Here is a 55,128-nt window from a genome sequence, read left to right as displayed (position 1 = left end):
CAGATCACCTTGAGGTAGTCCTGAGCCACCGACGAGAGCACCGGCGCCATCGTCACGGTGCTGCCGTGCGGTTCGCCGTGCGTCGGGCCGCCTGCCTGCTGCGCGGCATCTCTGAGCTGCGCCGAGGTGTCGGCCAGCTCGCGTCGGGTGGCGATATCTCGTTTACCGGGCACATAACCGAGCTTAGGCATATGCCTGCCGAATCACACATCGCGCCGCACGGGCGAACGCCGTATTCACCCTCCGTATACGACACCGGAAGCGTTGTGTGACATCGGGGCCTCGCACTGCCCCGGCTATGCAGGATGGGCGGCTGCCTACGGATTTGCTGCGGCTCGGTGCCTGCTTCGGCTGGGCTGCGCCAGATGCGGCTACCTCCGGCTTGTTCCGGCTCGGCGTGGACTCGGTCGGACTCCGTCGGGTTGTGTGCGAACAGCGGCTACCTTCAGCTCCGCTCCCGCGCTGGTCGCGCCGGGCCGGACTTCGTCGGGCTGGTTGAGATCGGCGGCTGCCCCCGGCTTTGCTCCGGCTCGGGCTGGATTTCCATGGGATCGCATTGGGTTGTGTGAGATCGGTGGCTGTCTCGGGCTTTGTTCCGGCTCGGCGTGGACTTCGGTCGGACTGTGTTCGGCTGTGCAAGATAGGCTGCGGACTGTGCAGAGATGGCGAAGTCTCGACGAGGTGCCCGCGGACTGGGGGCGGTGTGTACTCACGATCGGTGTGTTCGACGGTGTGCACCGCGGTCACGCGCAGCTGATCAGCCGGGCCGTGAAGGCCGCTGCCGCGCGCGGTGTTCCCGCGGTGCTGATGACCTTCGACCCGCACCCCATGGAGGTGGTGCGCCCCGGCTCCCATCCCGCGCAGCTGACCACGTTGACCCGGCGGGCGGAGTTGGCCGAGGAACTCGGTGTCGATGTGTTCTGTGTCATACCGTTCACCCAGGAATTCATGAAGCTGACACCGGCCCGCTATGTGCACGATCTGCTGGTCGAGCGGCTGCACGTGGTCGAGGTGGTGGTGGGGGACAACTTCACCTTCGGCAAGAAGGCCGCAGGCACCATCGACACCATGCGCGAGCTCGGTGATCGGTTCGGTTTCGAGGTCGACGGTGTGAAGCTGATCGGCGAGCACGCGGTCACCTTCTCCTCCACCTACATTCGTGCCTGCGTCGACGCGGGCGATATGGGCGCGGCCGCCGAGGCGCTCGGCAGGCCGCACCGTGTCGAGGGCGTTGTGGTGCACGGCGACGGACGCGGCAAGCAACTCGGTTTTCCCACCGCGAATGTCGCGCCGCCGATGCACGCGGCTATCCCCGCCGACGGCGTGTACGCGGGCTGGTTCACCGTGCTGGGCCCCGGTCCGACCATCGGCACGGTGACACCGGGCGAGCGTGCGATGGCCGCGATCTCGGTCGGCACCAACCCCACTTTCTCCGGCCGCGCCAGGACGGTCGAGGCGTACGTGCTCGACGGCGAGGCCGATCTCTATGGTCAGCATGTCGCGGTGGACTTCGTGGAGCACCTGCGTGGGATGCGCAAGTTCGATTCGATCGAAGAGCTGCTCGAAGCGATGGGTCGCGACGTGGACAACGCCCGAAAGGTGCTCGGCGCCACCGACACGGCGACAGCGCCCGAGGCCTGAGCGACCGCGTTTCGGTTCGTCGGAATTCATCCGGTAAGGTGGATCCTCGGGTTTGCTGCGGTCCGCGGTGGCGCCCAGCCGGGCAACTGGATTCCGAGCGCGGGACTGAGAAATAGGAGTGGATGCCCCATGGCACTGACCACCGAACAGAAGTCGGCAATTCTCGCCGAGTACGGCCTGCACGAGAAGGACACCGGTTCGCCGGAGGCCCAGATCGCGCTGCTGTCCAAGCGGATCTCCGACCTCACCGAGCACCTGAAGGTGCACAAGCACGATCACCACACGCGCCACGGCCTGCTCGCGCTGATCGGCCGTCGTCGTCGCCTCTCGAAGTACCTGCAGAAGAGCGACATCGCGCGTTACCGTTCCCTCATCGAGCGTCTCGGCCTGCGTCGCTGATCGCTCGACACACCGGCTACCGGAGGTAGCCGGCGAACCGGCCAACGGGGAGGCATACAATCTCCCCGTTGGCTATTTGTGTATGAGGGGTAAAAGTTGTCGCGACTGCTTGTAGGTCGCTAGAGACAGCATCACCCATCTACACGACAACATTGCACAGCCGTATGCACCCGCCGCGTGGCGTCGGTCTTCGGTAGTGGCCTCCCGGCAGGTGAAACTCCGCCGGCGGGCTTCGATCGATGACCGCCTCCGCGTCGCCGAATCCAAGGGGATCTGGCCGGGTGCGCGCGTTGCAGCCAGGAGGGTTGCCGCGCGCCCGTATCCGGTACGGCTGACGAATAGCCGAGTCGCGCCCATGACGCGCTCGACTCGGCGAAGACGAGAGGTTGAGAGAAGAAAATGACCGAAACAACTGAACGCACGTCCTCGGCCGTAGAGGTCGAACCCGGTGTGTTCGAGTCTGTCGCGCTGATCGACAACGGCAGCTACGGCACCCGTACCATCCGCTTCGAGACCGGCCGTCTGGCCCGTCAGGCCGCAGGCTCGGTCGTCGCGTACCTGGACGACGAGACCATGCTGCTGTCGGCGACCACCGCGGGCAAGCACCCCAAAGACCAGTTCGACTTCTTCCCGTTGACGGTGGACGTCGAGGAGCGGATGTACGCCGCTGGTCGCATCCCCGGCTCGTTCTTCCGTCGCGAGGGCCGGCCGTCCACCGATGCGATCCTGACCTGCCGCCTGATCGACCGGCCGCTGCGCCCGTCGTTCGTCGACGGTCTGCGCAACGAGATCCAGGTCGTCGTCACCGTGATGAGCCTGGATCCCAATGATCTCTACGACGTGGTGGCCATCAACGCCGCGTCCGCGTCCACCCAGATCGCGGGTCTGCCGTTCTCCGGTCCGGTCGGCGGCGTGCGTGTCGCGCTGATCGAGGGCCAGTGGGTTGCGTTCCCGACTGTCGAGCAGCTCGAGGGCGCCGTGTTCGACATGGTTGTCGCGGGCCGCGTCGTCGAGTCCGGCGATGTCGCGATCATGATGGTCGAGGCCGAGGCCACCGACAAGGTCATCGCGCTGATCGAGGGTGGCGCGACCGCGCCGACCGAGGCCGTTGTGGCCGAGGGCCTGGAGGCTGCGAAGCCGTTCATCGCTCGCCTGTGCAAGGCGCAGCAGGACCTCGCGTCGCTGGCGGCCAAGCCGACCGGCGAGTTCCCGCTGTTCCCGCCGTACGAGGCCGATGTCTACGAGGCCGTCGAGGGCACCGCCAAGCGTGAGCTGGGCGAGGCGCTGTCGATCGCCGACAAGCAGCAGCGCGAGGACAAGATCGACGAGATCAAGGTCGACGTGCTCGCTCGCCTCGGCGACGACTTCGTCGGTCGTGAGAAGGAGCTGGGCGCCGCATTCCGTTCGGTTACCAAGAAGCTTGTCCGTCAAAGGATTCTGTCGGACGGCTTCCGCATCGACGGTCGCGGTCTCGCCGACATCCGTGCACTCTCCGCCGAGGTCGCCGTGGTACCGCGGGCGCACGGTTCGGCCCTGTTCGAGCGTGGCGAGACCCAGATCCTGGGTGTCACCACCCTGGACATGGTGAAGATGGCGCAGCAGGTCGACTCGCTCGGCCCGGAGACCAGCAAGCGCTACATGCACCACTACAACTTCCCGCCGTTCTCGACCGGTGAGACCGGCCGCGTCGGTTCGCCGAAGCGCCGCGAAATCGGCCACGGCGCGCTCGCGGAGCGGGCCCTGATGCCGGTGCTGCCGAGCCAGGAAGAGTTCCCCTACGCCATCCGTCAGGTGTCGGAGGCGTTGTCCTCCAACGGTTCCACCTCGATGGGCTCGGTCTGTGCCTCGACCCTGTCGCTGCTCAACGCCGGTGTGCCGCTGAAGGCACCGGTCGCCGGTATCGCCATGGGCCTGGTGTCCGACACCGTCAAGAATGACAAGGGCGAGGACGAGGTCCGCTACGTCGCGCTGACCGACATCCTCGGCGCCGAGGATGCCTTCGGCGACATGGACTTCAAGGTCGCGGGCACCAGTGAGTTCGTCACCGCGCTGCAGCTGGACACCAAGCTCGACGGCATCCCCTCGCAGGTGCTCGCCGGTGCGCTGGCCCAGGCGCACGACGCACGCACCACCATCCTGGAGGTCATGGCCGAGGCCATCGCCACCCCGGACGAGATGAGCCAGTACGCGCCGCGCGTCACCGCGATCAAGATCCCGGTCGACAAGATCGGCGAGGTCATCGGACCCAAGGGCAAGGTGATCAACCAGATCACCGAGGAGACCGGCGCCAACATCTCGATCGAAGATGACGGCACCGTCTACGTCGGTGCGACCAACGGCCCTGCGGCGCAGGCGGCGATCGACATGATCAACGCCATCGCGAACCCGCAGCTGCCGAAGGTCGGCGAGCGCTTCCTCGGCACGGTCGTCAAGACCACTGCCTTCGGCGCGTTCGTCTCGCTGCTGCCGGGCCGTGACGGCCTGGTCCACATTTCCAAGCTGGGCAACGGCAAGCGCGTCGCCAAGGTCGAGGACGTGGTCAACGTCGGCGACAAGCTGCGTGTGGAGATCGCCGACATCGACAACCGCGGCAAGATCTCGCTGGTGCCGGTCGACGAGAATGCTGACGAGCCTGCCGCTGACGACGCCGTTGATGCGGGCGCGGCGGAGACCGAGTAGTACTTGTCTTTGTGACGAAGAAGAAGACGGCAACCCCTCTGCTCCGCGGCGAGCAGGGGGGTTCGTCACTAGAGCTGCGGGCGGACAATGCGCGGATGACCGACTCGGGTGTGCGGCGCACTGTATTGCCCGGCGGACTGCGCGTGGTCACCGAGCATGTGCCCGGTGTGCGTTCGGCCTCGATCGGTGTGTGGGTCGGCGTCGGTTCGCGCGATGAGGGACCCACTGTCGCCGGTGCCGCGCACTTCCTGGAACACCTGCTGTTCAAGGCGACTCCGACGCGATCGGCGCTGGACATCGCCCAGGCGATGGATGCCGTCGGTGGGGAGCTCAACGCGTTCACCGCGAAGGAGCAGACCTGCTACTACGCGCATGTGATCGACGAGGACCTGCCACTGGCCGTCGACATGGTCTCCGACGTGGTGCTCAACGGCCTGTGCCGAGCATCCGATGTGGACGTGGAACGACAGGTGGTGCTCGAGGAAATCGCTATGCGCGACGATGATCCGGAGGATCTGGTCGGCGACGCGTTCCTCACCGCGCTGTTCGGCGATCATCCGCTCGGACGGCCGGTGATCGGTTCCATCGAGTCCATCGAATCGATGCAGGCCGCGCAGTTGCGCGGGTTCCACCTGCGCCGCTACCGGCCGGATCGGATGGTCGTCGCGGTGGCGGGCAATGTCGAGCACGAGCACACGGTGGAGCTGGTGCACCGTGCGTTCGCCGATCGGCTCGATCCGGCTGCCATACCCGCGCCGCGGCGGGAGGGACGGTTCCGGCCGCAGAGCGCGCCGGGACTGCAACGGAGTCACCGCGACAGCGAACAGGCGCACCTGACGTTCGGCGTGCGCGCCTTCGGGCGGCACGAGGGTGAGCAGCGTTGGCCACTGTCGGTCCTCAACACCGTGGTCGGTGGCGGGTTGAGTTCTCGTCTGTTCCAACGGATTCGGGAGGAACGCGGGCTGGCGTACTCGGTGTACTCGAGTGTCGACACCTATGCCGATACCGGAGCGTTCTCGGTGTACATCGGTTGTCAGCCCGAGAATCTCGGCAAGGTGGCGTCGCTGGCCCGCGGTGTGCTGGAAGCTGTTGCCGCCGACGGGATCACCGATGCCGAGTGTGCGCGGGCAAAGGGATCGCTGCGCGGCGGTCTGGTGCTCGGTCTGGAGGATTCCGCATCCAGGATGAACCGGATCGGCCGCAGCGAACTCAGTTACGGCAACCATCGGAGTGTGTCGGAAACGTTGGCGCGGATCGACGCGGTGACCACCGAGGAGGTGTCGGCGATCGCGGCCACGCTGTTGGCCAGGCCCTTCGGCGCTTCGGTCGCCGGGCCTTACCGTCGTACCCGCGAATTGCCCGCTTCCGTACGCCGTTTGGTCGACGGCTGACGGATTGGTAGCCGGGCGGGCCGAGCGCCGGCGGGCCGTCGTCAGGCTCCGCGGGCGCGATTGGCGGCATCGACGATCGAGGGGAGTACGCCGGGAAGCGCGGTTTCCAGGTCTTCGGTGCGCAGCCGCTGGCAGGTTTGGCCGTCGATAATCAGTCGTTCGATGACGCCCGCTTCGCGCAGAATCTTGAAGTGGTGCGTTGCAGTCGACTTGTTTATCACCTCGTAGAGCGCGGCGCAGCGCATGGCGTCGCCTGCGTTGCTCAGGCGGCGCACCATCTCGAGCCGCACCGGGTCCTGCAGCGCACCGAGCACCGTGGCCAGGGCCGCCACCGGCGGTGTTCCGGTCTCCGAGGCCGGTTCCTTAGCTCCGGTCATGATCTGCCTCACTGGTGGGTTTGACGATCATCATACCGGATGTAGGCTGATCAAGTTCGATGAGGATCAAACTTACCTGATGGGAGCTGCGATGGCAGCGACAATGGTGGCCGCCGACGAACAGACTTCACAACGCTGGGCCTATGCGCTGGTCCTAGCAGCCAGCGGCGTAGCGCTCGGCGTCTCGGGGGTCCCCGCACCCCTCTATGGCATCTACGAGAAGGAGTGGCACCTCTCGCCGCTCACCACGACCATTGTTTTCGCCGTGTACGCGGTCGCCGCGCTCGGCGCGGTGCTGGTGTCGGGCCGGATCTCCGATGTCGTCGGGCGCAAGCCGGTGCTGCTCGGCGCTTTCGCCACCATGATCGTCGGACTCGTGGTGTTCATGCTGGCCGATTCGGTGTCGATGCTGCTGTTGGCTCGCGCACTGCACGGCATGGCGGTCGGCTCGACGGTTGTTGCGGGTGCGGCGGCGCTGCTGGATATGCGACCCACCCGGGGTGCGCGGTCCGGGCAGCTCAGTGGTGTTGCGTTCAATATCGGTATGGCCGTGGCGATTCTGGGTTCGGCACTGCTGGCTCAGTACGCGCCGAATCCGCTGCGCACGCCCTATGTCGTTATCACCGTGGTCTGCTTGATCATCGGTGTCGGCGTGCTCGCGCTGAACGAGCCGCACAACGCCCGTGTCGCCGGCCGGATCAGGATCGCCAAACCGGCTGTCCCGCAAGAGATTCGTGGCGACTTCTGGTTTTCGGCGATCGGTGTGATGGCGGCATGGTCAGTGCTCGGTGTGCTGCTGTCGCTGTACCCATCGCTGGCCGCACAGAAGACCGGCATCCACAACTTGGTGTTCGGTGGCGCGGTGGTCGCCTCGACCTCGCTGTCCGGCGCCGCCTCGCAGCTGTTCGCGACCGGAGTTCCCGCGCGCAGGGCGGCGATCATCGGTGATGCAGGCATGGCGATCGCGTTGCTGCTCACCGTGCCCGCTCTCGACACCCACAGCTGGATGATGGTTCTCGGTGCCGGCGTGTTGCTCGGCACGACCTTCGGTCTCGGTTTCGGTGGTTCGATACGCCACCTGTCCGAGGTTGTGCCGCAGCACAAGCGCGGCGAAACGATGTCGGCGTACTACCTGCTCGCCTATTCCGCCATGGCACTGCCGACCATTCTGGCCGGATGGGCGGCGACCACCTGGGGCCTGACCACTGTCTTCCCATGGTTCGTCGGCGTGGTCGCCCTCGCCTGCCTCGTGGCCGCGGGCTTGGGCCTACGACGAAACCGGGAAGCACGGCAAACAGCGGCGTGAGCGAAGCGGGTCGCCGTGGCAGCCGGGCTGCGGGGACCCACTTCGACTGTGAATGCTCGCCGAACACGTGGTCTATGTCGTCGATGACGAATCTCTCGGGCTCGAGCAGATTTGCGGCGTGGAGAGGAGCTGGCAAGGTTTGCGCGGTCGGGTTCATTTGGGCAGTAGCCGCTTGGTAACCGGCGCGTAGAATAGCCCAGAGATCCGTCGTCTATCCCACTTGCGCCGGCACTGGATCGGTGCACTTCGCGAAAGAGGCGCTCGTGATGTCGCCTGTTGCTCTTCTTGCTCCAATTCTGTCCGCTGCCGCGATCCTGGCGGGTGCTGCCACGATGGCCGCCCAAGGTGCTGAACCTGAGTCCGGGGTAGCCGCCGCACCCCACGTCCGCGGCGCCGAGGCCACCGAGCTTCTTCCTGCGGCCGACCACCCGAAGGGGCCCGACTTCCCGACGCCGCCCATCCCGACGCCGCCCTCCCCCCCGACGCCCGAATACCCGACCCCGCCTGCCTTCCCGACCCCGCCGCACCCGCACCACTAACCCGACACCCGAGGTCGCCGGGGGCTGGGACTCGGTGGTGTCAGCGGGATCTCGAGCACGGGTCCTTGCGCCGGGCCACCTTGGATCGGGGCCACGGTGCGCACGACGAGAACCCACCCACTCAGTGCCAGGCCGATGGTGCTCACGCGAAAGCCGAGCCGTCGCACCGGGCGTAGCGGTGAGCAGTCAGCGCCACGCAACCCGGTGCAGACGACTTTCGAACATCCGCAGACGACTTCGGACATCGACCTGGACCGATGTATTCCACGCAGTACCGCGATTCCCGACTCCTCGGTTGTGTCCGGTATCGTTCTTTTTCGCGCCACGACGGCAAGAGCAAGCCATCAGGGCGTGCATGCGGATGTAGCGCAGTGGTAGCGCATCACCTTGCCAAGGTGAGGGTCGCGGGTTCAAATCCCGTCATCCGCTCTCATAAGGTTCTAGCAGTCACATGCAGGCCGCATCTATCATCAGGCCGGACGCGGGATAGGCGGCCACCGCGCATTGAGTCCCGATATCAGCAGCTACCAAGAGCAGCCGTCACGATTGTCACCAGTTCTCTTGCCTGCGAAGTTCGTTCGCGTTGGCGGCATTGCTGTCATCGAACCTGTGTTGCTCGCGCCGCGATTCGACTGCTGGCCGTCAATGTCAGCAAAATGCCAGCAGGGCCATATAGTCTCGGTCGTCGTATGCCATCGCAGGTGAAGGAGATGACGAGCGAGATGAGAAAGCAAGCAGGAACGATCCGCTGCGGGTTACTGGTGGCGATGCTGGGCACGGGGGAAGCATGAGGCTCCTTGCGCGGGCGGGGACCGCTATCGCCGGGACCGTTCTGGCCGCTGTAGCGGTTTCGATATCCAGTGCCGCGGTCGCGAATGCCGACACCGTAGTCGAGGACCCGTCGAGCTACCTGGTCGGTGACACGGTGTATTTCAGCTACGGCAATATGGCGAATTGCGCCATCCGCCCGAACGGCGATGTCGGCTGTGACATCACCTCCGGCACGATCAACTGGAACGGCTTCCAGGTCGGCAATATTTCGATCGATCTGCCGTTTTTGCCCGCCCACCCGGCCTTCGGCCCGCTGGGCCAGCACGGTCGGCCGGGCAGCCCGCAGCTCAGTGGCGGCCGGCCCGCTCCGGGTACGGCCTATGGGCCGGATGCCAGCATCACCTACGCCGGCGTGACATGCGTCGGCAGCGGCTTCCGTGCCGAGGTGTCGTGTAGTTCGAAAGGTCACAGCTTCAGCTTCGGGTTCACTTCCGGCTACAACTGACGGTATCGAGCAGCGCGGATGTTGGCCCGGCTCCACGTATAGAGCCGGGCCAACACCAGTCTTGGCCACAACCTGAGTTCGACATGGCGGGATGTTCGCTTCACGTATGACCCGTCAGCGGACCTCCGCCCACTTCGGTGACAACAGCAACCTGGTACGGGGACAACTGCCGCCTGCAACACGCACCGAACGCCGTGATCGACCGCCGACGATGGTGATGGTCAAGCCCTGTCGTCACCTGGATGGTCGGGGCTATCAAGCCTCTGACCTGTATGTTCAGGGCTTGCCGCCGATAAGGGCATTACTCCGCCTGCAGGGTTGATGTCCCTGACAAACATCCACTTGCCGTCAACGGTGTCGCAGAGGGTCGTCTTTGGGGCTCATGTTCAGTGCCGGCGCGGCGCGTCTTCGGCGTTACTTCCGGCAGCCGCGCAACATCACGGCGATGTCGGCCGGCACTCCGTTTGCGGTGCAGTCGATCGCGCTGCCCTGCGTGATGTAGTGCCAGAAGCCCTGCGCCGACGCTGCGAACAGGTATCCAGTGGGCTGCGGCGCGGCATCGGTGTGTTCCGACCACGCCATAGCCCAGTGTTCCTTGCATTGTGGTTGCCCAAGCACGATCGGAACCGATGAGACACGGCTCGCCTCCAGCACCTGCTGCAGCTGCTGCGGGGTTGCGCGCTCGCACGCCGTGCCGGCCGCCGGGTTTGTCGCCGGCGCGGATCGCGTCGTCGTTTCCTCTGACGTGGCCGGAGCGCTGGTCGTCGTTTCCTCTGAGGTGGGCGGAGCACCGGTCCTCGTCGCCGGGCTCGAAGCAGGCGTCGTGGTGGACGCGGCTATCGAACTGCTCGTGGTCACGGTCGCGTCGTCCTGGCAGGCACTGGCACCCAGGACTGCCGCGGCCAGAACGACTGCTGAAATGGCAACTCTCACTGACGATCCCTCGCATCTCGATAGCCGACAAGTGCACACAGCAGGATCGTCGAACCCGGCTCAGATCATTACAGTCGTGACGGGCACAACGATGAATGGCGTGCTGCGCAGGTTTGTCGTAGCCACCACTCAGGCGGATCGTGCCGGACCTGCTGGAGTCGGCCGCGAGCTTCGCCTGCCTACCGGGACAGTCGGAGCCCAGCGCGTCCGGACTTACCTGGCGAACCGTAGCTCGCCGGCGCGGGCGCTCGCCACGTTCGTGCGGAACGGACGTTGTTGTCCTGGGCAGGTTAGATGGCGCAGTCCATCGGTAGTCGGTGTGTGCGGCATTCTCCCGCTGAGATGCCTGTCGGACTAGACCTTGGAATCGACTCGGGTCGTTGACCAGGCTTTTGTGCAGCGAACCAGGCGGGTTCGAATCCCGTCATCCGCTCTTTTCGAACAGTCCCGCTCGGGCACCGGTAAGTGCCAGTCGGGCAGCGGCGTCGGCGGTCGCGTCGGTCACCGGCTCCCGAGTGATGAGCGCGCGGAAGTAGATCGGGGCGACCAGCGCCTTGACGAGTTCGGCCGCGTCGGTGCCTGTGGGAAGTTCGCCGCGTTCGATGGCACGGCCGACCACGGGGAGCGACGTGCGGATGCGATCGCGGAACACGTGCCTGACGGCATCGGGCGGCCGGGCGGCACCCGTCGTCTCCGAGAGCAGTACCGACAAAACCGCCTGTCCACCTGAGCTTTTCACCCAGGCGACCAAGCCTCGTGCCAGTCCGCGCAGGTCCTCGTCGATGGAACCCGTATCGGGGATGGGGATGTCGGTGGTGACGCTGTCACCGAGTGCATCGGCGATCAGTGCATCGCGATCGGGCCAACGTCGGTAGACGGTGGTCTTGTGCACGCCGGCGCGGCGGGCCACGTTCTCCACTGTGAGGGCCGCGTAGCCATGTTCGCCGAGTTCGTCGACTGTCGCGGCCAGCACGGCGGCGCGCACCTTCGGGCCACGTCCGAGCGGTGCGGTGGAACTCATTGCAACTCCTTGTTGCGATATCGGGTGAATCAAGGCAAGCTCTATGCTATCGCAACTTGGAGTTGCAATATTTGAGACGGGAGTTCCCCATGCTGTCGAAACTTGTTCGGTCAGCGGCGCTGTTGTTTCCCGGCCTGTTGGCCGGGGCCTTCGGATACGGCGCGGTCAATGTGCTGTACGCGTTCCGTGCGGTGCCGCTGGACGTTCGATTCACCTTCCACACCACACTTATGCGGGTCAACGGCCCGGTCATGCAGATCCTGATGGGGTTGACCGTACTGAGCACGCTCGCCCTCGCCGCGCGGTCGACATCCCGATCGCGATGGGCGGCTGCCTGCGCCGCGGTGCTCGCGGGCACCTCGTTCCTGGTCACGCGCCTGGGCAATGTGCCGATCAACCAGCAGATCAAGGTGTGGATGGTCAGCGGCCCACCCAGCGACTATGCCGCGATCCTGCGGCGCTGGGAGCTGTTCCACTTCACCAGGACCGGATGCGCGCTGGCCGCCTTCGTCTTGGTGATCGCCGTGGTAGTCGGATCATCGACCGCTGGCGGGCGAGCGGTCCTCAGGTAGAGACTTCGGTCTCGTGCACGGTGCGCCAGCGGAATTCCGGGCCCTCGGCGACCAGCACGGCAGTTACCCGTCGGCAACTTCCCGTGCCGGCGAGGCGATGCATCTCCAGAAAGCGGACCACCACGGTGTTGCCGTCCCGTGCCAGCTGTTGCACGTCGGAGATATCGATCTTCAACCCCGGCTGGATATTTCGGGCGCCACGCAACCCCGTGAGCAGCTCGGCCCGGCCGAGCACCTCACCTGCGGTGGTCACCATCGAGAACTCCTCGTGCTGGGCCGCGGCGAATCGATCGAAGACCTCCACGGCCGCGTCGGAACCGAGCCACGTGGCGAGGTCGGCGTGCAGCGTCTCTACCGCTGCCACCGGATCACAAGAGACGTCAGCAAACATCCGCGAATCATAGGGCCGCCGCGCGCCTGGCTCGCTTATCGGCGAGCTGTGCGCGTGTCGGTGTTAGGGATGGACGGACGTTCGAAAAGGTTTGGGGCGCAGCGGTCACCGATCCGGTCCGGTAGTCGGGGAGCGACAATCCCGCTACCATGCGGAGATGCGATGGGGGAGGTTGGGCGACCGACTCCACCGCGCGGCATTGTTGCTGGCGGTGGTGACGGTTGTGGTGTGCGGCTTGGCGATCGCTGGTCTGACCTGGTGGTTGTTGTGGTGGGCACTGGGTGCGAAGGCAGAGACGCCGAATCAGTTGGACCTCACCAAGATCGCGCTGTCGGTGGCGGCGGGAGTGGGTGGCGCGGTCGCCCTGGTGGTGGCCTACCGGCGGCAACGGGATCTCGAGCGCGGGCGATTCGCGGAGTTGTTCGGGGCGGCGGCCCGACAGCTGGGCGATGCCGATGTCGCGGTCCGGATCGCGGGGGTCTATGCGATGGCGGGGGTCGCCGACGAGTTCTCGGCTCCGAGCCGAAGACAGCAGTGCATCGACGTGCTGTGTGGTTATCTGCGGCTGCCGTTCGATCTCGATGAGGCAGCCGATCACCTTGTGTCGCGGGCAGAGTCGACCGAGGCAGCCGGCGTCAAGGTCGAACGGGTCTATCAATTCCGGCAGAACGACAGCGAGGTGCGGCGAACCATCGTCAAGGTGATCGCCGACCACCTGCGGCGCTCGACAGACATCTCCTGGTCGGATCGCGATTTCACCTTCAACCGCGCGGTACTCGAGCAGGCGGATTTCCGCTACGCGGTATTCGCGGGTCGACACACCTCGTTCGCGCGCGCGACTTTTACCGGCACCACGACATTCGAGCACACGACCTTCGCAGGTTCGCATGTCACCTTCCGCGAAGCAACGTTCCGGAATGGTTCCGCGCTGTTCGACCACGCCGAGTTCGGGTCGACTCGTGTCGAGAAGAACGAGGTCGTCGGCTTCGGAACCACCTTCGACGGCACCACCTTCGACTGCCCGGCGTCCTTCGAAAGCGTCACCTTCCGCGGCCCGCGCACCACGTTCCTCGGTGCCCGTTTCCTCGGCGCCCGAACATCCTTCCAGGAGGCGAAGTTCCGTGCCGAGCGCACTTCGTTCGAGCGTGCGGCACTGGACGGCGAGCGGATCACCTTCGCGGGCGCCGAGTTCGCGAGCGCGCGAATCGCTTTCACCGGCACCCAGTTCTACGCCGCAACCATCGACTTCGACGACGCCCAACTGGGCGTGTCATCGCGGTTGCGCGCCAGGGGAACTCGCGAAACAGACTTCACGCAGGCCGAATTCCACGGTGGCGTCACCTTCGCCCGCGCCACTCTCGGCGGCCGCACCGTCGACTTCTCCGACGGCGACTTCTTCGGCGATATCTCCTTCCGCACCACCCGATTCGCCGCGAACGAAGTCCGATTCGAACACCCCAGAGCCTGGGTCGGCGCACACTTCGACTGGGACGACAACCCCATCCGCAAGCCGGCCTGCGTCAAGCCCAACCCCTGGCCACCAGCACCGGTTCAGCCCGCTGCGCCGACCCGGTGACGAGGTTTGGGTGATGGCGGGGCGGCGTCCTGGTGACCGCCGCCCCGCCGTCGTGGTTACGTCGGCCAGCCGCCGTAGGGGACGGTGATCAGTTCCATGAAATGGCCGTTGGGGTCTTTGAAGTAGACGCCGCGGCCGCCGTCGTTGTGGTTGATCTCGTTGACGCCCTGTTGGCGGGGGTCGGCCCAGTGGTCCAGTTTGTAGCGCTGGATTTTGGCATAGGCCGCGTCGAACTCGGCCTCGGAGATCAGGAATGCGTAGTGCTGAGGCTGGATTTCGGTGTGGGGAGGGGGCACGTTCGCGAAGTCGAAGGTGACTCCGTTACCCGTGGGAAGCGGGATGAACGGGCCCCATTCCGCTCCGAGTTCCAAGCCGAGGATGTCTGCCCAGAATTCGGCGGACACCCGATTGTCGTGACAACCGACAATTGTGTGATTGAACTGTACTGACAGGGGGTTTCTCCTCGAGTAGTGACGGTCCCGACCCTGGGCTCGGTACAAGGCGGCCTACAGGAGCACCATCACGGCCGAAAACGTTAGCACCGAATGTGCCGACCGTGCCAGGCTTTCGTGATCTTGATCATTGCGGGCGCGCACTCGAACGAGACGCTGTGCTCGGCACCCGAGAGACATGGGCATCCCGCCTCGGCTCGAGCGGGTGGCGATGGCCGACGCTGGAGCGCTTTCGGTGCGTTCGCTGGGCGCCGCGAATCGCGAGCGGTAGCGTCGGCGGCATGAAGATTCGTGGTGCGGTCCTGGAGCAGATCGCAGCGCCCGTGCCGTTCGCCGAATCGGCGCCGATCACCGTGTGCGAGCTGGAGCTGGATGAACCAGGTCCCGGTGAGCTGCTGGTGCGGATCGAGGCGGCCGGGTTGTGCCACTCGGACCTGTCGGTGGTCGATGGAAACCGCGTGCGACCGGTGCCGATGCTGCTCGGGCACGAAGCGGCCGGTCGGGTCGAGGCGGTCGGCGCAGGTGGCACCGATATCGAGGTCGGGCAGCGCGTGGTGATGACCTTCCTGCCGCGCTGCGGTGCCTGCGCGGGCTGTGCGAGCGAGGGCCGGACACCGTGCGGGCCGGGCAGTGTGGCCAACAATGCCGGCGAGCTGCTCAACGGCGGACGACGGCTGCACCGTGACGGCGCAGCAGTGCACCATCATCTGGGCGTTTCCGCGTTCGCCACCTACGCCGTCGTGGATCGCAGGTCGGTGGTTCCGGTCGACGACGATGTGCCACCCGAGGTCGCCGCGGTGCTCGGCTGCGCGGTATTGACCGGTGGCGGCGCGCTGCTCAATTCCGCGCGGCCGGGACCCGCTGACCGGGTGATGGTTGTCGGACTCGGCGGTGTCGGGATGGCGGCCTTACTTGTGGCCGTGTCGCTGGGCAGCGCGGAGGTCATCGCGGTCGATACCGTTCCGGAAAAGCTCGCTCTGGCCAAGGAACTCGGCGCGACCGCGGCATACACACCGGCCGAGGTCGTCGAGCTGAGTGTGCAGGCCGAGGTCGTTGTCGAGGCGGCGGGCAATATCCGTGCCTTCGAAACCGCGGTCGGCGCAACGGCGCCCGGCGGCACGACGGTCACCGTCGGCCTGCCCGCGCCCGATGCCAAGGCCAGTATTTCGCCGCTTGCCCTTGTCGCGCAGGGCCGTTCGATCGTCGGTAGTTACCTCGGCTCGGCCGTGCCTGCGCGCGATATTCCGGAGTACGTCCGGATGTGGCGCGAGGGAAGACTGCAGGTTGAGCGGCTGGTGTCCGCGCACATCGGACTCGATGAAATCAACCATGCGATGGACGAACTCGCCGCCGGTCATGCGCTCCGCCAGGTGATCGTCTTCGAGTGACGGGCCGCCTTCGACACCGGGTTTCGACGCGGACGTGATCGTTCTCATAGACCCGGCGTGGTCTCTGCGCGTGATCTGTTCGCTTACCTCGACGTAGGTATTCGACCGAAAAGTGGGTGCTTGCGGGCAGCCTGAGCGGTCTCGAAGACTTGGCCCCGTACCTGCGGGGTTCGGCTGGGATCGTCCGTCGATCTGTTCCACGCGGCGATCGGCTATGACGGGGAGCTCGGTGCAGAGGCAGGCGTCGATATGTCCTGGCACGCACCGATGCATGAGCTGTTGCGGCGTGCCGTCGCGGAAGGCTATGGCGACCAGAGCATTGCCACGCTGATCGAAGTATTGAAGAAGCCTGTTGGCGCGGCGTAGCTCCGTCGAATCGTCAGGGGCCTCGACGTCCTGCGGCGGGGTTGTCGAGCGCGTCGACGAAACGGCTGAGTAGGCGGGCGAATTCGGTGCGTTCATCGGCGTTCCAGTCCGCCATCGCGGTGGCCATGGCGGCACGGCGGCCGTCGCGCGCGGCGGCCACCAGACTTGCGCCGCCGGGGGAAAGGCGCAGCACGCCCCGGCGGCCATCGTGCTGGTCGGCTACCCGCTCCAGTAGTCCGGACGAAACTGCCTGTGCGACAAGGCGGCTCGCGCGCGGCTGGTCGACACCCAATGCGGGCGCCAACGTTCCGACAGTGGCGGATTCGGATTCGGCCACGGCGTCGAGGACGCGGAACACGGCGACGGGTACGGGTGACTTCCGCGCCAGCGCGCCGCGGGTCTGCCTGCGGCGGATTCGGACCATCGCCGCTTCGACCGCTGCGGTGACCGCGTCGTGCTCTTCCATTGCTGTCCGCTTTCATGTAAAACTACATGTAGTTGTAACTATACATGTTGTGGAGGAATAATGGCCGAGAAGCGCCTGATCGGGTACTGGCTCAAGGAACTCGATCGATTGATCAATGAGCGATTCGACGAGGATCTCGCCGCGGGTGAACTCAGTCGCAGGCACTGGCAGATGCTGCACTCGCTGGCCGAGGGGACGCGTCGGGCAGGCGAGATCCGTGATGCCCTCGCGCCGTTCTGGACGCATGCGGGGGAATGGGAGCAGGAGGTCGCGCAGTTGGTGGAGCGCGGCTTCGTCGTCGCGGATTCGGGCACGCTGTCGCTGACCGATGCGGGCCGCGCAACGCACGACGAGGCGTTCATCCGAATCGGCCGCCGACGGCGGGCGATGGTCGAGGGCATCACCGACGAGCAGTACCTCGAGACGGTGCGCATGCTCGAAAAGATGGCCGGAAATATGGCTGCTGGCGCCTAGCGTGAATGGCCATGTCGCGCTGAGGAACTCGGTCACCAAGGCTATATCGTCAGCAGGGTGGCCGATCAGCAGCGAGTGGCCGCCGGTCCGGATGGTGCGATATTCACAGTTCGGATGCAGCTCGAGCACGAATCGATGTCACCCAGCGACCGTAGGCGAGCGGACACTCGTGCGCAAACATGCGCATATAGCAATGTCGATGAGGAGTGTCGCGCACTCATGCGCGCCGGAGGGCGACGGCGCACGTGACCGGTTGCGCACGAAAAACAGAAGTCTCGCCTCCGCTCAACCCCACGTAAGACGGCGGTCGGACCGTGTGCGGGTGCCCCCTTATAGGCTTGCGGAACTGGAGCGGAACGAGGAGGTGCGGTGACCATTCGGGTCGGAGTACTCGGTGCACGCGGGAAAGTCGGACAGGCGATCTGTGCGGCGGTGGAGGCGGCGACCGATCTGGAGCTGGTCGCGGCCGTCGACAAGGACGATTCGCTCGAGGCGTTCACCGAGTCGAACACGCAGGTCGTTGTCGATTTCACGCACCCGGACGTGGTAATGGGGAACCTGAAGTTCCTGGTGGAGCGTGGGATCCATGCGGTGGTCGGCACCACCGGTTTCGATGCCGCGCGGCTCGACGAGGTGCGCGGCTGGCTGGCCGAGCGCCCGGCGACCGGCGTGCTGATCGCGCCCAACTTCGCGATCGGCGCGGTGCTGTCCATGCGTTTCGCCGAACAGGCCGCCCGGTTCTTCGAATCGGTCGAGGTGATCGAGCTGCATCACCCGAACAAGGCCGATGCGCCCTCGGGCACCGCCTACCGCACTGCCGGGCTGATCGCGGCCGCGCGTAAACGTGCGGGCGTCGGCCGCAGTCCGGACGCCACCAGCACTGAACTCGAGGGTGCGCGCGGCGCCGATGTCGACGGCGTGCGAGTGCACTCGGTGCGCTTGGCCGGGCTCGTCGCGCATCAAGAGGTGCTGTTCGGCACCCAGGGCGAAACCCTCACCATCCGGCACGATTCCATTGACAGGAACTCCTTCGCGCCCGGCGTGCTGCTCGGGGTCAGGGAGATCGCTGACCGTCCCGGCCTGACTGTCGGACTCGACCCGTTGCTGGATCTGTGAGCACACCGGAACCGGTCGAGTCGTCCGATCCCGGCCGCGGCGCCGAGGTACGCAAGGTCGTCGCCCTGGTCGCGGCGCTGGTCGTCGTGCTCGGTTTCTACTTCCTGCTGCTCGGCCGAATCGCGGTGAGCCTCATCGGTTCCGGTGATGTCGCCGCGATCGTTATCGGCATCGGCGTGCTGATCCTGCCGCTGCTCGGTGTGTGGATGGTGGTGGCCACCGTGCGCGCGGCGCTGTCGCATCAGCACCTGGCTCGCCGCATCCATGACGAGGGTCTGGAACTCGACACCTCCGCGCTGCCGCGCCGCCCCTCCGGCCGCATCGAACGCGAGGCAGCGGACGCACTGTTCGACCGGGTCAAGCAGGAATGGGAGGCGGATCCGGATAACTGGCGCGTCTCCTACCGGCTGGCCCGGGCCTACGACTACGCGGGTGACCGCACTCGTGCCCGAGAAACCATGCGGCGCGCGGTGGCACTGGAGAGGCTGGAACGCGATCACAGCGAGGGCTGACGTCCTGCGTCCGCCACCGTGGGGTGATCCCATGAACCTGTCAGCATTATTTGCAGTCGATGTTGTGTCGGGTGTCGACGGTCTACAGTTGATAGCAACAATCCGGCAATCGTCCGGCTTCGACATTGGGCGTGGACCGGCCATTCGACTGGCAAGGAGCACAACATGCGACGAGGCATTCTTGCGCTGCTGGGTGTGCTTGCGGTGATTGCGGCTGCTCCGGCGGCGACGGCCGCCACGGGCAATCTGACCGTGGGCGGCGTTGTCTATAGCGATCCCTCAGGGTGTATCAACCTCGGTATCGAGGAGACAACCGAATTCGTCAACGACACCAACAGCACCGTCACCGTCTACCGGACGGCAGGCTGCACGGGCTCCGCCACTGCGATTCTTGCGCCGGGCGTCTCCGGCACCTACACCGGCCAATCGGTGCAGATCGGCTGACGGCCGGCCGCAGCCTCGCCGCCACCGGGCGCGGGCCGCGCTACGCTCAGCGACGTGCCCCGGTTGTTGATCGTTCATCACACACCCTCGCCGCACATGCAGGAGATGTTCGAGGCGGTGGTGTCCGGTGCGACGGACCCGGAGATCGAAGGTGTCGAGGTGATACGCCGCGCGGCACTGGCGGTGACACCGGTCGACATGTTGGCAGCCGACGGCTATCTGCTCGGGACACCGGCGAATCTCGGCTATATGTCCGGCGCACTGAAGCATGCCTTCGATGTGTGCTACTACCCGTGTCTCGACTCGACCGGTGGACGCCCGTACGGGCTGTATCTGCACGGTAACCAGGGGACCGAGGGTGCAGAGCGGGCCGTCGAGAGCATCACTACAGGGATGGGCTGGGTCAAGGCCGCTGCCCCGGTGGTTGTTTCGGGGCCGCCGACGAAAAACGATATCCAGCGCTGTTGGGAGCTCGGCGCGACCATCGCCGCGCAGCTCATGTCCTGACGTTCGTCGCCCGCCACGTCGACATCCGGCCCGATTTCGCGCACTCGGCCGCAACCGAGCAGAATCTGCCACCGATGGTATCCAGTCGGCCCCCGGTTTTGGTGGCTGACCTCCGGGAGTATCTGCCGGGCATACTCACTCATGGTGACGTTGTACCGGTGGGCAGTGGACGAGTTGCTCGGGATGGGAGTTCGAGGTGACCTGTGTCGAAGGTGGCGAGCGTGCGCCACGACGGATTGGTCTCGTCGAAGACCACGAATCGGTCGCGATCGGGCTCGCCGCAATGCTGGCACCGGAACCGGATCTCGATCTGGTGCTGACCGCGGGAACCGTGCCGGAACTGCTGGCCGCCGCCGTGAGCGCGGCGTCCGATAGCGCGACACCGCCGGTGCCCACCACAGAGCCCGCGCTGGACTTGGTGGTGCTCGACCTGCGGCTGGCCGACGGGTCCTCGCCCGAGGACAACGTGCGTGCACTGCGCGACCGCGGGATCGAGGTCCTGGTGTTCACCGGTGCAGACAACGCCTTTCTGGTGCGCGCGGCCGCGAAGGCCGGCGTGCTCGGCGTCGTGCGCAAGTCCGAGGACGTGCCGACCGTGGTCGCGGCGGTGCGCAGGGCGGCCTCCGGCGAGCAAGTGGTAACCACCGACTGGGCCGCGGCCATCGACGGCGACCCGCAGCTGTCCGACGTGGGCTTGAGCCCGCGTCAAGAAGAGGTGCTCACCCTGTACGCCTCCGGCGAGAAAGCCTCCCGGGTGGCGCGGCTGGCCGGTCTCTCGGAGCAGACGGTGAACGACTATCTCGGTCGGATCCGGCAGAAGTATGCCGATGCCGGGCGTCCGGCTCCCACCAAAACCGATCTGTACAAGCGGGCGGTGGAGGACGGGTGGCTACCGGTTCCCGAGCGGCATCCGCGCGCATGACCACGTCCAGCATGCTGGACACTCCTGCCACCACAGACTCCGTGACGCTCGACCGTTTCCGGTCGAGTCGTTGGCGCCGTCGCGTCGCGGCGGTGTCCGAGGAAAACCATGCCGAGCCGACGGCCGACCGCATCCTGCGCAGACTCAGCCTCGCCATCGGCCTGTGCGGGTTGATCGTCGCGGTGGTAGAGCTGCCCGACATCGCCGACCAGAGCCGATTCGTCTCAGGTGGCTGGACCGTGTTGACCGTGGTCCTTGCGCTCGGCTGGTTTCCAGTGCTCGCCGCGGTATCGCTAGGGCGGAGCCGGCGGGTGATTCGCACGGTCGCCGGTCTCGCGGCGGTGAGTTTCCTTGCGGCGATGGCAGCGATCCCGCTCGCCTACGCCGAGCCGACCTCGGACCCGTCCACGGTGTGGGTGTATCGGGTGCTTGCGCTCGGTGTGCTTGCGGCCGCCTTGGCGTGGCGGCCGCCGCTGTCGGTCATCTATCTGATTGTCGCAGCGGCGGATGCAGCGCTGGCGAATCGTGCCGTCGTGGCGGGCGGGACCACGTTGTCGCTGATCGGTGACTTCGCACGGGCCGTAGGACTGTGTGCGATGTTCCTGTGGGGCTCCACCTTTGCGCTCGCATCGGCGGCCCGCGTCGACCGGGAATCAATGCTCGCGAGCAAGCGCGCCGCAGCCGTGGCGGGCGCCGCGGCCCGGGATCGTGAGCAGGCGCGATTCGCCGCCCTGATCCACGATGCGGTGCTGTCGACCTTGCTCGATGCCTCCCGCGGCGGCACCGAGTCACCGGTGCTGCGCCAGCAGGCGGAGCGCACCCTCGACCAGCTCGACGAATGCCGTGGCGGCGACAGCGAACCCGATCATCTCGACGCGCAATCGGCGATCGGCTTCCTGCGCTCTGCGGTGCACGAGGTGAATCCGGGCGTCCGATTCACCGCGCGGCGCTGGGCCGGACTCGACGATTTGCGGTTGCCGGTAGCCGCCGCGGGCACCATCGCCGCCGCGCTCGCCGAGGCCGTGCGCAACAGTCTGCGCCACGCGACGGCGCCGGGCCGGTCTGTGCAGCGGGCGGTCACCGTCACGGTGAGTGCGGGTGGCATCCGTGTGGTGTTCCGTGACGACGGCGCCGGTTTCGATCTGGACCGGGTGCCCGTCGATCGGCTCGGCATTGCGGTCAGCATCCTCGGTCGGATGCGGCAGCTGGCCGGTGGGGCCGGATTCGTGGAATCCCAACCGGGAGAAGGAACTACGGTGACGTTGGTGTGGGGTGGCGATGGCTGACACCCACACCGAATCCGGGCTGCGCGATCTGCTCGGCCTGCGGGACCGCTGGGCGTGGCTTTTCCTGCTCATTTTCGAACTCACCATTGTGCTGTACATGCTGCGGACTCTGTCCGACTCCGCGCCGATGACCGGGCTGTCCGCACTGCTGATCATGGTCGTGGCCGGTGTGCTGGTGCTGGTGATTCCGGTCGACCCGCTGCCGTGGCCCGCCACCGTGTTCGTAGTAACTGCCGGACCGGTGGCGACGGTGCTGACCATCATCGACGTCGACCACGGGTTGACCAAACCGGTGTGGGCACCCTTCGCGTCGTCCTACGTCCTCGCGGTGCTGGTGCTGCGCGGCCGGTTGGGTGCGGCCTGGCTCGGCGTCGGCGGGATCGCGGCGGTGATCGCCATCGTGGGTGCGATGACCGGTGCGCGCGTCGGTGTGGTGGTCGGATCGGTGGTGCCGGTGGCGACGGTGGCCGGGATCTCGATCGGCGCGGCGATCATGCGCCCGATGCAGCGATCGCTGCGTTTGCTGCGGGAAGAAGCGACCATGCGCGCGGCGGCGGAGGCGACCATGGCCGCGGAGAACGGCGAGCGGGATCGACAGCTGGCCAAGCTCGACAAGGTCGCGCGTCCGATCCTCGAACGCATCGCGGGCGGGGCCGAACTCAGCGCGGCCGAGCGCGAACAATGCAGGCTGCTGGAGGCCGAATTGCGCGACGGGCTGCGCGCGCCACAGTTGGTGACCGACGAGCTGAGCAGCGCCGCCCGCGGCGCCCGCTCTCGCGGTGTCGAGGTGGTGTTGCTCGACGACGGTGGCTTCGCCGGTGTGCCACGCTGGGTGCGTCAGCAGGTCATCGAGTCGGCGACCAAGGAATTGGACGCGGCCGATGCGGGCTCGGTGACCGTGCGCGTGCTGCCGATCGGCCGTCGGATCCTGGCCACGGTGCTCGCGAATGCGCCGGAGCACGATCGGCGCACCGAGATCGACACCGCGGGAGAGGTGTCGGTGTCGACCTGACCGCGGCGGGCACGGCGGCGCTTGTCGGACCGTCGTGGCAAAGTGCCGGTCATGCGGAAGATGAGTGCGGCGGCGGCGCGACGGACAGCGTTGGCCGCGCAGGGGTTCGGCAGACGCAAACCGGTCGCGCCGACCCGTCGAACGGTGCTCGATGTGCTGGGCAGAACGCAACTGCTGCAACTGGATTCGGTGTCCGCGGTGGTGCGCGCACACTACGCGCCGGTGTTCAGCCGGATCGGCGACTACGACCGCGCGCTGCTGGACGAGGCCGCCTGGAGCAACGGGGTGCGACGGCCGCGCAAACTCGTCGAGTACTGGGCGCATGAGGCGGCTTTGATCCCGGTCGAGGACTGGCCGTTGATGCGGTGGCGGATGGCGAAATACGACCACGGTCGTTGGGAGGGCATGCGCCGGGCCGTCGAACGCAACCCCACGCTCGGCAGGGACATCCTGGACGTCATCACCGAGGTCGGTGCGGCCACCGCGGGTGAGGTGGAGCGTCATCTGGAGCTGGACAAGCCGCGCCCCAAGGGTTCCTGGTGGAATCTCAGCGATACGAAAATGATCTGCGAGCAGCTCTTCGCCAAGGGCTCGCTGTCAGTGGACAAGCGGGTCGGCTTCGCCCGGCATTACGATCTGGTGGAGCGGGTGATTCCGCCGGAAGTCTTGGCGCGCAACGTATCCGAGGAAGAGGCGATCCGCGAGCTGACGCTGCGCGCGGCAACCGCGCTCGGTGTCGCGACCGAGGCCGACCTGCGCGACTACTACCGGACCCATCGCACCCAGACCGAACCGGCCATCGCCGAGTTGGTGGACGCGGGGGAACTGGAACAGGTCGAGGTCGCGGGCTGGGACAAACCCGCCTACCTGCGCGTCGGCGCCGCGACACCGCGCCGGATCGAGGGCGCGGCTCTGCTGTGCCCGTTCGATCCGCTGATCTTCTTCCGGACGCGCACCGAACGGCTCTTCGACTTCCACTATCGGATCGAGATCTACACGCCGGAACCCAAACGGGTGCACGGCTACTACGTCTTCCCGTTCCTGCTCAACGGTGAACTCGTCGGCCGGGTCGACCTGCGCGCCGAGCGCGCGACCGGGCGGCTGCTCGTTCCCGGCGCGTTCGCCGAGCCCGGTTACCGCACACCGGAGACGGTGGCCGCGCTCACCGAGGCATTGCGTGAGATGGCGGACTGGCTGGAGCTGGACAAAGTGGTGATCGGTGACCGCGGGGACCTCGCCCCGCTGCTGTGATCAGACGTCGCGCTTGGGCCCGTAACCGCGCATCTGGTCGCGCAGCGCGCCCGATACGACGCCCGACAGCCACGAGTTGAGCGACATATTGCTCTGTGCGGCCGCCTCTTCGGCGCGCGATTTCAGTTGCTCGACCAGTCGTAGCGTGACGCGGCTGATGTCGCCGGTCATTTCTTCGAAGCTCGGATGGTCGTTGTCGGCGGTGGTCGCGGAGTTCTTGCGCACATCCACGCTGGCGTCGGTGCCGTCCACGGAGACGTGCACGGTGCGGTCGCCGAGCGCAGCGCTGACCTCGGCGGCCAGGTCCGACAGCGCCGCGAGCAGCGCCAGCCGGGTCGCGCTTTCCGCAGCCGCGGCCAGTGCGGCGGCGGTGGCCTGGGTTTTTTCGTCGCCGAGCGCGGCGGCGGCGATCAGATCGTCACGCAGCTGGGTGGTGTACTTGTTGAGGTCCATGACATCAGTGTGACGCCATTCTTGATGTCATACAAGGCGCAGTCTGACGCCACCACTGTGCGGCAAGAGGTGAATCACTCGCACGGGCAGTCCGATCGGCGGTCAGGGTGTCGAGGGCGTTCCCTGGAGCGGGTAGCCTTTCTGACCATGACGAACGGTGAATCGACGCCAACGGAGCTGCGCGCGTCCGGCACAGTAGGTGTCGCGATGGTGACCCCCTTCAGTGCCGAGGGCAAGCTCGATGTCGATGCCGGCGTTGCGCTGGCGGCCCGTCTGGTCGAGCGCGGCGTCGATCTGCTCGCGATCTCCGGCACCACCGGTGAATCGCCCACCACCACCGAATCCGAGAAGGCCGATCTGCTGCGCGCCGTTGTCGATGCCGTCGGCGACCGTGCCACCGTGATCGCCGGTGCGGGCACCTACGACACCGCGCATTCCATCGAACTCGCGCGCAACGCGCAGCGGGCAGGCGCCCATGGTCTCCTGGTGGTGACCCCGTACTACTCGCGTCCCACCCAGGCCGGCCTGCTTGCTCACTTCACCGCCGTCGCCGACGCCACCGACCTGCCGGTCACGCTGTACGACATTCCGCCGCGCTCGGTGGTCCCCATCGCCACCGACACCATCCGCAAGCTCGCCGAGCACCCGCGCATCGTCGCGGTGAAGGACGCCAAGGGCGACCTGAACGCGGGCGCGGACCTGATCGCCACAACCGATCTGGCCTTCTACTCGGGCGACGACTCGCTGAACCTGCCCTGGCTGTCGGTCGGCGCCGTCGGATTCATCAGCGTCATCGGGCATCTCGTGCCCGAACGGCTGCGCGCGCTGAGCGACGCATGGGCCGCGGGCGACGTGGTGCGCGCCAGGGAGATCAACGTCAGTCTGTTGCCGTTGAACGCGGCGATGTCCCGGCTCGGCGGTGTCGCCATGAGCAAAGCCGGGCTGCGATTGCTCGGCATAAACGTAGGGGAGCCACGGTTGCCACAGCTGATGCCCACCGCCGAACAGCTCGACGAGCTGTCCGCTGACCTGCAGATTGCCGGGGTGCTCGGATGAACGAACCACTAGCACGACGTCCCCGCCGTACCGCTTCCCGTGCCGCGGGCGCCCCCGCCCCCGCCCCGGCCGCGCCCAAGCGCGCCGCGCAGCCGCCACGACAGGACAGCCCGGTGGAGCTCGACAGCATGGTCGAGGCCGCCGCTGCGGCGCAGGTCGAGTCGGCCGGGCAGGCCGCGAGCACCGTGCAGACCGCGGGCACAACGCAATCCGGCGCACGGCGTGCCAAGCAGGCCGCACCGGACAAGGCGCCCACCAAGAAGGCCGCGGCCAAGAAGTCCGCCGCCAACGAGCAGCAAGCACCCGCGAAGAAGCCGGGACGCGCCCGCCAGCAGTCCGGCCGGGGTCGCGCCGAACAGGCCCCGGCCCGTCCGGTCGATCGCCCCATCGCCGATCGCCTCGGCGCGCCGCCGAAGTTGCCCAAGAACGGTCTGCGCGTCTTCGCACTCGGCGGCATCGGTGAAATCGGCCGCAACATGACCGTTTTCGAGTATGGCGGCAAGCTGCTGATCGTCGACTGCGGTGTGCTGTTCCCCGAGGACCAGCAGCCCGGCGTCGACCTGATCCTGCCCGACTTCCGGCCCATCGAGGACCGGATCGACGATGTCGTGGCCGTGGTGCTCACTCACGGCCATGAGGACCACATCGGCGCGGTGCCCTTCCTGCTGCGGCTGCGCCCCGACATCCCGGTCATCGGCTCGAAGTTCACCCTCGCGCTGGTGGCTGCCAAGTGCAAGGAGCACCGTCAGCGTCCGAAGCTCACCGAGGTCGCCGAGGGCGAGCGCACCACACACGGTCCGTTCGAGTGCGAGTACTTCGCGGTCAACCACTCGATCCCGGATGCCATCGCGGTGGCCATTCGCACCCCCGCCGGCGTCGTGCTGCACACCGGCGATATCAAGCTCGACCAGCTGCCCCTCGACGGTCGGCTCACCGACCTGGCCGGGTTCTCTCGCCTCGGTGACGAGGGCGTCGACCTGTTCCTCGTCGACTCCACCAACGCCGAGGTGCCCGGTTTCGTCACGCCGGAACGCGAGATCGGCGGCGTTCTGGACACGGTGATCGGCAAGGCGCGCAACCGCGTGATCGTCGCGTCGTTCGCCAGCCACGTGCATCGCATCCAGCAGGTCGTCGATGTCGCGCAGAAGTACGGGCGGCGGGTGTGCTTCGTTGGGCGCTCGATGGTCCGCAATATGGAGATCGCCCAGGATCTCGGGTACCTGACGGTCCCGGACTCCGTCGTGGTCGATCTCGACGTCGCTGCGACCCTGCCGGGGGACCGGCTGGTGCTGATCTCGACCGGCTCGCAGGGTGAGCCGCTCTCGGCGCTGTCGCGGATGGCGCGCGGCGAACACCGCCAGATCAACATCCGCCAGGACGACCTGGTCGTGCTGGCCTCCTCGCTCATCCCGGGCAACGAGAACTCGGTCTTCGCCGTGGTCAACGGTCTGGCCAGGCTCGGCGCCACGGTGATCACCCAGCAGAACGCGAAGGTGCACGTCTCTGGGCACGCCTCCGCGGGCGAACTGCTGTACCTGTACAACGCGGTCCGGCCGACCAACGCCATGCCGGTGCACGGGGAATGGCGGCATCTGCGTGCCAACGCCGCACTGGCCATTGCTACCGGCGTGCCGGAGGACCGGGTCGTGCTCGCCGAGGACGGTGTCGTGGTCGACCTGGTCGACGGGATCGCCTCGATTGTCGGACGGGTCCCGGTCGGGCACGTCTACGTCGATGGTCTTTCGGTCGGTGATGTCGGCGAATCGACCCTGTCGGACCGGCTGGTGCTCGGCGAGGGCGGGTTCATCTCGATCACCGTCGCAGTCGACTCGTCGACCGGCAAGGCGGTCAGCACTCCTGAGGTGAGTGGCCGCGGCTTCTCCGACGACCCGACCGCCCTCACCGACGCCGCGGAACTGGTCGAGGCCGAACTGTTGCGGCTGGCAGGCGAGGGCGTCACCGACACGCACCGCATCGCGCAGAGCGTGCGCCGCGTGGTCGGGCGTTGGGTGGCCGACGTCTACCGTCGCCGCCCGATGATCGTGCCCACCGTCATCGGGGTCTAGCACACAGAAAACCGCCGGATGATGGTGACATCATCCGGCGGTTTTTGTCTGTAGTGGAAGCTTACTTGGCTTGGCAGGCAGCCGAATCCAGCTTCGCCGACTTCACAACGTTGCAGGTGAACTGGTGGGAGACCTTCCACTGGTCACCCTCGGCGACGAACTCGACGAAGGCGTTCTGCACCGGTTCACCGTTGATGGTGACCTTTGCGTCGGCCTTCAGCTTGCCGTCCTTGGGCTCCTGCACGCCGGTGATCTCCACCTTGACGTTCTGTGCCTTTGCGGCCTCGACGAGCTTGTCGACCAGCTGGGGATCGCGCTCGGCGTCCTGCACCCAGCTGATCTTTTCCTCGCTGCTGACGCTCGGGTCGAACGCCTTGGTGATGCGCTCGTTGAGCAGACCGACGGCCGGCTTCGCCAGGTTCGGCGGCGTCGTGGTCTTCGCGGATCCCTCCGCGGTGCCCTCGCCGCTCTTACCGCTCTCGAACTTGCCCGGCGCCGAGGTCGGCGTGCTGGAGCCCGACGACGAGTCCTTGTCGGAGGTGCACGCGGTGAGGCCGAGTGCCGCCGTCGCGAGTACGACCGCGACCGCCGCTCGAATTGTTCTGTGCTTCACTAAATTTCCCCTGGAATGAGTTGTCGCGGACCTGTACGGACCCGACGGAGGTGGGTGTCGGAGTTACAGCGAGTAGCCGCTGGTGCAGCGCCAGTCCACGACATAGCCGCCGGGCACCCGGCTCAACGCGGCCGATTTGGCGGCGGAGTAGCTGGCGCGAGCGGACGCGCTCCACTGTGACGACGAGCTGGCGAGGACACCGCAGCCATTGGTCCACGAGATCAGCACCGAGCAACCGTAGCCACAGGCCGACACGGCGGAATTCTCCGCGGCCGAGTAGCTGCCGTAGTTGTTCGAGATCGCGTAGTCCCCGTCGCTGGAGACGGCAATGGCGCCGTAGTACCCGTACGCGGCTTGCGCGGGAGCCGCGGTGGCCAGCACAGATCCAACCGTTGCCGCCATGATGGCGGCACCGGTGACGAATTTCTTCACAGGTGAATCCCCTTCTTGCTCACAGGTCCACGACCCGATGGACCGAGTGACAAGCTACAGAGCCGAGGCCGCAAGCGCTACCCGAGAATTCGGGGCGCGGCCGTCGGATCCACTCGGCGCCGGGCGATGCCGGGGGAATTACGACTCCCCGCACCGGGCGTGCGGTGGACAGTGTTGCCGAGCGAAAGCCAGGGCGCAACTCCGATAACTTATTGTGCGGCAATGTCGATGCCTCAGCCAATCGACTATGTTCGAGCACGTGAGCATGGCACAACGGGAACGTCGGGCGCTGGTCGAGACGATGTCCGCCGTGGGACCGGACGCGCCCACCCTCTGTGGGAAGTGGACCGTGCGAGAGCTGGCTGCGCACTTGGTGGTTCGTGAGCGCCGCCCCGACGCGGCACCGGGGATCATGCTGAAACCGTTTGCCGGGTATCTCGACAGTGTGCAGGCAAAGACTGCGCGCAAGCCGTTCCAGGAGCTGCTGGAGGAGGTTCGCACCGGACCGCCGTGGTGGTCACCCCTGCGCCCGGTCGATGCCGTTGCCAACCTGTCCGAGATGTTCGTCCACCATGAAGATGTGCGCCGTAGTGCGCCGGGGTGGGAGCCGCGCACGCTGTCGAATGCCGACGAGGCGCGGCTGTGGTCGCTGCTGCGCAAGATGGCACGAATGGCATATCGGAAAGCGACGGTCACCGTCGTGCTCGCGACGCCGGACGGCGACCGGGCGGTTGTGCGCACGCAATCCGAGGCCGAAGTGACATTGACCGGCAAGCCTTCGGAATTGCTGCTGCATGCCTTCGGTCGCGACGAAGTTCGCCTCGAGACCGCCGGCGCACCGGGCGATGTGCGCGCCGTGCTGGCCCTCGATCGCTCGGTGTAGCCGCAGCACGCTCGACACACGGCCCGATTCGGGTGCGAAGCGAGCTCGACGGCGGCGGGTGCGACCTGGGCTTCCGTATGATTCGGCAGGGTTGCGACGGCCGATACCAGTGTTGCGGATGGTCCGGATGGTGCGTTTGCGGCTAGCCTGAGGTCATGGCAGGTAAGTCCCGCAGCTCCACGACCTCTCGTGCGCGGGCGGGATCGGCCCGGGGGAGGACCACCACGGCACGGTCCCGCTCGGCAACACCACGCGGTGCCGCCACCCCGCGCGGCACCGCCCCCACTCCACGGCGACGCGGCACCGCCGCCCGCCGCCCGGCCCCTCGCAAGTCCGACACTGCGCCGCTCGCGGTGATCAGCCGTGGCATCACTAGCGGCTGGACCATGCTGGCGCGGGGTCTCGGCGCCACCACCCGCACGATCAGCCGGGCGGGCGAGATCGAACACGGCCATCGCCGCGACGGCATCGCCCTCGCCCTCATCGCGCTGAGCGCGGTGATCGCGGCGGCAGTCTGGCTGTCGGCGGGCGGCCCGGTCGGACACTGGGTCGAGGAAGCCATCCGCGCGGTCTCCGGATCCGCGTCGGCCGGACTGCCTTTCGTGGCCACCGCTATCGCCATCGTGCTGATGCGCACCGAGGCGAAGCCGGAGATTCGGCCGCGCCTGGTGCTCGGCGGAATGCTGGTCGGGTTGCCCATCCTCGGCCTCTGGCATATCGCCGCCGGATCGCCTGCCGATGCGCACGGCCGCTCCCGCGCTGCGGGTTTCGTCGGTTTCGTGATGGGCGGCCCGCTCACCAACGGGCTCACCGCGTGGCTCTCAGTGCCGATTCTATTGCTGGCCAGCGTCTTCGGCGTGCTCCTGCTGACCGGCACCACCGTGCGCGAGGTGCCCGACCGGCTGCGGGATTACTTCGGCATCGGCACCGGTGGCGACGAATACGGTGAGTACGACGGCGACTACGACCCGGCCGAATACGACGCGGACGGCTTTCCGCTGCATCGTGCCGGCGCGTCGACGCGACGCGGACGGACCCCGGTCGAGAACTATCCGCCCGATGAATTCGGTAATGCCGACGCGGTCACCGAAGTGCTCGGCGAGCCGCCGCTGCGCGACGCCAAACCGATTGCGGTCGAGCCGCCCGAGGAGCCGCCCAAGCCGAAGAAGCGGCCGGCCAAGGTGGCGGATCAGACACCACCGCCGCCGAAGCAGATGGAACTGATCGCTGATCGCGAGATCGAGGGCGACTATGTGTTGCCGCCGCTCACCCTGCTGACCGACGGTGATCCGCCCAAGAAGCGCAGCGCCGCCAACGAATCGATGATCGAGGCGATCACCGAGGTGCTGGTGCAATTCAAGATCGACGCGGCGGTCACCGGATTCGTGCGTGGTCCGACGGTCACCCGCTATGAGGTCGAACTCGGGCCCGGCGTCAAGGTCGAAAAGATCACCGCGCTGACCCGCAATATCGCTTACGCCGTTGCGACGGAGAACGTTCGACTGCTCGCCCCCATCCCCGGCAAATCCGCCGTCGGCATCGAGGTCCCCAATGCCGACCGCGAACTGGTTCGCCTGGCCGATGTGCTCAAAGCACCCTCGACCCGAAATGACCACCACCCCTTGGTGATCGGGCTCGGCAAGAACATCGAAGGCGATTTCGTCTCGGCCAACCTCGCGAAGATGCCGCACCTGCTGGTGGCAGGCTCCACCGGTTCCGGTAAATCGAGCTTTGTGAACTCGATGCTGGTCTCGCTGCTCGGGCGGGCCACCCCCGACGAGGTCCGGATGATCCTCATCGACCCGAAAATGGTGGAACTCACCCCCTATGAGGGTATTCCGCACCTGATCACGCCCATCATCACCCAACCCAAGAAGGCCGCTGCCGCGCTGGCCTGGCTGGTGGAGGAGATGGAGCAGCGGTATCAGGACATGCAGGCCAACAAGGTTCGCCACATCGACGACTTCAACAAGAAGGTGAAGTCAGGTGCGATCACCGCGCCGCTGGGCAGCGAACGGGTCTACCGTCCTTATCCGTACATTCTCGCCATCGTCGATGAGCTCGCGGACTTGATGATGACCGCGCCGCGCGACGTCGAGGACGCGATCGTGCGGATCACCCAGAAGGCCCGCGCCGCAGGCATTCACCTGGTGCTTGCCACGCAGCGACCGTCGGTGGACGTGGTGACCGGCCTGATCAAGACGAATGTGCCCTCCCGCCTCGCCTTCGCCACGTCTTCGCTCACCGACTCCCGAGTCATTCTCGACCAGCCCGGCGCGGAAAAGCTGATCGGCATGGGCGATGGCCTTTTCCTGCCCATGGGCGCGGGAAAGCCGACCCGGTTGCAGGGCGCTTTCATCAGCGACGAGGAAATCCATGCCGTCGTCGATTTCGCCAAGAACCAGGCAGAACCCGAATACCAGGAGGGTGTCACCGCCGCGAAGGCAGGCGAGAAGAAGGATGTCGACCCCGACATCGGCGACGACCTCGACGTCTTCGTCCAGGCCGTAGAACTCGTGGTGACATCCCAATTCGGCTCCACCTCGATGTTGCAGCGCAAATTGCGGGTCGGCTTCGCGAAGGCAGGTCGGCTGATGGACCTGATGGAAACCCGTGGCGTGGTCGGCCCGAGCGAGGGCTCGAAGGCCCGCGACGTCCTCATCAAGCCCGATGAGTTGGATGGTCTGCTGTGGTCGATCCGTGGTGGCGGCGAGGAGCCGGACAGCGCCGACGAGGAGTGAGACGGCAGTAGCTCATCGTGGAGTCGAACCACGCGATCGGGCCTTATGAGAGCCCGACGGCACCTGCATGAGCCGTGCGGAGTGAATCAATAGCTGGAGTGCCAGGATTCGAACCTGAGCCAACGAAACCAAAATCCGTGATGCTGCCGCTACACCACACTCCATCAGTGCGCTCGGGAGGACTCGAACCTCCAGCCGCCGGCTTCGTATGCCGGTGCTCCATCCATTTGAGCTACGAGCGCGCTCACCCGCCTGTGCACGCGGATTGTTCCCTCGGCGAGATTCGAACTCGCACTGTCCGGCTTCTAGGGCCGGTGCCTCTACCTGTTGGGCTACGAGGGATCGGTCGTTCTCAATACTGTGGTCCGACAAATACATCCAGCTCTGCATAGCGTCCCGGCGAGTCACGCAGATGTTTCTCGCGTTCATCTGATGTCGATATCGGTAATGCGGCGGTGCGTTTCAGTGCGAGAAATGTCAGAGGTGTGCAGTGCGACCGCAGACGCGCGAATGTGTGCGTCGCGTATGTGGATAGCATCGCAGCCGGCCAAGAACTGTTCTGTGATCTCGAATCGTTGTGCCCTCGAATTGTCAACTAGTGGAAGGACTCCCGCGACGTCCGATAACGGGCTACGCGGAAGCGGCTCCGCAGTCCGGCAACCCGAGCCCGCGGGTGGAATCGAACCACCGACCTGCGCCTTCGGAAGGCGCTGCTCTGTCCACTGAGCCACGCGGGCGTGAAAACTACATGGCAGCAGGAGGATTCGAACCTCCGGTGATGTGATCGAGTCAGGTCCCTTCGGCCGCTCGGACATATTGCCATGAAAAAGGGTCATTCCTCGGCGGTGCCGCGGAATGACCCCTGTTGCAGGTCTTCTCGAAATCGAGACCTCAGGGGCCGCTCACACGCATCACGCGATCGCCGAATTGCATGGCCGAACGTAGGGCAAGCCAGACATTGTCTAGCAATCGCTGCCGTCGCTGCTGGTTCTGCCCGGTCATCTGCCTATGCCTTTCTGTGGTTCGTGAGTTCGTTGTCTCCGACGGTAGCACCGAGGCTCCCGGTGGGGAACCGATTTTATTGCCCGAGTGTCGGCGCCGGACCTGAATGCGAGGGCGATCGGTACCGGTGGACGACCGCGCTACCACCCGGCGCGCAGCACGGATGTTGCGACACGCCTCGCGATTCGGGTGTTCTCCGCATCCACACCGCTACCGTGACATCCGGCGGTTGCGTACTTCACCTCGTCAGCGTGGTCGGTGGGAAGGGAAGCGATGAGCAAGGCCTTTGTTCGGTGGCGGGCGTTCGCGACGGTGGTTTTCGGCGCGAGTGCGCTAGTGGTGGGGGTGTCTACGCCTGCATCGGCAATCGTCGGCGGTTATGTGGCGGCCGATGATCAATTTCCGTGGACGGTCAGCGTGCAGAAAGGTGGCGCGCATGCCTGCGGCGGCGCTGCGCTCAATAGTCGTACCGTGATCACCTCGGCCATGTGCGTTCGTGGCGTCCGGCCGGAGCAGTTGAAGCTGCGGTACGGCTCGCTGCGGCACGATTCCGGCGGCAGTGTGGTCGACATCGAGAAGATCGTGGTGCATCCCCGCTACGACGTGGTCAACCGCGAAAACGACATCGCCGTGCTGCACACCTCCGAGAACCTGTCGTTCGGGACAAACGCCGCAACGGTGTGTCTGCCGGAACCGGGGAGTGACCCCGAAGGCGGTGTGATCGCGCAGGCATCGGGGTGGGGGGCGTTGCGCGAAGGTGGGGAGACGCCTTCGCAACTGATGGGCGTTGATCTGCCGACCGTCAGCCGTAAACAAGCTCAGGGCCAGTACGGGGTCGCATCGGTCACCAACAACATGATCGCCGCCGGCCTCGACACGGGTGGTAAATCGCCCGGTGCGGGCGACGAGGGCAGTCCCTTGGTCACCCGCAGCAACGACAAGGCGACGCTCGTCGGCCTGTACTCCTGGGCCAGCGGTAGCGCTCGCCCCGGCTACTCCGCCGTCTTCACCCGTGTCGGCGGCTATGTGGACAACTTCCTCGCCGACAACATGCTCGGCGCCGGTGACGGCTCGACCACGGACAAGCCCTGCGGGCAGCCCGTCGTACCGTGATCCGATGTCCTGGTCAACCGTTCAGTGCGTCGCGCCGAGAACAGTCTCGGTCCCTCAGGTCTTGCGTGCCTGCAGTGTGTAGCTGAGCGGCAGTCGCTCCCGATGCTCGGTGAGTCGCCATTCGCCGTTCGGCTCGCAGGTCATCAGGCCGGGTAGCGCCTCCCATGGCACCGTGTCGTGCTCGACGAGCCCGGTGATCGTCATGCCCGCATCCAGCAGCGCGGTGATGATCTGCCCGAATCCGTGGTTCCATTCGTGCGTGGTGGTCTGGGTCAGCACGCCGTCGGTTGCCACGTAGGTGCCGCCATCGGAGAACACCATCGGCTCAGGTGTTTCGAAGTACGGATAGCCGATGACCAGTCGGTCGGTGTGATTTTCGTCCGTCGCCCACAGCATCGGGTGGCCTTCGCGCAGGAACAGCCGCCCACCGGGCCGCAGTAGTCCCGCAACGGTCTGGGCCCACCGATCCACGCTCGGCAACCAGCACAATGCGCCGATCCCGGTGAACACCAGGTCGAAGCGCGCACCGCTCAGTGCGGACACCGCGTCGTACACGTCCGACTCGACGAAATCGACTGCAGCTCCGGTCTTTTCGGCAAGCGACCGGGCCTGTGCCAGGGACGCGGGCGAGAAATCGAGTCCGGTCATGGTGGCGCCGAGCCGCGACAGCGAGATCGTGTCGGTGCCGATGTGGCATTGCAGATGGACCCCGCGCAGTCCACGGATGTCGCCGAGCAGCGGCAGGTCGAATCGCACCACCTCGCTGAGGAAGTCCGGTTCCGACAGGAAACGGTCCACGGCGTAGTCGCGCGCGCCGGCGTGCAGCGGTGCCCGTTCGTCCCAGTTCGCCTTGTTGAGGACTCGATAGTCGTCGACCACGCCGTCACTGTGGCATGGACGGGTGCGTGTGCGCATGTGAAATTATTGACAGCAACCACCCCGCAAGCCGACAAGAACGGACAAATCGGGCATGCTTGATGTCATGATCAATCACCAGGACGCCGCATGCACGTAACCGCTGTCGAGTGGGTGATCACGATCCTCGTGATCCTCGGGCTGTTCGTCTTCGACTTCTTCGCGCATGTCCGCACGCCGCACGATCCGACGTTCAAGGAATCCGGGACCTGGTCGGCGGTGTACATCGGACTGGCGCTGGCGTTCGGTGGCTTCGTCGCCTGGCAGTGGGGTTCTACCTTCGCGGGGGAGTACTACGCCGGTTTCGTCACCGAGAAAGCGCTCTCGGTGGACAATCTGTTCATTTTCGTCATCATCATGGCGACATTCGCGGTGCCGAGGATCTACCAGCAGAAGGTGCTGTTGATCGGCATCGTGCTCGCGCTGGTCATGCGGGGCATCTTCATTGCCGTCGGCGCGGCGGCGATCAGCGCGTTCAGCTGGGTGTTCTACCTGTTCGGGCTATTTCTCGTCTACACCGCCGTCAAGCTGCTGCGCGAGAGCGGCCACGAGGTCGAGCACGAGGAGAAACGCGACAGCAGGATCGTCGCGTTGGCCAAGCGGGTGCTGCCGACCACCGACAGCTACGACGGCGACAGGCTGGTCACCCGGATCGATGGCCGCCGCGCGGTCACGCCGCTGCTACTGGCACTGCTCGCGATCGGCTTCGCAGACCTGCTGTTCGCGCTGGATTCGATTCCGGCGATCTACGGCCTCACCGCGGAGCCCTACATCGTGTTCACTGCGAACGCGTTCGCACTCATGGGTTTACGTCAGCTGTACTTCTTGATCGGTGGATTGCTCGATCGCTTGGTCTACCTGTCCTACGGGCTCTCGGCGATCCTGGCGTTCATCGGCGTCAAGCTGGTGCTGCATGCGCTGCACGAGAACACGCTGCCGTTCATCAACGGTGGCGAGCATGTGAGTGTCCCGGAAATATCGACGCCGGCGTCGCTGGGGGTCATTCTCGGCATCCTGATCGTGGCGACGGTCGCCAGTCTGATCAAGACCCGGGGTGCGGCGGGATCGCGACCGGTCGATATCTCGGGCGAATGAGCCACACCCGTTGGCGTCATCGCGACAGCTGACGCCAACGGTCGCGGCCGGCGGAGCCGGGCTTGCCGCGGGATCCGATCAGACGGCGAATGCGCCCATCACCGGCATCCATTCGACGGCGCGGACCGCGTCGATCAGTTTCTCCCGCGCGAATGGATCATCGGCCAGCAGATCCGCGAGCGCGGTCTGGTCCTCGGCGCGGAACAGCAGCAAGGCGCCCGAGCCGTCCGGGTACGGCCCGCTGCTGAGCAGGGTGCCCGCCTCGACCAGACCGGACAACCAGGCCCGATGCTCGGGGCGATAGGTGTCGCGGCCAGGGACGGTGGCCTCGGAATAGGTGTAATGAACGGCGAAGATCGGCACGAGGATCGCTTCCTGTCAGAGGTTCAGCAGCATTCGGGTATTGCCCAGAGTGTTGGGTTTCACATAGCTGAGATCGAGGAACTCGGCCACACCGGTGTCGTAAGAGCGGCACATCTCGGCATACACCTCGGCGGTCACCGGGGTGCCCTCGATTTCGACGAAGCCGTGACCTGCGAAGAAGTCCACCTCGAAGGTGAGCACGAACAGTCGCCCGAGCTCCAGCTCCCTGGCCACCGCGACGAGGCGGTGCACGATGAGCTTGCCGACCCCGTGCCCCTTGACATCGGGGTGCACGGCGACCGTGCGCACCTCGCCGAGGTCTGCCCACAGCACGTGCAACGCGCCGCAGCCGACCACCCGGCCGTCGAGCTCGGCAACCCAGAATTCCTGGACCGCCTCGTACAGGGTGACCAGGTTCTTTTCCAGCAGAATCCGACCGGCATAGACATCGACGAGGCGCTTGATCTCGGGCACATCGGAAGTTCGGGCGCGGCGCACGAGCAGGGCAGAGTCGCGCGCGTCGGGTGCCACGCCGGAATGCGCATCGCTGGTCGAACCACCTACTGGTCCCCGAGAGGTCATGGGGTGCACAGTAGTCGGCCGGGTTACCGATAGTCTGAAGGTGTGCCGCACATCCGATCGCTCCGCTCACCGCATCGCGCCGAGCAGCGCGACCGGACGGAGAGGCGGCCATGAGGCCGCCCACCGAGGCGGAGGCATGAGCGTGCAGCCCGACGAGATCGACCGCCAGTGGACCGAGCCTGCTCCGATCCATTCCGGGTTCGTGCCGACGCAGGCCGAGCCTGCCGTTCCGCTGATGAATATCGCGAATGTGCTCACCATGATGCGGATCGCACTGGTGCCACTTTTCGTGCTCGCGCTGTTCGCGGCCGGCGGGCATCAGACCGGTTGGCGGATCGCGGCGGCGGCGCTGTTCGGCCTTGCCGCGATCACCGATCGCTTCGATGGGCAATTGGCCCGCAAATATGGGTTGGTCACCGATTTCGGCAAGCTCGCCGACCCGATCGCGGACAAGGCGCTCATCGGGTCCGCAGTGATCGGCCTTTCCGTTCTCGGCGATCTGGCGTGGTGGATCACCCTAGTGATCTGCGGCCGTGAGATCGGGGTCACCCTGTTGCGGTTGGCTGTGGTGCGCCGCGGCGTGATTCCGGCAGGTCGCGGCGGCAAACTCAAGACCCTCATGCAATCCATCGCGATCGCGGTGCTGCTGTTGCCGTTGGCAGGCGGATTCGCCACCGCGGGGATGGCTTTGATGTACGTGGCGGTCGCACTGACGGTCATCACCGGCCTCGACTACGTCGGGCAGGCCGCCAGGGTGTGGTTCGCGGGCACACCGGGACGGACTCGCGGGGCATGACGGATCCGCTGATCGCCGACGTGCCCGCCGCCGACCTGGTGCACGCACTCGGCGCGGCCGGACAGACCGTAGCTACGGCGGAATCCCTGACGGCTGGCCTGCTAGCGGCGACTATCGCCGGCGTGCCCGGCGCAAGCATGGTGCTGCGCGGCGGATTGGTTGTGTACGCCACTGATCTCAAACACAGTCTCGCGGGCGTCAGCGACGAAGTACTGGCAACGGAGGGTCCGGTGGCCGCGAGCACCGCCGAGCAGATGGCTGTCGGCGCTCGGATCCGATGTGGCGCGGACTGGGGAGTCGGGCTGACCGGTGTCGCAGGACCGGACTCTCAGGACGGGCATCCCGTCGGCACTGTCTTCCTCGGACTGGCTGGTCCAGTGCATACCGAGGTCGTCCGGTTGAAACTCCTCGGTGACCGGTGGAATATCAGGATTGGCGCAACGCACACGGCCATCCGGGAGTTACTGCGATACGTGACGGCCGGAGAAACCTCGGTTTCGGCATAGTGAGCGCGAGGCGAATCGAAGTTCGCTCCGCGGGAACCAACCGGACCGTGTCCGACGTTGTGCCAGAAAGAACGGCATGCGCAGTGCTCGTAGGCGCCGCGCGTGGCCCGCTGTCAGTGAGCGAAGGAGAACGAGATGACGCTGCTGCGAGAGGCGATCGGCGACAGTCTGCGGCGTGCTCGTCTCGCCCAGAGTCGGACCTTGCGTGAGGTGTCCACCTCGGCGCGGGTGAGCCTGGGCTACCTGTCCGAGGTCGAGCGCGGCCGCAAGGAGGCATCCAGCGAACTGCTTGCCGCCATCTGCGCCGCCCTGGATGTGCCACTGTCGCGGGTGCTCTGGGATGTGAGCACGATCATGGCAGGGTCCGACGGACTTCCCGCCCGCGAGCCCGCCGACACCCCCGCGGCCGCAGCGGAGCAGACGGTCGCCGCCGAGCCCGCCGAGACCGCGTTGGAGCCTGCGACGGCCACGATGTCGGTGGCCGGTGCCGCAACGAAGGTCCGCCCGCCGCACATCGCGGAGGACACCCGGATTGTCATTCCGGCGCCGAAATCCGACATGCTGGTCCTGGTGAAGAGCAATTGACGCAGAACGAGTGGTGGCAGCCCCGGGCAACGCTGCGGACCGGTGCCGGGAACGGATAGATTCTCCCTAGGCGTCGGAAAGGCCGGGTTCTCCCGGTCAGGTGCCCACATGGTGGAGGATAGGCACATATCGGGTGCGTGACGGTCGCGCACTAGAGTCGCGGTAAAGCGCGGCGCATCAGATGGAGGCGGGATCAATCGATGGCTAATCCGTTCGTGAAGGGCTGGAAATACCTGATGGCCCTCTTCGATTCGAAGATCGAGGAGCATGCGGATCCGAAGGTTCAGATTCAGCAGGCCATCGAGGAAGCCCAGCGCCAGCATCAGGCCCTGTCACAGCAGGCCGCGTCGGTCATCGGCAATCAGCGTCAGCTGGAGATGAAGCTCAACCGCCAGCTCGACGAGGTCGAGAAGCTCAACGCCAATGCGCGCCAGGCTGTCCTGCTCGCCGACCAGGCCGCGGCCGCCAACGACACCGAGAAGGCGATCCAGTACACCAACGCGGCCGAGGCCTTCGCCGCGCAGCTGGTCACCGCAGAGCAGTCCGTCGAGGACCTCAAGGTGCTGCACGACCAGTCCCTGCAGGCGGCCGCGCAGGCCAAGAAGGCCGTCGAGCAGAACGCGATGATGTTGCAGCAGAAGGTCGCCGAGCGCACCAAGCTGCTCAGCCAGCTCGAGCAGGCCAAGATGCAGGAGCAGGTCTCAGCCTCGCTGCAGCAGATGGACTCCACGCTATCCGCGCCGGGCTCCACCCCCAGCCTGGACGCGGTGCGTGACAAGATCGAGCGCCGCTACGCCAACGCGCTCGGTTCCGCGGAGCTCGCGCAGAACTCGGTGCAGGGCCGGATGCTCGAGGTGCAGCAGGCCAGCATTCAGATGGCAGGACACAGCAAGCTCGAGCAGATCCGCGCATCCATGCGTGGCGATGCACTGCCCACGGGTGGCGCAGGCGCGCCCGCCATCACCCCGGCACAGACCCAGGCCAATCCGGCGCAGCCGCAGATGAACAAGGGCCAGACCGCGCAGCAGTAGCTACCGGCGACTGCTGCCGGTCGCTGGAACTACGCTGCCGGAGGTTCGGCGAGGACTGGTTCGGTGAAGGCTTGTTCGGTGCACGCGCTCTCGGCGAAGCGCAACACTTGGGTGCCGCTCGGGCCTTGTGTCGATCGGCCCGAACCACCGGTGAGAGGGAAGCCGTGAGCCGCAAGCGAATCCGGGAACAGTCGGTCCGGGCGGAAGCGGGTGTCGTGCGGTCGGGACGTCGCGCTGTGGTGCGCGCACAATCCGCGATCGTGCCGCAGCCGGGAAGTCTTCCCGACAATCTGCGCGAGGTCGGCCAGCACGCGTTGGTCGCGGTCCGCCGCTGGGCGGATCCGAGGGAACGGGAGCTGCGTAAGCGGCGCAGGGCCCGCCGTCGCAGCTTCCAGCTCGGTACGGTGTCCGGCCTCACCACCGCGGGCACGGTCGGGCTCGTCATCATCGCTGCGCCGGCCTGGGCGGTCGTTGTCGTCGGCGGGGGAGCCCTCGCCCTGGTGACCGGGACCGCGCTGAGTGCCCGTCGCTATCTGCGACTGCGCAATGCGCCGCTGCCACAGGCGACATTCGTTGCGCCCAAGCAGCCGCCGTTGTGGTCGGCCACGCGGGCACCGATCACCAGGTTGATTCGTGCAGAGCGAGCCATGCACGGATTGGTCGGGCAGATCGCGCGCTCGAAGCGGCTGCCCGACGATGAACTGGTCGACATGCTGGAGACCGCGGGATCGGGTGCGGCCGCCCTGCATGCGCTCGCCGCCGATGTGACCGCGATGGAGCGCGCCATCAACACGATGGGCGGAACGAATTCCGATGCGGCAGATGCACTTTCGGGCAATGTGCAGTTTGCGCTCGGTCGCCTCGATGCGGGCGTCGCGGAATACGAGCAGGTGGTCGCCGCCGCCGGGCGCATTCTCGCGGTGCCGGAGACCGTGGTGCTGCGGCACGATTTCGACGTGATCGTTTCCGATCTGCGTCATGCCGCCGACCGTCTCGACGGCTGGGCGCAGGCGCTCACCGAGGTCGCCGACCACCAGGTCGGCGCTCAACTGCCGCCGCAGGGACTGTAGCGCCGCTCGACTGCCTGCGACCAGCGGTTTCGGCCTCGGTCTTCGTGGTGATCGACCCCTAGATCCGAAGGCACAGACGGTGAGTCGAGGGTCAGGGTGAACCCTGATCTTCACCCGGACATCAGTGCTGACCTGGTGATTTATTGGCATCGGGCTGCCAGGATTGAGGAGTCGGGTCGTCGGAACGGCGATGCGCATCAGACTTGTTGGAGGCTGGCAATGTTGTGGAAGATCATCGGTGTCGTCGCGGTCGTCTGGATCGCGCTGGCGATTATCGGCGCACTCATCAAGGGACTGTTTCCGATCCTGGTGATCAGCGCGGTGGTGTTCGGCTTGTATCTGCTGTACAAGGCGGTATCGGGCTCGGATAAGTCCGTCACCAAGCTGTAGTTCGGGCCGCTGTGCCGCCGCGGGGTCGGCGCAGGAGTGGTCGCGAGTGGATGCAGCGCGGCGCAGGCCGGTGCGCCGGAAACTCGGAGCGGTGCGGCCGGTTCGGCAATTCGAGTGCTTGAATGTGTGCTGTGGAACAGGTTCCGGAGGACTGGCAGCGCGGGCTGGTGATCGTCGCCCACCCCGATGACATCGAATACGGAGCGGCCGCGGCCGTGGCGCGCTGGACCGGGCAGGGGAAGGACATCAGGTACGTCCTGGTGACCTCGGGTGAAGCCGGGATGGCCGGTATCCCGCCTGTCGAAGCCGGTCCACTGCGCGAGGCCGAAGAGATCGCCTCGGCCAAGGTTGTCGGAGTGCACGAGGTCGAGTTCCTCGGTCACCCCGATGGTCGGGTGGAGGAAAATCTGGCCTTGCGCAGGGACCTGGCGGCTGCGATCCGGCGTCATCGGCCGGAGTTGGTGGTGTTGTTCAACTTCGGGGACGCCTGGGCTCCCGGCTATGCCAACAGCGCCGACCACCGAGCGGTCGGCCGCGCGGGCCTGGACGCAATTTCCGACGCAGGCAACGAGTGGATCTTTTCGGACCTTTCCGACCTCGCGCCGTGGTCACCACGGTGGGCGGCGGTAGTCGGGCCGACCGCCACCCATGCCGTCGACGTCACCGACACCCTCGACCAGGCCGCGGCCTCGCTCGCCGAGCATCGCCGCTACCTGGAGATCCTCAGCCCCGAACCGGTCGCGGACCAGGTTCGCGCCGTCATCGAGATGGCGACCGGCCCGAAGGAAGGCTTCCCGGCCGCTCACGCTGTCGGCTTCGAGCTCTATTACTTCCGCGGCTGACGTTCGATCCGGCTTGCGCCGGCGATTCTTGGTGCGACAGTGTCGAGCCCGGCCGCCCCGCCGTGGCTGTCCGAGTCAGCCGCAGCCTGCCATTCGGTCGTCAGCTTGCGGCGGCGACTCGTTCGATGACCGCGCGCCACGACTCCAAGCGCGCCACTTCCAACCCGACAACCTTGCCTGCGTCATCGGCGCGGCGCAGGGCGATCGCGGCAGTGAAATCCGGGTCCGCCTGGAACTCCGCGATTTCCCTCTCGTCCATGGGGCCGCCCTGGGCGACCAGTGTGCGCTGGCTGGACGGTGACAATCCGTCGGCGTGCGCGGCGTCGGTCGCGGCCAGATATCGCTTGGCGACAACGTGGAGTTCCACCAGCCGGGCGACCCGGTTGCCGAGCAGCGGGCGCACGGCTTGTGCGCCGTGCCTGCCGTGTCCTGCATCGTCGCCGGGAACGAGCAGGTGGCCGATGTCGTGCAGCAGGCCCGCCAGTTGTAGTTCCTCATCGGCCGGATAGGCGCTGCGTAGTAGTTCCGCGCATTGCAGATCGTGATCGAGAATGTCGACCGGGTCGCCGCTGCGGTCCGGCGTGTCCCAGACGTCATCACAGCCGGTCAGCAAGCTCATCAATTCGTCGACGGTGGAGACGGGCACCTGCATCCTCCAATACGGCCTCAATGGTCTAGACCATCATCGCAGGCGCTGGCGCCTGGTGCGGCGTCCAGCGATCGACCACTGCGTGAACATCGGGCCCGACGGGCCGGCTCGGCGCGAGAGAGCGTGTGGCAGGCTGGGCGAATGCGTGTTGCCGTAGTAGCGGGGCCGGATCCAGGTCATGCGTTTCCGGCGTTGGCGCTGTGCGAGCGATTCCTGGCGGCCGGTGACGAGCCCGTGTTGTTCACCGGGCCACGGTGGTTCGACGTCGCGCGGGAAGCGGGCATTCCGATGCGTCGCCTCAAGGGCCTTGCGCCGCGGGCCGCCGACGACGACGCCGACGCCGGGCAGCGGATTCATGAACGGGCCGCGCACATTTCGACGGAGATCCTGCCGGATCTGAGCGCCATGCTGCCCGAGTTGGTGGTGTCGGATGTGCTCACCGCGGGTGGTGGCATGGCAGCCGAACGCCTGGGGGTGCCATGGGTCGAACTGTCCCCGCATCCGCTGTATCTGCCGTCGAAAGCGTTGCCGCCCATCGGGAGTGGACTCGCACCAGGGGAGGGCGTGCGCGGCCGGTTGCGCGACGGAGTGTTGCGCACCCTGACCGCGCGGGCCATTCGCAACGGTCAGCGCCAACGCGAGCAGGCCCGCGAGGGTGTTGGGCTACCCGCTACCGATCCCGGTCCGGCCGCCAGGCTCATCGCCACCCTGCCCGCACTCGAGGTGCCGCGCCCGGACTGGCCGGAACACACCCACGTGATCGGCCCGCTGCTGTGGGAGCCGACCAGCGCGATCCTCGAACCGCCGCCCGGCGACGAACCACTGGTCATGGTCGCGCCCTCGACCGCGCACACCGGTGTCGCAGGCATGGTCGAGACCGTGCTGGAGGCGCTCGACGGCGCGGGCGTGCGGGTGGCGATCTCCATGCTGGACACCCCGCCCACCGATCTGCCGTCGTGGGCGACCGCGGGTCTGGGTCGCCAAGACGAACTACTCACCCACGCGGCCGCCGTCGTGGGCGGCGGCGGCCATGGCCTGCTGGCCAAATCCCTGCTCGCGGGTGTCCCGATCGTGACGATCCCCGGTGGCGGCGATCAATGGGAACTGGCCAATCGCGCCGCCCGCCAAGGTAGTTCGATCCTGGTCCGCCCACTGACCGCCGACGCCGTTCGCTCGGCAGTCCTCGACCTGCTGAACACCCCTGCTTACACCGCGGCGGCCCGATCCGCAGCCGCGGATGCCGCCACCGTCGCCGACCCGATCGCGCGCTGCCGTGCGGTGTTGGACGCGGTGCGAGCCCAGTAGCGCACGGGTTGGGGAACCGCAGGCGGAGCGCATCGGGTCGGAGGGCGCGAGTATCTTGAACCCGGTGCGGTTGACTGAGTTTCAGGAGCTGTTGCACACCGAGTTCGGTGTGGCCCGTGGTGATGCCCTGCTCACCGATCATGTGATCCCGTCGTTGGGCGGTCGAACCGGTGCCGCCGCCATCGACGCGGGGGTCGATCCCCGGGATGTGTGGCGGGCGCTCTGTGCAGACTTCGACGTGCCACGCGGCCGATGGTGACCGACCACCCGAGCGGGCAGACGCAGTCCGTCCGCGGTCCCGCGCTCGGCCGGGACGCAGGCGCGGGCTCCGGCTACCCCTTCGACGGGCGGTTGCACATGGCTGACACCGATCGTGAGCACCTGGCCGCGCGGGTGGCGGCGGTCCGGCCTACCGGCTATGTCGAATGGCAGCAGACCGGGATCGACCTGCTGCTGCTCGGGCGCTACGAGGACGCACTCGACCATCTCGACCGGGCACTGGAATGTGCCGACACCGAGCGACGGCGGGTCGCGGTGCTGATCAACCTCGGCGACGTCTATCGGTATCAGGGCGATGCGGTGACCGCCGAAATCCTCTACCGGCAGGCGCTGGACCTGGCCCGAACCGACGTGCCGGAGGTGCTGTCGTTCGCGCTCCAACACCTCGGTACAGCGCTCGCCGAGCAGCACAGGCTCGACGAAGCGCGCACACTGTTGGCCGAGGCGTTGGCGCTGCGCAGCGCCGAGGCCGATTCCGAGCTGGTCGAGTCGACTTGCGCGATCTTGGACGCCCTGGAGGAGCTGCCCATTGCCCTACCTCCCGCAGTCGCCGCAGTGCTCGGTGCCACACCGGTCTGGTCGGACGATCACGAGGGGCTGAGCGGCGGGGTCTCGTTCGTCAACGGCATGTACTGGGTCAAGCGCGGTCCGCTGGCGGTGGCCGAGCATGCGCGCCTGAACTGGTTGCGCGACTATGGGATTCGACTACCGGATGTGGCCGTGTTCGACGGTGATGTGCTGGTGCTCGCCGACGCGGGCGTGCCGAGTCTCGCCTCGCGTGCCGAGGCCAACGAGCGTGCTGCTGCCGAAATCGGTGCGGTGGGAGATAGCGGTATCCCCGAAGTCAGCGCCCATGCCGTCGAGGGCGATGCGTCGGAGGTTCCCGGCGGATATCCGTCGGCCGACGGCTCGAACGCGGGCGGGGCGGTAGGGGCGCTCATGGGTGCGCTGCTGCGGAGCCTGCACAGCATCCCGATTGCCGGCTGCCCGTTCGACGGCCGACTCGATTCGATGTTGACCCGGGCCGCTCGCCGAGTGCTCGAGGGCCTGATCGATCCCGAGGATTTCGATGAAGACCATGAGCATCTGTTCCCCCAACAGATACTGGACCGACTCCACGCGCAGCGCCCCGACGAGCAGGATCTCGTGGTCGCTCACGGCGACTTCACGCCGTCCAACGTGCTCGAAGGCGGCATTCTGATCGATGTTGGCGACCTCGGTGTCGCGGATCGGTATCGCGATCTTGCGCTGGCCGAACGCGATCTGCGGGAGGACTTCGGCGCCGACGAGGTGCGCGCGTTCTTCACCGCCTACGGCCTGGCCGAGCCCGATCGGCGCCGCCTCGACTACTACCGGCTGCTCGACGAACTCTTCTGACCTCACTCCTTCTTCGCGTAGTGGCGCGCGGCTTTGGCGCGGTTGCCACAGGTTGCCATCGAATGCCAGCGCCGGGTGCCGTTTTTCGAGGTGTCGTAGAAGAACAGCACGCAGTCGGGGTGGGCGCACTGACGGATGCGGTCGGGGGCTTCGGTGAGCAGGCGCAGCAGGTTGTCGGCGGCCAGCCAGGCGGGGAGCCAGGCCGGGTCGGCCACGTCGTCGACGTCGGTGGGGCCGGTGCTGGTGAGGGTGCGCCGGACGCGGCCGTGTTCGAGCACATCGTTGAGCCCGGAGGCGGTGCTGTGCTTCACGACGTCGTAGATGGCAGTGCGCGCGGCGAGCACCGCTTCCAGCGTCCGTGCGTCCGCGGACACACGGTGCGCAAGGTCCGCCGAGTCGAGCCAGACGCCGAGACCGGCGACATCGGTCAGCAGGTCCTGTGGCCCGTTCTCGATCCACCTCGTGTTCAACAGGTCGAGTGCCAGCGGTTCACCGAGGTGGGGGCGTGGATCGAGCATGACTGAGGGTAACGAGCCTTTATGTTCTACCAAGGCAACCACCGCCGTTCTAACCGGATAAATTAATTTTACAGGTTGACTCGAGCCACTTGTTGCGGTTAAGTTCTAACCGATCAAACAAGGAATAGCGGTTGAACATTTCTGGGGAGATCGCGATACCCACGGCAGTCAACACTCGAGGAAGGCGTCGTCATGCGACCCCCACTACCACCCTTCGATCGCGAATCCGCCGAGGTCAAGGTCCGTGCCGCCGAAAATGCCTGGAACACACGCGATCCGGAGCGCGTCGCCGCCGCGTACACCGAGGGCTCGGTGTGGCGCAATCGCGACGAGTTCTTCACCGGCCGCGCGGCGATCGTGGAGTTCCTCACCAGGAAGTGGTCCGTCGAGAACGGCTATGCGCTGCGCAAGGACCTGTGGGCCTTCGAAGGCAACCGCATCGCGGTCCGCTTCCAGTACGAATGGCACGACGAGTCGGGCCAGTGGTGGCGCAGCTATGGTAACGAGCAGTGGGAGTTCACCCCCGAAGGCCTGATGTCGCGCCGCGAGGCGAGTATCAACGATGTCCGCATCGCCGAATCCGATCGCCGCATTTTCGGCCCACGGAAAGAAGGCGACGACTCGGTCCAGCCGCAGCAGTAACAGTCACCAGACCGTGGTGCATCGAAATCTGATGCGCAGCAGCGTTTGTCGACGCTGACGAGATCAGGTCGGAACGCGACGATAGTGCCGAGGACGACCGTCGAGCGGATCGCGCCACTCGCCCCGTAGCTGCCATGCTCGCTCGATCGAATGATTACCGGGAAAAGCGTGATCGGGAGCTGTGGGCTCCCGATCACGCCTCCTGCACCAGCAGGCTACCGTGCGAAGACTGCCGTGCGATCGCCCCGCTCTGCCTCGGCAACCGTGCGCTGCCGGTGGAACAGGGCGAACGCGATCAGTCCGAATGCGATGCCGACGACGGCTGCCACCTGGAGGGCCGCGTCGAGCCCATCGACGAACTGTGCCGGTGTCATCCGCTGATCGGCGTCGGCGACCTCGCGGAACACGGTGCCCAGCACCGCGACTCCGAGCGCGAGCCCAAGCTGCCGCGCCGTATTGACCGCGCCCGCGGCCGTGCCGCCCTGCTGCGGCGGCACCGCGGCCATGCCGACGGCGACCAATGCCGGTGCGTTGACGCCGATCCCGGCACCGATCACTATGAACCCGGGCAACAGTGCGCTCCAGGATGATCCGGTGTCGATCAGGGTGAGCAGTCCGGCGCCGATGCCGACGACGACGAGCCCGACCCCGATCGTCCACTTCGGTGCCGTGTCGTGCAGCAGTCGCCCGAACACTCCCGCGACCACGAACGCGGTCGCGGCCATCGGCAACATTGCCAGGCCCGCGTGCAGTGGGGTCATCTGCAACTGCTGCTGCAGCCACAGCGAGATCAGCGGTGTTGCCGCGAAAGCTGCGAAGGTCTGTCCGCTCGCCCCGATGAGGGTGCCGCCGAAATCGCGGTTGCGCAGCAGCGCCAGCGGGAACATCGGTGCCGCGCTACGGGATTCGACGAGCCAGAAGGCCAGCAGGGCCGCGCCGCCGAGCATCAGTGCCGACAGCGCGGGACCGTCGGTCCAACCATGCTCACCGCCTCGGATGACACCATAGGTCGCTCCGGTTGCAGCGGTCGCGAAGGTCAGCATGCCGAGCAGATCCACCGCGCGATCGGCCCGCCGCATCGACTGCGGAAACACGAGGGCGGTCAAGGCGATTGCCACCACCGCGATCGGCAGATTGACGAAGAAGATCCATCGCCACGAGAACGCGTCGGTCAGCGCGCCGCCGAGTACGACGCCGAGGCCTGCCGCCGCACCGGAGACCGCGCCCCAGATACCGAAGGCGACACCACGATCGCGGCCGGTGTAGGTCGCGTGCAACAGCGACAGCGTGGTTGCGAACATGGCCGCGCCGCCGAGGCCCTGAAGTGCCCGTGCCGCAATCAAACTCGATGCGGACTGCGCGATCCCGCACGCGAGGGACGCGACGGCGAACACTGCGAGCCCGGCCAGGTACGTCCGTTTCGCGCCGACTCGGTCGGCCAGCGAGCCGAGTACCAGCAGCAGTGCCGCCAGTGCCAGCGCGTAGCCGTCGACCACCCACTGCAAGCCGGACAGGCCGGTGCCGAGATCGGCGGCGATGTCGGGGAGTGCGACATTGACGATGGTGACGTCGATGAGCAGCATCAGCGTGCCGAGGCACGCGGCGAACAAGGGGAGCCATTTCTTCACAGGAAGCCTCCAAGGGCAATGCGAACGATTTCGACACCCAGCATGCGACAACCGGCCATATCCTCATAGCCATACCGCTCTCTGCGATAGATTCCTCCGGTGCAGCTCGAAGAAGCGCAGGAATCCTCCCTGCTGGATGTGCTCGACAAGCAGATCGTGTACGCACTGGTGACCGACCCCAGAATCGCGTTCGCCAAGCTGGGCGTCATCCTCGGAGTGTCGGAACAGACCGTCGCGCGCCGCTATCGGTCGCTGCGTCAACGCGGCATCCTGCATGTGTCGGGCCAGGTGAACGCGGTGCCGCTCGGGCACGCCCGCTGGGTGATCCGGCTCCGGTCGACACCGGACAAGGCGGTGCGGCTGGCCGAATCGCTGGCCAGGTTCCCCGATCTGAGCTGGGTTACCTTGCTGTCCACCGGGTCAGAGGTGACCTGTGTGAGCCGGCCACGCTCCGCCGAGCGTCGCGACAGACTGTTGCTGCACACACTGCCCCAGGCCAGTCAGGTGACCGGGCTGATCGCACACGAGGTGATCCACCGGTTCCCGCTCGAGGAGGATTGGCCGCATTACAGCCACCTGTTGACCCGGGCCCAGTTGCGCCGACTCGGTCCGCGAGGATCGACTGCCGACCACGTCGGGCCGGAGACTCCGGTCGACTTCTCGGCGCAGGACGAGGCGATGCTGATGATTCTCGGCCGCGACGGCCGCGCGCCGTACGCGCAGATCGCCGCCGAAATCGGCTGGACCGCCACGCGAGTGGCCCGCCGGATGGCCGAACTCGTCGAATCCAGGGTGCTGTATTTCGATCTCGACTTCGCGATCGAGCGGATGGGATATGCCGTGCGGGCAGGGCTGTGGCTGCGCACCCGGCCCGCAGACCTCGAGGCGACGGGTGCCGCGATCGCGGCGCACCCGGAAACCGTGTTCGTCGCCGCGACTACCGGGCCTACTAATCTGATGGTTTCGATCGTGTGTAGCGATACTGCACACCTCTACCGCTATGTCACGCAGCGGCTCGGCCCCCTCGACGGAATCACCGACGTCGAGGTCACGCCCGCGCTGCGGGTCTTCAAGCAGGCGCAGACGCTGCTGGACAGTGATCGGATTTCCTTGGTGCGGTGATCGGATCACGTCGATGTTCGGCAGAGCCGTCACGGCTCGACCTCGCTTAACCGGCCGGTTGCCAGGGGCGGGAAAGCCGGTTCGCGTGTTGCCGGGCGCGTCGCTTGACTCGAACATCTGTTCGTCTAATGTTGGCGTCAGAACTTGTCGGTGCCGCCCTCTAATGTGGGCGCCAACCAAGAACGAAGACTTACCCGGCGAAAAGGGGATCAGGACATGGCACCACAGGCGTATGACCGCGACAAGGCGCTCGAGATGGCGTTGGCTCAGGTGGAGAAGAGCTTCGGCAAGGGCGCGGTCATGCGTCTCGGCGAGGAGGCCCGCCAGCCCATCTCGGTGATCCCGACCGGTTCCATCGCGCTGGATGTGGCCCTCGGTATCGGTGGGTTGCCGCGCGGTCGTGTCGTGGAGATCTACGGCCCGGAATCTTCGGGTAAGACGACCGTCGCGTTGCACGCGGTGGCCAACGCGCAGGCGGCGGGCGGTGTCGCGGCCTTCATCGACGCCGAGCACGCCCTCGATCCCGAGTACGCCCGCAAGCTCGGCGTCGATACCGACGCCCTGCTCGTCTCGCAGCCGGACACCGGTGAGCAAGCCCTGGAAATCGCCGACATGCTGGTCCGCTCCGGCGCGCTGGACATCATCGTCATCGACTCGGTGGCCGCGCTGGTGCCGCGCGCCGAGATCGAGGGCGAGATGGGTGACAGCCACGTCGGTCTGCAGGCCCGTCTGATGAGCCAGGCGCTGCGCAAGATGACCGGTGCGATGAGCAACACGGGTACCACCGCCATCTTCATCAACCAGCTGCGCGAGAAGATCGGCGTGATGTTCGGTTCCCCCGAAACCACCACGGGCGGTAAGGCGCTGAAGTTCTACGCCTCGGTGCGCCTGGATGTGCGCCGCATCGAGACACTCAAGGACGGCAGCGACGCGGTGGGCAACCGCACCCGCGTCAAGGTGGTCAAGAACAAGGTGTCGCCGCCGTTCAAGCAGGCCGAGTTCGACATTTTGTACGGCTTCGGCATCAGCAAGGAAGGCTCGCTCATCGACATGGGTGTCGAGCACGGCTTCGTTCGTAAGTCCGGCTCCTGGTACACCTACGACGGTGACCAGCTGGGTCAGGGCAAGGAGAATGCCCGCAAGTTCCTGCTGGAGAACACCGATATCCGCGACGAGATCGAGAAGAAGATCAAGGAAAAGCTTGGCATCGGCGCCGATGTGACCGCAGCCGATGCGGTCGCCGAGGTGCCCGCCGATTTCTGATCCGATGAACGGCCGACGCACACCGCAACGTTCCGGTCCGGCCGCGCCCGATGAGGCGCGGCCCGACCCGGTGAACGAAACGCGGCGTCGGCTGCACGAGCTCCTGTCCGCTTCTGGCCGTTCCGCTGATCCGGTCAACACTGGATCGCGACCGCACGAGTCCGGATTCGGGCGATTCCGGTCGGCTGAAGGTGGTTCGGCCGATCCGGACATAGGAGGAAGCTGGTCGAGCGCGCTCGAACCGCAGCGGGCGCGCTCGACTGGGTCCACATCCAAGCGTAGGCGGGCGAAAGCCACCTCATCGGGCGATTCTGATCGTTCGGGAAGCCGATGGGAGGCGGATCCGGTGGCGGCCGGATCCGAGCGGGGTCGATCGGAGCCGAAACAGGCCGGGGCGCACCGGTCCTCGTCGGAACCGACCCCGCCGGGCGGGACGGTCGAGCAGGCAAAGGACGCAAGTCTGCGCCTGCTGGCCGTCCGTGCCCGCAGCCGCGCAGAACTCGCACAACGCTTGGCCGCCAAGGGATTCACACCCGAGGTGACCGAGGCCGCCCTGGACCGTCTCGCCGAGATCGACCTCATCAATGACGCCGCCTTCGCCGAAGAGTGGGTGCACGCCCGCCACACCTTCTCCGGCAAGGGCAAACAGGCCCTTGCTCGAGAACTCCGCCGCAAGGGCGTCGCGCCGTCCGACGCCGCCCCCGCTTTGGACGCCATCACCTCGGACGACGAAGAATCCCGCGCCGTCGAACTGGTTCGCCGCAAACTCCGCTCGATGCCGGCAAACCTGGACCGCGACAAAGCAATTCGCCGCCTCGTCGGCATGCTCGCCCGCCGCGGCTACAACCAGTCCACCGCCTACCAGGTGGTGAAAGCCGAACTGGCAAGCCACGGCACAGCCTCCGACATCGAAGACCTCCCCGACTCGATCGACTAGCGCCGGCAGCTCTCCGTACCCCTCTCAGCAGCTCTGCGCAGCGACCTCGGCGAAGTCGTCCTCGCCCCGTGGATGCCGCGCGGCCTGCTCGACGGGATTCGCGGCGGCACGATGACGGTCGCGCTGATCGACACTTGCCGGTGCCGGGCCACAATCTCGCCACTGGATTCGGTGGTTCACCGGTTGCTGGTGCCCCTCCGGCCTGGCACTCGTTTGCATATCCCGGTCCGTCTCCCTTCGGATCGGGACATGCCCATACTCAGCCGTTCCAACTGTGCCAGAACGACTGTGCACCGCTGGCGATGACGCCCTTCAACGCGCTCGGTCGCAGATCAGTCGTCGACAGCTGTTTATCGGCAACCAGGAGAATTCGAGGTGATCTTCCTGGCTGGCGGGGATACCGTCCACCTCTGTGGCGAACACCAGATTCACCTCATGATGCGTGGTCGATTCGTCGTCGACATATCCGTGCTCGACGACACCGACGAGGCCGAGGATCCTGCTCGCCGTTCCGAGTTCTTCCGACAGTTCACGGACCAGGGCTGACTCGACAGGCTCTCCGGGCTCGACATGGCCACCGGGTAGGAACGCCCATTTCTTGCCGCGTGCGCGTGCCACGAGCAGCCGATCACCGTCGCGGATGACCGCGCGAGCGATGATTTCGGTTGTTGCGGCGCTCATCTGGACCCTTCTATGTCGGATGCCGCCCGTATCGAGGTAGGTGCTTTGGGTGCTTACCGCCGAGGATGTAGCGCTTGGAGTGGGCGGATGCCGAGAGAAGGTGCGGCCTTCAGTGCAATCAGGAGGGGAGTGGGGGCTTTGTGGCGGCTGCCCTGATCGGTTCGCCACCCATCGCTTCGAATGGCGGTGCGCTCGAGCGGATTACCGCATCGAGCGCCCGCAGGCCCCGGCCCTCAGGTTCCGGTCCGGGCCAGGTATTCGTCTAATGCCGCCGCGTCGAGGCTCACGACTTCTTGGTGATATCCATGCCGGGTGCGGCGTCGGTGAGGACTGAGTCGGCCGCGAGGACCGCTGCGCCCTTGGCCCGCTTGCGCGAGCGCAACCGCTGCTCCAGCTTGTTCGCCACGAATGTCAGCGTGCTGTTCAGCAGAATCATGACGATCGCGACGACGATCAGTGCGGGCACCGTATTCCGTTCGGACGCACCGAGTTGCGAGCCCTGGCGCACGATCTCGAGGTAGGTGATCTGGTAACCGAGCGCCGAGTCCTTCAGTGCGACAACCATTTGTGAGATCAACGCAGGTAGCATCGCGGTGATCGCTTGCGGCAGTAGGATCAACCGCATCAGCTGCCCCTTGCGCAGCCCCAGCGCCACTGCGGCCTCGGTCTGGCCCTTCGGTAGCGACTTGATGCCCGCGCGCACGATCTCGGCGATAACCGAGCCGTTGTAGACGGTCAGCGCGATCACGACGGCCGCGAGGGCGAGCTGATCGACCTTGAACAACTTGTAGTCGGAGAAGATGTAGAACAGGAAGATCATCAGGATCAGCACGGGGATAGACCGAGCCACCTCGACGATCGCCCCTGCCACCCACCGCACCAGGCGGTGCTCCGACAGCCGGAGGATGCCGAAGATCATGCCGATCACGAGCGCGAACACAATCGAGAGCAGCGCCGCGACGAGGGTGCCCCGCAGGCCGGGCAGCAGGTAGGTTGTCCAGACGTCGGGCTCTGTGAACGGCTTCCACTTCTCCGCGGTGAACTGTCCCTTATCGGCGAAGCCGCGGTAGAACACCCAGCCGATCGCCAACACGACGATGACGGCGATGACGGAATAGATCTGGTTGCGGATGCGCGCCCGGGGACCCGGCGCGTCGAAAAGAACCGAAGCACCGGTACTCATCGGGCCACCTCGAATCGCTTGGCGAGCCAGCCGAACAGCAGGCCGGTCGGCAGGGTCAGGATCACGAAGCCGAGCGCGAAGATGGCGCCGATAGTGATCAGCGCCGCCTCGTTCTCGTTCATCTTGGCCATCAGAGTCGCGGCCTCGGCGACGCCGATCGCCGAGGCGATCGTGGAGTTCTTGGTCAGTGCGATCAGTACGCTGCCGAGCGGCGCGATGACCGAGCGGAATGCTTGCGGCAGCACCACGATTCGCAGATTCTGTGTGAAGCTGAAGCCCAGTGAGCGGCCTGCCTCCGACTGGCCCATCGGCACGGTGTTGATGCCAGAGCGCAACGATTCGCAGACGAATGCCGCGGTGTAGATGCTGAGTCCTAGTACGGCATACCGGAAGTTGTTCTGCGCCAGCGAGTTCGGGCCTTCCGGTGCCAGCTTCCAGCCCATGGTCGAATAGAGGCCCAGCGAGCAGAACACGATGATCAGCGTGAGCGGGGTGTTGCGGAAGATGGTGACGTAGGCGCTGCCGAGGAAACGGGCGACCGGCACGGGGGATACGCGCATTGCGGCGACAAATGTGCCAAGGATCAGGGCAAGGACCGCGGACGACGCGGTCAGCTTGATGGTCACCCAGAAGGCTCCGAGGACGTCATACCTCGAGATCAGGTCGAACACGGCGGATCCGTCCCTCCGATCGGGGTCGGTGCGCGAGGCCGG

59 protein-coding genes and 5 tRNA genes (1 of these 64 running past the window's edge) are annotated in these 55,128 nt (G+C 66.3%); 41 read left to right on the top strand and 23 right to left on the bottom strand.

Going from position 1 to position 55,128, the window contains the following annotated elements:
* Positions 1–50, bottom strand: the beginning of a protein-coding gene (locus OHA42_RS31600; protein WP_406239718.1) for a metal-dependent transcriptional regulator. Its footprint begins 619 nt before the window's first position; the window shows 50 of its 669 coding nt (coding positions 1–50); its start codon is at positions 48–50; its stop codon lies off the left edge, out of view.
* A 604-nt stretch (positions 51–654) separates the two neighbouring features.
* Here OHA42_RS31600 and OHA42_RS31595 point away from each other — a divergent pair.
* The 4 genes from OHA42_RS31595 (at position 655) to OHA42_RS31580 (ending at position 6,110) form a co-directional block, all read left to right on the top strand.
* Positions 655–1,641 carry a bifunctional riboflavin kinase/FAD synthetase gene (locus tag OHA42_RS31595; protein ID WP_328403784.1) on the top strand — a complete coding sequence of 329 codons (987 nt, stop codon included), beginning with the start codon at positions 655–657 and terminating at the stop codon, positions 1,639–1,641.
* Between the two features lie 129 nt (positions 1,642–1,770).
* Positions 1,771–2,040, top strand: a complete 270-nt coding sequence (gene rpsO / locus OHA42_RS31590) for a 30S ribosomal protein S15 (RefSeq protein ID WP_328403782.1) — start codon at positions 1,771–1,773, stop codon at positions 2,038–2,040.
* A 399-nt stretch (positions 2,041–2,439) separates the two neighbouring features.
* Positions 2,440–4,719 carry a polyribonucleotide nucleotidyltransferase gene (locus OHA42_RS31585; protein WP_406231376.1) on the top strand — a complete coding sequence of 760 codons (2,280 nt, stop codon included), beginning with the start codon at positions 2,440–2,442 and terminating at the stop codon, positions 4,717–4,719.
* Between the two features lie 95 nt (positions 4,720–4,814).
* Positions 4,815–6,110 carry a M16 family metallopeptidase gene (locus tag OHA42_RS31580; RefSeq protein WP_406231375.1) on the top strand — a complete coding sequence of 432 codons (1,296 nt, stop codon included), beginning with the start codon at positions 4,815–4,817 and terminating at the stop codon, positions 6,108–6,110.
* A 41-nt stretch (positions 6,111–6,151) separates the two neighbouring features.
* Here the strand turns inward: OHA42_RS31580 and OHA42_RS31575 are convergent, their stop codons facing one another.
* The gene (locus OHA42_RS31575) at positions 6,152–6,487 is read right to left on the bottom strand and encodes an ArsR/SmtB family transcription factor (protein ID WP_406231374.1); all 336 of its coding nucleotides are present in this window, start codon (positions 6,485–6,487) and stop codon (positions 6,152–6,154) included.
* 103 nt (positions 6,488–6,590) lie between these two features.
* On the opposite strand from OHA42_RS31575, the gene OHA42_RS31570 reads away from it, so the two are divergent.
* From OHA42_RS31570 to OHA42_RS31555, 4 genes are all read left to right on the top strand, one after another.
* A complete protein-coding gene (locus OHA42_RS31570; RefSeq protein WP_406239716.1) occupies positions 6,591–7,793 on the top strand; it encodes an MFS transporter in 1,203 nt (400 codons plus the stop codon).
* Between the two features lie 263 nt (positions 7,794–8,056).
* Complete coding sequence (locus OHA42_RS31565) at positions 8,057–8,332, top strand: hypothetical protein (RefSeq protein ID WP_406231373.1); 276 nt, start codon at positions 8,057–8,059, stop codon at positions 8,330–8,332.
* 357 nt (positions 8,333–8,689) lie between these two features.
* Positions 8,690–8,761 (top strand) — tRNA-Gly (locus OHA42_RS31560).
* Between the two features lie 358 nt (positions 8,762–9,119).
* A complete protein-coding gene (locus OHA42_RS31555) occupies positions 9,120–9,608 on the top strand; it encodes a hypothetical protein (RefSeq protein ID WP_406231372.1) in 489 nt (162 codons plus the stop codon).
* Positions 9,609–10,022: 414 nt separating this feature from the next.
* Here the strand turns inward: OHA42_RS31555 and OHA42_RS31550 are convergent, their stop codons facing one another.
* On the bottom strand, positions 10,023–10,190 hold the full coding sequence (locus OHA42_RS31550; RefSeq protein ID WP_406231371.1) for a hypothetical protein: 168 nt from the start codon (positions 10,188–10,190) through the stop codon (positions 10,023–10,025).
* A 775-nt stretch (positions 10,191–10,965) separates the two neighbouring features.
* Positions 10,966–11,562 carry a TetR/AcrR family transcriptional regulator gene (locus tag OHA42_RS31545; protein ID WP_406231370.1) on the bottom strand — a complete coding sequence of 199 codons (597 nt, stop codon included), beginning with the start codon at positions 11,560–11,562 and terminating at the stop codon, positions 10,966–10,968.
* A gap of 89 nt (positions 11,563–11,651) precedes the next feature.
* Here OHA42_RS31545 and OHA42_RS31540 point away from each other — a divergent pair, with 89 nt between their 5' ends.
* Positions 11,652–12,134, top strand: coding sequence for an anthrone oxygenase family protein (locus OHA42_RS31540; RefSeq protein WP_406231369.1), 483 nt, complete (start codon positions 11,652–11,654; stop codon positions 12,132–12,134).
* On the opposite strand, the gene OHA42_RS31535 is transcribed toward OHA42_RS31540, so the two are convergent.
* Positions 12,127–12,525, bottom strand: a complete 399-nt coding sequence (locus OHA42_RS31535) for a nuclear transport factor 2 family protein (protein ID WP_406231368.1) — start codon at positions 12,523–12,525, stop codon at positions 12,127–12,129. The two genes, OHA42_RS31540 and OHA42_RS31535, sit on opposite strands and share 8 nt — an antisense overlap.
* 157 nt (positions 12,526–12,682) lie before the next feature.
* Here OHA42_RS31535 and OHA42_RS31530 point away from each other — a divergent pair, with 157 nt between their 5' ends.
* Positions 12,683–14,101 carry a pentapeptide repeat-containing protein gene (locus OHA42_RS31530; protein ID WP_406231367.1) on the top strand — a complete coding sequence of 473 codons (1,419 nt, stop codon included), beginning with the start codon at positions 12,683–12,685 and terminating at the stop codon, positions 14,099–14,101.
* A 56-nt stretch (positions 14,102–14,157) separates the two neighbouring features.
* Here the strand turns inward: OHA42_RS31530 and OHA42_RS31525 are convergent, their stop codons facing one another.
* Positions 14,158–14,505 carry a VOC family protein gene (locus OHA42_RS31525; RefSeq protein ID WP_328403757.1) on the bottom strand — a complete coding sequence of 116 codons (348 nt, stop codon included), beginning with the start codon at positions 14,503–14,505 and terminating at the stop codon, positions 14,158–14,160.
* A gap of 329 nt (positions 14,506–14,834) precedes the next feature.
* Here OHA42_RS31525 and OHA42_RS31520 point away from each other — a divergent pair, with 329 nt between their 5' ends.
* Together OHA42_RS31520 and OHA42_RS31515 are read left to right on the top strand one after the other, a co-directional pair.
* Positions 14,835–15,941, top strand: coding sequence for an alcohol dehydrogenase catalytic domain-containing protein (locus OHA42_RS31520; protein ID WP_406231366.1), 1,107 nt, complete (start codon positions 14,835–14,837; stop codon positions 15,939–15,941).
* A gap of 249 nt (positions 15,942–16,190) precedes the next feature.
* A complete protein-coding gene (locus tag OHA42_RS31515; protein WP_406231365.1) occupies positions 16,191–16,307 on the top strand; it encodes a hypothetical protein in 117 nt (38 codons plus the stop codon).
* Positions 16,308–16,320: 13 nt separating this feature from the next.
* Here OHA42_RS31515 and OHA42_RS31510 read toward each other — a convergent pair whose 3' ends face one another.
* The gene (locus OHA42_RS31510; protein WP_406231364.1) at positions 16,321–16,773 is read right to left on the bottom strand and encodes a MarR family winged helix-turn-helix transcriptional regulator; all 453 of its coding nucleotides are present in this window, start codon (positions 16,771–16,773) and stop codon (positions 16,321–16,323) included.
* 60 nt (positions 16,774–16,833) lie between these two features.
* On the opposite strand from OHA42_RS31510, the gene OHA42_RS31505 reads away from it, so the two are divergent.
* The 9 genes from OHA42_RS31505 (at position 16,834) to OHA42_RS31465 (ending at position 24,297) form a co-directional block, all read left to right on the top strand.
* On the top strand, positions 16,834–17,247 hold the full coding sequence (locus tag OHA42_RS31505) for a MarR family winged helix-turn-helix transcriptional regulator (RefSeq protein WP_406231363.1): 414 nt from the start codon (positions 16,834–16,836) through the stop codon (positions 17,245–17,247).
* A gap of 369 nt (positions 17,248–17,616) precedes the next feature.
* Entirely contained in the window at positions 17,617–18,363 is a 747-nt protein-coding gene (gene dapB, locus OHA42_RS31500; RefSeq protein WP_406231362.1) for a 4-hydroxy-tetrahydrodipicolinate reductase, read from the top strand.
* Positions 18,360–18,875: a hypothetical protein gene (locus tag OHA42_RS31495; RefSeq protein WP_406231361.1), complete on the top strand. Its 516-nt coding sequence runs from the start codon at positions 18,360–18,362 to the stop codon at positions 18,873–18,875. The genes dapB and OHA42_RS31495 overlap by 4 nt, the downstream gene beginning before the upstream one ends.
* A 165-nt stretch (positions 18,876–19,040) precedes the next feature.
* Positions 19,041–19,319, top strand: a complete 279-nt coding sequence (locus OHA42_RS31490) for a hypothetical protein (protein ID WP_406231360.1) — start codon at positions 19,041–19,043, stop codon at positions 19,317–19,319.
* 54 nt (positions 19,320–19,373) lie between these two features.
* Positions 19,374–19,826: a flavodoxin family protein gene (locus tag OHA42_RS31485; protein ID WP_379069872.1), complete on the top strand. Its 453-nt coding sequence runs from the start codon at positions 19,374–19,376 to the stop codon at positions 19,824–19,826.
* Positions 19,827–20,022: 196 nt separating this feature from the next.
* On the top strand, positions 20,023–20,748 hold the full coding sequence (locus tag OHA42_RS31480) for a DNA-binding response regulator (RefSeq protein ID WP_406231359.1): 726 nt from the start codon (positions 20,023–20,025) through the stop codon (positions 20,746–20,748).
* Entirely contained in the window at positions 20,745–22,034 is a 1,290-nt protein-coding gene (locus OHA42_RS31475; RefSeq protein WP_406231358.1) for a sensor histidine kinase, read from the top strand. Before OHA42_RS31480 ends, OHA42_RS31475 begins: the two co-directional genes overlap by 4 nt.
* On the top strand, positions 22,027–23,046 hold the full coding sequence (locus OHA42_RS31470) for a hypothetical protein (RefSeq protein ID WP_406231357.1): 1,020 nt from the start codon (positions 22,027–22,029) through the stop codon (positions 23,044–23,046). The genes OHA42_RS31475 and OHA42_RS31470 overlap by 8 nt, the downstream gene beginning before the upstream one ends.
* 51 nt (positions 23,047–23,097) lie before the next feature.
* Positions 23,098–24,297 carry a winged helix-turn-helix domain-containing protein gene (locus OHA42_RS31465; RefSeq protein ID WP_406231356.1) on the top strand — a complete coding sequence of 400 codons (1,200 nt, stop codon included), beginning with the start codon at positions 23,098–23,100 and terminating at the stop codon, positions 24,295–24,297.
* Here OHA42_RS31465 and OHA42_RS31460 read toward each other — a convergent pair whose 3' ends face one another.
* Positions 24,298–24,750, bottom strand: a complete 453-nt coding sequence (locus OHA42_RS31460) for a hypothetical protein (protein WP_406231355.1) — start codon at positions 24,748–24,750, stop codon at positions 24,298–24,300.
* Between the two features lie 147 nt (positions 24,751–24,897).
* Here OHA42_RS31460 and dapA point away from each other — a divergent pair, with 147 nt between their 5' ends.
* Together dapA and OHA42_RS31450 are read left to right on the top strand one after the other, a co-directional pair.
* Positions 24,898–25,806 (top strand): 4-hydroxy-tetrahydrodipicolinate synthase, encoded by a 909-nt coding sequence (gene dapA, locus OHA42_RS31455; protein ID WP_406231354.1) that lies wholly within the window; start codon positions 24,898–24,900, stop codon positions 25,804–25,806.
* Positions 25,803–27,872 (top strand): ribonuclease J, encoded by a 2,070-nt coding sequence (locus OHA42_RS31450; protein WP_406231353.1) that lies wholly within the window; start codon positions 25,803–25,805, stop codon positions 27,870–27,872. The genes dapA and OHA42_RS31450 overlap by 4 nt, the downstream gene beginning before the upstream one ends.
* Before the next feature lie 61 nt (positions 27,873–27,933).
* On the opposite strand, the gene OHA42_RS31445 is transcribed toward OHA42_RS31450, so the two are convergent.
* Positions 27,934–28,485 (bottom strand): hypothetical protein, encoded by a 552-nt coding sequence (locus tag OHA42_RS31445; protein ID WP_328403723.1) that lies wholly within the window; start codon positions 28,483–28,485, stop codon positions 27,934–27,936.
* A 63-nt stretch (positions 28,486–28,548) separates the two neighbouring features.
* A complete protein-coding gene (locus OHA42_RS31440; RefSeq protein ID WP_406231352.1) occupies positions 28,549–28,917 on the bottom strand; it encodes a DUF4189 domain-containing protein in 369 nt (122 codons plus the stop codon).
* A 259-nt stretch (positions 28,918–29,176) separates the two neighbouring features.
* Between OHA42_RS31440 and OHA42_RS31435 the strand changes: the two genes are divergently transcribed.
* Together OHA42_RS31435 and OHA42_RS31430 are read left to right on the top strand one after the other, a co-directional pair.
* Positions 29,177–29,800 (top strand): TIGR03085 family metal-binding protein, encoded by a 624-nt coding sequence (locus OHA42_RS31435; RefSeq protein WP_406231351.1) that lies wholly within the window; start codon positions 29,177–29,179, stop codon positions 29,798–29,800.
* Between the two features lie 155 nt (positions 29,801–29,955).
* Positions 29,956–32,541, top strand: coding sequence for a DNA translocase FtsK (locus tag OHA42_RS31430; RefSeq protein ID WP_406231350.1), 2,586 nt, complete (start codon positions 29,956–29,958; stop codon positions 32,539–32,541).
* A 93-nt stretch (positions 32,542–32,634) separates the two neighbouring features.
* Here the strand turns inward: OHA42_RS31430 and OHA42_RS31425 are convergent.
* The 4 genes from OHA42_RS31425 to OHA42_RS31410 all read right to left on the bottom strand — a co-directional run bounded on the left by OHA42_RS31425 (position 32,635) and on the right by OHA42_RS31410 (position 33,278).
* Positions 32,635–32,705: transfer RNA gene (locus tag OHA42_RS31425), tRNA-Gln, on the bottom strand.
* A 4-nt stretch (positions 32,706–32,709) separates the two neighbouring features.
* Positions 32,710–32,783, bottom strand: a tRNA-Arg gene (locus tag OHA42_RS31420).
* Between the two features lie 26 nt (positions 32,784–32,809).
* Positions 32,810–32,883 (bottom strand) — tRNA-Leu (locus tag OHA42_RS31415).
* Between the two features lie 322 nt (positions 32,884–33,205).
* A tRNA-Arg gene (locus OHA42_RS31410) sits at positions 33,206–33,278 on the bottom strand.
* A gap of 538 nt (positions 33,279–33,816) precedes the next feature.
* Here OHA42_RS31410 and OHA42_RS31405 point away from each other — a divergent pair.
* Positions 33,817–34,656 carry a serine protease gene (locus OHA42_RS31405; protein WP_406231349.1) on the top strand — a complete coding sequence of 280 codons (840 nt, stop codon included), beginning with the start codon at positions 33,817–33,819 and terminating at the stop codon, positions 34,654–34,656.
* 54 nt (positions 34,657–34,710) lie between these two features.
* On the opposite strand, the gene OHA42_RS31400 is transcribed toward OHA42_RS31405, so the two are convergent.
* On the bottom strand, positions 34,711–35,535 hold the full coding sequence (locus tag OHA42_RS31400) for a class I SAM-dependent methyltransferase (protein ID WP_406231348.1): 825 nt from the start codon (positions 35,533–35,535) through the stop codon (positions 34,711–34,713).
* Positions 35,536–35,661: 126 nt separating this feature from the next.
* Between OHA42_RS31400 and OHA42_RS31395 the strand changes: the two genes are divergently transcribed.
* Complete coding sequence (locus OHA42_RS31395; protein WP_406231347.1) at positions 35,662–36,666, top strand: TerC family protein; 1,005 nt, start codon at positions 35,662–35,664, stop codon at positions 36,664–36,666.
* A gap of 78 nt (positions 36,667–36,744) precedes the next feature.
* Here the strand turns inward: OHA42_RS31395 and OHA42_RS31390 are convergent, their stop codons facing one another.
* Both OHA42_RS31390 and OHA42_RS31385 read right to left on the bottom strand, forming a co-directional pair.
* Entirely contained in the window at positions 36,745–37,029 is a 285-nt protein-coding gene (locus tag OHA42_RS31390) for a YciI family protein (RefSeq protein WP_406231346.1), read from the bottom strand.
* A 15-nt stretch (positions 37,030–37,044) separates the two neighbouring features.
* Complete coding sequence (locus tag OHA42_RS31385; RefSeq protein WP_406231345.1) at positions 37,045–37,611, bottom strand: amino-acid N-acetyltransferase; 567 nt, start codon at positions 37,609–37,611, stop codon at positions 37,045–37,047.
* A gap of 136 nt (positions 37,612–37,747) precedes the next feature.
* Between OHA42_RS31385 and pgsA the strand changes: the two genes are divergently transcribed.
* The 7 genes from pgsA to OHA42_RS31350 all read left to right on the top strand — a co-directional run bounded on the left by pgsA (position 37,748) and on the right by OHA42_RS31350 (position 42,831).
* Positions 37,748–38,407, top strand: a complete 660-nt coding sequence (gene pgsA, locus OHA42_RS31380) for a CDP-diacylglycerol--glycerol-3-phosphate 3-phosphatidyltransferase (RefSeq protein ID WP_406231344.1) — start codon at positions 37,748–37,750, stop codon at positions 38,405–38,407.
* Positions 38,404–38,913, top strand: a complete 510-nt coding sequence (locus OHA42_RS31375) for a CinA family protein (protein WP_406231343.1) — start codon at positions 38,404–38,406, stop codon at positions 38,911–38,913. The genes pgsA and OHA42_RS31375 overlap by 4 nt, the downstream gene beginning before the upstream one ends.
* A gap of 135 nt (positions 38,914–39,048) precedes the next feature.
* A complete protein-coding gene (locus tag OHA42_RS31370) occupies positions 39,049–39,498 on the top strand; it encodes a helix-turn-helix domain-containing protein (RefSeq protein WP_406231342.1) in 450 nt (149 codons plus the stop codon).
* A gap of 200 nt (positions 39,499–39,698) precedes the next feature.
* On the top strand, positions 39,699–40,529 hold the full coding sequence (locus OHA42_RS31365; protein ID WP_406231341.1) for a PspA/IM30 family protein: 831 nt from the start codon (positions 39,699–39,701) through the stop codon (positions 40,527–40,529).
* A 164-nt stretch (positions 40,530–40,693) separates the two neighbouring features.
* Complete coding sequence (locus OHA42_RS31360; protein ID WP_406231340.1) at positions 40,694–41,599, top strand: hypothetical protein; 906 nt, start codon at positions 40,694–40,696, stop codon at positions 41,597–41,599.
* 219 nt (positions 41,600–41,818) lie between these two features.
* Complete coding sequence (locus tag OHA42_RS31355; RefSeq protein WP_328403695.1) at positions 41,819–41,989, top strand: hypothetical protein; 171 nt, start codon at positions 41,819–41,821, stop codon at positions 41,987–41,989.
* A 131-nt stretch (positions 41,990–42,120) separates the two neighbouring features.
* Positions 42,121–42,831, top strand: coding sequence for a PIG-L deacetylase family protein (locus tag OHA42_RS31350; protein WP_406231339.1), 711 nt, complete (start codon positions 42,121–42,123; stop codon positions 42,829–42,831).
* Positions 42,832–42,931: 100 nt separating this feature from the next.
* Here the strand turns inward: OHA42_RS31350 and OHA42_RS31345 are convergent, their stop codons facing one another.
* Positions 42,932–43,477 carry an HD domain-containing protein gene (locus OHA42_RS31345; RefSeq protein WP_406231338.1) on the bottom strand — a complete coding sequence of 182 codons (546 nt, stop codon included), beginning with the start codon at positions 43,475–43,477 and terminating at the stop codon, positions 42,932–42,934.
* A gap of 144 nt (positions 43,478–43,621) precedes the next feature.
* Between OHA42_RS31345 and OHA42_RS31340 the strand changes: the two genes are divergently transcribed.
* The 3 genes from OHA42_RS31340 to OHA42_RS31330 all read left to right on the top strand — a co-directional run bounded on the left by OHA42_RS31340 (position 43,622) and on the right by OHA42_RS31330 (position 46,441).
* Positions 43,622–44,785, top strand: coding sequence for a glycosyltransferase (locus tag OHA42_RS31340; protein ID WP_406231337.1), 1,164 nt, complete (start codon positions 43,622–43,624; stop codon positions 44,783–44,785).
* 64 nt (positions 44,786–44,849) lie between these two features.
* Positions 44,850–45,044 carry a DUF3046 domain-containing protein gene (locus OHA42_RS31335; protein ID WP_366529827.1) on the top strand — a complete coding sequence of 65 codons (195 nt, stop codon included), beginning with the start codon at positions 44,850–44,852 and terminating at the stop codon, positions 45,042–45,044.
* The gene (locus tag OHA42_RS31330) at positions 45,038–46,441 is read left to right on the top strand and encodes a phosphotransferase (protein ID WP_406231336.1); all 1,404 of its coding nucleotides are present in this window, start codon (positions 45,038–45,040) and stop codon (positions 46,439–46,441) included. Before OHA42_RS31335 ends, OHA42_RS31330 begins: the two co-directional genes overlap by 7 nt.
* Before the next feature lie 2 nt (positions 46,442–46,443).
* Here OHA42_RS31330 and OHA42_RS31325 read toward each other — a convergent pair whose 3' ends face one another.
* Positions 46,444–46,959: a CGNR zinc finger domain-containing protein gene (locus OHA42_RS31325; RefSeq protein ID WP_406231335.1), complete on the bottom strand. Its 516-nt coding sequence runs from the start codon at positions 46,957–46,959 to the stop codon at positions 46,444–46,446.
* A gap of 192 nt (positions 46,960–47,151) precedes the next feature.
* On the opposite strand from OHA42_RS31325, the gene OHA42_RS31320 reads away from it, so the two are divergent.
* Positions 47,152–47,601, top strand: coding sequence for a nuclear transport factor 2 family protein (locus OHA42_RS31320; protein WP_406231334.1), 450 nt, complete (start codon positions 47,152–47,154; stop codon positions 47,599–47,601).
* 215 nt (positions 47,602–47,816) lie between these two features.
* Here OHA42_RS31320 and OHA42_RS31315 read toward each other — a convergent pair whose 3' ends face one another.
* Positions 47,817–49,229: an MFS transporter gene (locus OHA42_RS31315; protein ID WP_406231333.1), complete on the bottom strand. Its 1,413-nt coding sequence runs from the start codon at positions 49,227–49,229 to the stop codon at positions 47,817–47,819.
* A 99-nt stretch (positions 49,230–49,328) separates the two neighbouring features.
* On the opposite strand from OHA42_RS31315, the gene OHA42_RS31310 reads away from it, so the two are divergent.
* From OHA42_RS31310 to recX, 3 genes are all read left to right on the top strand, one after another.
* The gene (locus OHA42_RS31310) at positions 49,329–50,351 is read left to right on the top strand and encodes an Lrp/AsnC family transcriptional regulator (protein ID WP_406231332.1); all 1,023 of its coding nucleotides are present in this window, start codon (positions 49,329–49,331) and stop codon (positions 50,349–50,351) included.
* 216 nt (positions 50,352–50,567) lie between these two features.
* Positions 50,568–51,614 carry a recombinase RecA gene (gene recA, locus OHA42_RS31305; RefSeq protein ID WP_328403677.1) on the top strand — a complete coding sequence of 349 codons (1,047 nt, stop codon included), beginning with the start codon at positions 50,568–50,570 and terminating at the stop codon, positions 51,612–51,614.
* 346 nt (positions 51,615–51,960) lie between these two features.
* Entirely contained in the window at positions 51,961–52,551 is a 591-nt protein-coding gene (gene recX, locus OHA42_RS31300; RefSeq protein WP_328403675.1) for a recombination regulator RecX, read from the top strand.
* Between the two features lie 312 nt (positions 52,552–52,863).
* On the opposite strand, the gene OHA42_RS31295 is transcribed toward recX, so the two are convergent.
* The 3 genes from OHA42_RS31295 to OHA42_RS31285 all read right to left on the bottom strand — a co-directional run bounded on the left by OHA42_RS31295 (position 52,864) and on the right by OHA42_RS31285 (position 55,086).
* A complete protein-coding gene (locus tag OHA42_RS31295) occupies positions 52,864–53,232 on the bottom strand; it encodes an NUDIX domain-containing protein (RefSeq protein WP_406231331.1) in 369 nt (122 codons plus the stop codon).
* A gap of 283 nt (positions 53,233–53,515) precedes the next feature.
* Positions 53,516–54,415, bottom strand: a complete 900-nt coding sequence (locus tag OHA42_RS31290) for an amino acid ABC transporter permease (RefSeq protein WP_406231330.1) — start codon at positions 54,413–54,415, stop codon at positions 53,516–53,518.
* Positions 54,412–55,086: an amino acid ABC transporter permease gene (locus OHA42_RS31285; protein WP_328403669.1), complete on the bottom strand. Its 675-nt coding sequence runs from the start codon at positions 55,084–55,086 to the stop codon at positions 54,412–54,414. The genes OHA42_RS31290 and OHA42_RS31285 overlap by 4 nt, the downstream gene beginning before the upstream one ends.
* Between the last annotated feature and the right edge of the window lie 42 nt (positions 55,087–55,128).

It is taken from the genome of Nocardia sp. NBC_01009 (genome assembly GCF_045208035.1).
Lineage (GTDB): Bacteria > Actinomycetota > Actinomycetes > Mycobacteriales > Mycobacteriaceae > Nocardia.
The sequence above is the reverse complement of the archived record's forward strand: the minus strand, read 5'-3'. Positions and strand labels throughout refer to the sequence as shown.

Coding starts and splice junctions, on each gene's coding strand:
- rpsO (WP_328403782.1), top strand. CDS start 1,771: ATGGCACTGACCACCGAACAGAAGTCGGCAATTCTCGCCGAGTACGGC.
- OHA42_RS31585 (WP_406231376.1), top strand. CDS start 2,440: ATGACCGAAACAACTGAACGCACGTCCTCGGCCGTAGAGGTCGAACCC.
- OHA42_RS31580 (WP_406231375.1), top strand. CDS start 4,815: ATGACCGACTCGGGTGTGCGGCGCACTGTATTGCCCGGCGGACTGCGC.
- OHA42_RS31575 (WP_406231374.1), bottom strand. CDS start 6,487: ATGACCGGAGCTAAGGAACCGGCCTCGGAGACCGGAACACCGCCGGTG.
- OHA42_RS31570 (WP_406239716.1), top strand. CDS start 6,591: ATGGTGGCCGCCGACGAACAGACTTCACAACGCTGGGCCTATGCGCTG.
- OHA42_RS31555 (WP_406231372.1), top strand. CDS start 9,120: ATGAGGCTCCTTGCGCGGGCGGGGACCGCTATCGCCGGGACCGTTCTG.
- OHA42_RS31550 (WP_406231371.1), bottom strand. CDS start 10,190: ATGGCGTGGTCGGAACACACCGATGCCGCGCCGCAGCCCACTGGATAC.
- OHA42_RS31545 (WP_406231370.1), bottom strand. CDS start 11,562: ATGAGTTCCACCGCACCGCTCGGACGTGGCCCGAAGGTGCGCGCCGCC.
- OHA42_RS31540 (WP_406231369.1), top strand. CDS start 11,652: ATGCTGTCGAAACTTGTTCGGTCAGCGGCGCTGTTGTTTCCCGGCCTG.
- OHA42_RS31535 (WP_406231368.1), bottom strand. CDS start 12,525: ATGTTTGCTGACGTCTCTTGTGATCCGGTGGCAGCGGTAGAGACGCTG.
- OHA42_RS31530 (WP_406231367.1), top strand. CDS start 12,683: ATGCGATGGGGGAGGTTGGGCGACCGACTCCACCGCGCGGCATTGTTG.
- OHA42_RS31520 (WP_406231366.1), top strand. CDS start 14,835: ATGAAGATTCGTGGTGCGGTCCTGGAGCAGATCGCAGCGCCCGTGCCG.
- OHA42_RS31515 (WP_406231365.1), top strand. CDS start 16,191: ATGTCCTGGCACGCACCGATGCATGAGCTGTTGCGGCGTGCCGTCGCG.
- OHA42_RS31510 (WP_406231364.1), bottom strand. CDS start 16,773: ATGGAAGAGCACGACGCGGTCACCGCAGCGGTCGAAGCGGCGATGGTC.
- OHA42_RS31505 (WP_406231363.1), top strand. CDS start 16,834: ATGGCCGAGAAGCGCCTGATCGGGTACTGGCTCAAGGAACTCGATCGA.
- OHA42_RS31490 (WP_406231360.1), top strand. CDS start 19,041: ATGCGACGAGGCATTCTTGCGCTGCTGGGTGTGCTTGCGGTGATTGCG.
- OHA42_RS31475 (WP_406231358.1), top strand. CDS start 20,745: ATGACCACGTCCAGCATGCTGGACACTCCTGCCACCACAGACTCCGTG.
- OHA42_RS31470 (WP_406231357.1), top strand. CDS start 22,027: ATGGCTGACACCCACACCGAATCCGGGCTGCGCGATCTGCTCGGCCTG.
- OHA42_RS31465 (WP_406231356.1), top strand. CDS start 23,098: ATGCGGAAGATGAGTGCGGCGGCGGCGCGACGGACAGCGTTGGCCGCG.
- OHA42_RS31460 (WP_406231355.1), bottom strand. CDS start 24,750: ATGGACCTCAACAAGTACACCACCCAGCTGCGTGACGATCTGATCGCC.
- dapA (WP_406231354.1), top strand. CDS start 24,898: ATGACGAACGGTGAATCGACGCCAACGGAGCTGCGCGCGTCCGGCACA.
- OHA42_RS31450 (WP_406231353.1), top strand. CDS start 25,803: ATGAACGAACCACTAGCACGACGTCCCCGCCGTACCGCTTCCCGTGCC.
- OHA42_RS31430 (WP_406231350.1), top strand. CDS start 29,956: ATGGCAGGTAAGTCCCGCAGCTCCACGACCTCTCGTGCGCGGGCGGGA.
- OHA42_RS31405 (WP_406231349.1), top strand. CDS start 33,817: ATGAGCAAGGCCTTTGTTCGGTGGCGGGCGTTCGCGACGGTGGTTTTC.
- OHA42_RS31395 (WP_406231347.1), top strand. CDS start 35,662: ATGCACGTAACCGCTGTCGAGTGGGTGATCACGATCCTCGTGATCCTC.
- OHA42_RS31385 (WP_406231345.1), bottom strand. CDS start 37,611: ATGACCTCTCGGGGACCAGTAGGTGGTTCGACCAGCGATGCGCATTCC.
- pgsA (WP_406231344.1), top strand. CDS start 37,748: ATGAGCGTGCAGCCCGACGAGATCGACCGCCAGTGGACCGAGCCTGCT.
- OHA42_RS31375 (WP_406231343.1), top strand. CDS start 38,404: ATGACGGATCCGCTGATCGCCGACGTGCCCGCCGCCGACCTGGTGCAC.
- OHA42_RS31370 (WP_406231342.1), top strand. CDS start 39,049: ATGACGCTGCTGCGAGAGGCGATCGGCGACAGTCTGCGGCGTGCTCGT.
- OHA42_RS31365 (WP_406231341.1), top strand. CDS start 39,699: ATGGCTAATCCGTTCGTGAAGGGCTGGAAATACCTGATGGCCCTCTTC.
- OHA42_RS31355 (WP_328403695.1), top strand. CDS start 41,819: ATGTTGTGGAAGATCATCGGTGTCGTCGCGGTCGTCTGGATCGCGCTG.
- OHA42_RS31340 (WP_406231337.1), top strand. CDS start 43,622: ATGCGTGTTGCCGTAGTAGCGGGGCCGGATCCAGGTCATGCGTTTCCG.
- OHA42_RS31330 (WP_406231336.1), top strand. CDS start 45,038: ATGGTGACCGACCACCCGAGCGGGCAGACGCAGTCCGTCCGCGGTCCC.
- OHA42_RS31325 (WP_406231335.1), bottom strand. CDS start 46,959: ATGCTCGATCCACGCCCCCACCTCGGTGAACCGCTGGCACTCGACCTG.
- OHA42_RS31320 (WP_406231334.1), top strand. CDS start 47,152: ATGCGACCCCCACTACCACCCTTCGATCGCGAATCCGCCGAGGTCAAG.
- recA (WP_328403677.1), top strand. CDS start 50,568: ATGGCACCACAGGCGTATGACCGCGACAAGGCGCTCGAGATGGCGTTG.
- OHA42_RS31295 (WP_406231331.1), bottom strand. CDS start 53,232: ATGAGCGCCGCAACAACCGAAATCATCGCTCGCGCGGTCATCCGCGAC.
- OHA42_RS31290 (WP_406231330.1), bottom strand. CDS start 54,415: ATGAGTACCGGTGCTTCGGTTCTTTTCGACGCGCCGGGTCCCCGGGCG.